Origin of the sequence: Nocardioides cremeus (genome assembly GCF_030518195.1) — a bacterium.
GTDB classification, from domain to species: Bacteria; Actinomycetota; Actinomycetes; order Propionibacteriales; family Nocardioidaceae; genus Nocardioides; species Nocardioides cremeus.
In genome coordinates this window covers 55,917-110,083 of record NZ_JAULSC010000013.1, presented here as the reverse complement: position 1 = coordinate 110,083, position 54,167 = coordinate 55,917, and the positions used below count along the sequence as shown (strand labels likewise).

46 protein-coding genes and 1 riboswitch (1 of these 47 only partly in view) are annotated in these 54,167 nt (G+C 73.4%); of the genes, 26 read left to right on the top strand and 20 right to left on the bottom strand.

The features are described 5' to 3' along the window. Positions 1–447 precede the first annotated feature (447 nt). Complete coding sequence (locus QWJ41_RS13600) at positions 448–1,350, top strand: NAD-dependent epimerase/dehydratase family protein (RefSeq protein ID WP_302708952.1); 903 nt, start codon at positions 448–450, stop codon at positions 1,348–1,350. Further along, positions 1,311–1,496 (top strand): TraR/DksA family transcriptional regulator, encoded by a 186-nt coding sequence (locus tag QWJ41_RS22050; RefSeq protein ID WP_369292732.1) that lies wholly within the window; start codon positions 1,311–1,313, stop codon positions 1,494–1,496. Before QWJ41_RS13600 ends, QWJ41_RS22050 begins: the two co-directional genes overlap by 40 nt. A gap of 91 nt (positions 1,497–1,587) precedes the next feature. Here QWJ41_RS22050 and QWJ41_RS13595 read toward each other — a convergent pair whose 3' ends face one another. After that, on the bottom strand, positions 1,588–3,072 hold the full coding sequence (locus tag QWJ41_RS13595) for a hypothetical protein (protein ID WP_302708951.1): 1,485 nt from the start codon (positions 3,070–3,072) through the stop codon (positions 1,588–1,590). A gap of 118 nt (positions 3,073–3,190) precedes the next feature. Between QWJ41_RS13595 and QWJ41_RS13590 the strand changes: the two genes are divergently transcribed. Further along, positions 3,191–4,396: an MFS transporter gene (locus QWJ41_RS13590; RefSeq protein WP_302708950.1), complete on the top strand. Its 1,206-nt coding sequence runs from the start codon at positions 3,191–3,193 to the stop codon at positions 4,394–4,396. Between the two features lie 6 nt (positions 4,397–4,402). On the opposite strand, the gene QWJ41_RS13585 is transcribed toward QWJ41_RS13590, so the two are convergent. From QWJ41_RS13585 to QWJ41_RS13575, 3 genes are read right to left on the bottom strand one after another with little or no spacing between them, the layout of a single operon-like run. Next, positions 4,403–5,218: an MBL fold metallo-hydrolase gene (locus tag QWJ41_RS13585; protein ID WP_302708949.1), complete on the bottom strand. Its 816-nt coding sequence runs from the start codon at positions 5,216–5,218 to the stop codon at positions 4,403–4,405. Positions 5,219–5,248: 30 nt separating this feature from the next. Then, the gene (locus tag QWJ41_RS13580) at positions 5,249–6,022 is read right to left on the bottom strand and encodes a maleylpyruvate isomerase family mycothiol-dependent enzyme (RefSeq protein ID WP_302708948.1); all 774 of its coding nucleotides are present in this window, start codon (positions 6,020–6,022) and stop codon (positions 5,249–5,251) included. Between the two features lie 13 nt (positions 6,023–6,035). Further along, positions 6,036–6,629 carry a TetR/AcrR family transcriptional regulator gene (locus tag QWJ41_RS13575; RefSeq protein WP_302708947.1) on the bottom strand — a complete coding sequence of 198 codons (594 nt, stop codon included), beginning with the start codon at positions 6,627–6,629 and terminating at the stop codon, positions 6,036–6,038. A 142-nt stretch (positions 6,630–6,771) separates the two neighbouring features. Between QWJ41_RS13575 and QWJ41_RS13570 the strand changes: the two genes are divergently transcribed. Beyond that, entirely contained in the window at positions 6,772–7,242 is a 471-nt protein-coding gene (locus tag QWJ41_RS13570; protein ID WP_302708946.1) for an NfeD family protein, read from the top strand. Between the two features lie 5 nt (positions 7,243–7,247). Further along, positions 7,248–8,294 (top strand): SPFH domain-containing protein, encoded by a 1,047-nt coding sequence (locus QWJ41_RS13565; RefSeq protein ID WP_302708945.1) that lies wholly within the window; start codon positions 7,248–7,250, stop codon positions 8,292–8,294. A 15-nt stretch (positions 8,295–8,309) separates the two neighbouring features. Here the strand turns inward: QWJ41_RS13565 and QWJ41_RS13560 are convergent, their stop codons facing one another. Continuing rightward, positions 8,310–8,810: a hypothetical protein gene (locus QWJ41_RS13560; protein ID WP_302708944.1), complete on the bottom strand. Its 501-nt coding sequence runs from the start codon at positions 8,808–8,810 to the stop codon at positions 8,310–8,312. Between the two features lie 109 nt (positions 8,811–8,919). Here QWJ41_RS13560 and QWJ41_RS13555 point away from each other — a divergent pair, with 109 nt between their 5' ends. Further along, positions 8,920–9,621: a hypothetical protein gene (locus tag QWJ41_RS13555; RefSeq protein ID WP_302708943.1), complete on the top strand. Its 702-nt coding sequence runs from the start codon at positions 8,920–8,922 to the stop codon at positions 9,619–9,621. Here QWJ41_RS13555 and QWJ41_RS13550 read toward each other — a convergent pair. Together QWJ41_RS13550 and QWJ41_RS13545 are read right to left on the bottom strand one after the other, a co-directional pair. After that, positions 9,602–10,630: an LLM class F420-dependent oxidoreductase gene (locus tag QWJ41_RS13550; protein ID WP_302708942.1), complete on the bottom strand. Its 1,029-nt coding sequence runs from the start codon at positions 10,628–10,630 to the stop codon at positions 9,602–9,604. The two genes, QWJ41_RS13555 and QWJ41_RS13550, sit on opposite strands and share 20 nt — an antisense overlap. A 99-nt stretch (positions 10,631–10,729) precedes the next feature. Then, positions 10,730–12,832, bottom strand: a complete 2,103-nt coding sequence (locus QWJ41_RS13545) for an acyltransferase family protein (protein WP_302708941.1) — start codon at positions 12,830–12,832, stop codon at positions 10,730–10,732. Positions 12,833–12,978: 146 nt separating this feature from the next. On the opposite strand from QWJ41_RS13545, the gene npdG reads away from it, so the two are divergent. Beyond that, positions 12,979–13,647, top strand: coding sequence for an NADPH-dependent F420 reductase (gene npdG / locus QWJ41_RS13540; protein ID WP_302708940.1), 669 nt, complete (start codon positions 12,979–12,981; stop codon positions 13,645–13,647). A gap of 300 nt (positions 13,648–13,947) precedes the next feature. Here npdG and QWJ41_RS13535 read toward each other — a convergent pair whose 3' ends face one another. From QWJ41_RS13535 to QWJ41_RS13520, 4 genes are all read right to left on the bottom strand, one after another. Beyond that, on the bottom strand, positions 13,948–15,696 hold the full coding sequence (locus QWJ41_RS13535) for an ABC transporter ATP-binding protein (RefSeq protein ID WP_302708939.1): 1,749 nt from the start codon (positions 15,694–15,696) through the stop codon (positions 13,948–13,950). Then, positions 15,693–17,414, bottom strand: a complete 1,722-nt coding sequence (locus QWJ41_RS13530) for an ABC transporter ATP-binding protein (protein ID WP_302708938.1) — start codon at positions 17,412–17,414, stop codon at positions 15,693–15,695. The genes QWJ41_RS13535 and QWJ41_RS13530 overlap by 4 nt, the downstream gene beginning before the upstream one ends. 66 nt (positions 17,415–17,480) lie before the next feature. Beyond that, complete coding sequence (locus tag QWJ41_RS13525) at positions 17,481–17,963, bottom strand: DUF6328 family protein (RefSeq protein WP_302708937.1); 483 nt, start codon at positions 17,961–17,963, stop codon at positions 17,481–17,483. 499 nt (positions 17,964–18,462) lie between these two features. After that, on the bottom strand, positions 18,463–19,011 hold the full coding sequence (locus QWJ41_RS13520) for a YbaK/EbsC family protein (RefSeq protein ID WP_302708936.1): 549 nt from the start codon (positions 19,009–19,011) through the stop codon (positions 18,463–18,465). Between the two features lie 83 nt (positions 19,012–19,094). Here QWJ41_RS13520 and QWJ41_RS13515 point away from each other — a divergent pair, with 83 nt between their 5' ends. Beyond that, a complete protein-coding gene (locus tag QWJ41_RS13515; RefSeq protein ID WP_302708935.1) occupies positions 19,095–20,159 on the top strand; it encodes a glycerophosphodiester phosphodiesterase family protein in 1,065 nt (354 codons plus the stop codon). 16 nt (positions 20,160–20,175) lie between these two features. On the opposite strand, the gene QWJ41_RS13510 is transcribed toward QWJ41_RS13515, so the two are convergent. Further along, the gene (locus tag QWJ41_RS13510; RefSeq protein WP_302708934.1) at positions 20,176–20,436 is read right to left on the bottom strand and encodes a hypothetical protein; all 261 of its coding nucleotides are present in this window, start codon (positions 20,434–20,436) and stop codon (positions 20,176–20,178) included. Beyond that, positions 20,433–21,554, bottom strand: coding sequence for a PspC domain-containing protein (locus QWJ41_RS13505; RefSeq protein ID WP_302708933.1), 1,122 nt, complete (start codon positions 21,552–21,554; stop codon positions 20,433–20,435). The genes QWJ41_RS13510 and QWJ41_RS13505 overlap by 4 nt, the downstream gene beginning before the upstream one ends. Before the next feature lie 133 nt (positions 21,555–21,687). Between QWJ41_RS13505 and QWJ41_RS13500 the strand changes: the two genes are divergently transcribed. The 7 genes from QWJ41_RS13500 to betT all read left to right on the top strand — a co-directional run bounded on the left by QWJ41_RS13500 (position 21,688) and on the right by betT (position 30,551). Next, positions 21,688–22,962 (top strand): ATP-binding protein, encoded by a 1,275-nt coding sequence (locus QWJ41_RS13500; RefSeq protein ID WP_302708932.1) that lies wholly within the window; start codon positions 21,688–21,690, stop codon positions 22,960–22,962. Next, positions 22,959–23,627, top strand: coding sequence for a LuxR C-terminal-related transcriptional regulator (locus QWJ41_RS13495; protein ID WP_302708931.1), 669 nt, complete (start codon positions 22,959–22,961; stop codon positions 23,625–23,627). The genes QWJ41_RS13500 and QWJ41_RS13495 overlap by 4 nt, the downstream gene beginning before the upstream one ends. A gap of 22 nt (positions 23,628–23,649) precedes the next feature. Beyond that, entirely contained in the window at positions 23,650–24,678 is a 1,029-nt protein-coding gene (locus QWJ41_RS13490) for an aldo/keto reductase (RefSeq protein WP_302708930.1), read from the top strand. A 10-nt stretch (positions 24,679–24,688) separates the two neighbouring features. Next, on the top strand, positions 24,689–25,045 hold the full coding sequence (locus QWJ41_RS13485) for a hypothetical protein (RefSeq protein ID WP_302708929.1): 357 nt from the start codon (positions 24,689–24,691) through the stop codon (positions 25,043–25,045). A 186-nt stretch (positions 25,046–25,231) separates the two neighbouring features. Continuing rightward, positions 25,232–26,740 carry an aldehyde dehydrogenase family protein gene (locus QWJ41_RS13480; RefSeq protein WP_302708928.1) on the top strand — a complete coding sequence of 503 codons (1,509 nt, stop codon included), beginning with the start codon at positions 25,232–25,234 and terminating at the stop codon, positions 26,738–26,740. Then, positions 26,737–28,485, top strand: a complete 1,749-nt coding sequence (gene betA / locus QWJ41_RS13475; RefSeq protein ID WP_302708927.1) for a choline dehydrogenase — start codon at positions 26,737–26,739, stop codon at positions 28,483–28,485. The genes QWJ41_RS13480 and betA overlap by 4 nt, the downstream gene beginning before the upstream one ends. After that, the gene (gene betT / locus QWJ41_RS13470; RefSeq protein WP_302708926.1) at positions 28,482–30,551 is read left to right on the top strand and encodes a choline BCCT transporter BetT; all 2,070 of its coding nucleotides are present in this window, start codon (positions 28,482–28,484) and stop codon (positions 30,549–30,551) included. The genes betA and betT overlap by 4 nt, the downstream gene beginning before the upstream one ends. Positions 30,552–30,618: 67 nt before the next feature. On the opposite strand, the gene QWJ41_RS13465 is transcribed toward betT, so the two are convergent. Then, complete coding sequence (locus tag QWJ41_RS13465) at positions 30,619–32,463, bottom strand: flavin-containing monooxygenase (RefSeq protein ID WP_302708925.1); 1,845 nt, start codon at positions 32,461–32,463, stop codon at positions 30,619–30,621. Between the two features lie 151 nt (positions 32,464–32,614). On the opposite strand from QWJ41_RS13465, the gene QWJ41_RS13460 reads away from it, so the two are divergent. Beyond that, positions 32,615–33,832 (top strand): sigma-54-dependent transcriptional regulator family protein, encoded by a 1,218-nt coding sequence (locus QWJ41_RS13460; protein WP_302708924.1) that lies wholly within the window; start codon positions 32,615–32,617, stop codon positions 33,830–33,832. Between the two features lie 13 nt (positions 33,833–33,845). Then, the gene (pcrA, locus tag QWJ41_RS13455; protein ID WP_302708923.1) at positions 33,846–36,299 is read left to right on the top strand and encodes a DNA helicase PcrA; all 2,454 of its coding nucleotides are present in this window, start codon (positions 33,846–33,848) and stop codon (positions 36,297–36,299) included. Positions 36,300–36,536: 237 nt separating this feature from the next. Here pcrA and QWJ41_RS13450 read toward each other — a convergent pair whose 3' ends face one another. Next, positions 36,537–37,622, bottom strand: coding sequence for a M23 family metallopeptidase (locus QWJ41_RS13450; RefSeq protein WP_302708922.1), 1,086 nt, complete (start codon positions 37,620–37,622; stop codon positions 36,537–36,539). 352 nt (positions 37,623–37,974) lie between these two features. Between QWJ41_RS13450 and sucC the strand changes: the two genes are divergently transcribed. Next, positions 37,975–39,135 (top strand): ADP-forming succinate--CoA ligase subunit beta, encoded by a 1,161-nt coding sequence (gene sucC, locus QWJ41_RS13445; protein WP_302708921.1) that lies wholly within the window; start codon positions 37,975–37,977, stop codon positions 39,133–39,135. 22 nt (positions 39,136–39,157) lie between these two features. Continuing rightward, entirely contained in the window at positions 39,158–40,054 is an 897-nt protein-coding gene (gene sucD / locus QWJ41_RS13440; RefSeq protein ID WP_193667030.1) for a succinate--CoA ligase subunit alpha, read from the top strand. 99 nt (positions 40,055–40,153) lie between these two features. Here the strand turns inward: sucD and QWJ41_RS13435 are convergent, their stop codons facing one another. The 3 genes from QWJ41_RS13435 to QWJ41_RS13425 all read right to left on the bottom strand — a co-directional run bounded on the left by QWJ41_RS13435 (position 40,154) and on the right by QWJ41_RS13425 (position 44,039). Continuing rightward, positions 40,154–41,545 (bottom strand): hypothetical protein, encoded by a 1,392-nt coding sequence (locus tag QWJ41_RS13435; protein ID WP_302708920.1) that lies wholly within the window; start codon positions 41,543–41,545, stop codon positions 40,154–40,156. Then, positions 41,538–42,044, bottom strand: coding sequence for an RNA polymerase sigma factor (locus tag QWJ41_RS13430; protein ID WP_302708919.1), 507 nt, complete (start codon positions 42,042–42,044; stop codon positions 41,538–41,540). The genes QWJ41_RS13435 and QWJ41_RS13430 overlap by 8 nt, the downstream gene beginning before the upstream one ends. A 108-nt stretch (positions 42,045–42,152) precedes the next feature. Continuing rightward, complete coding sequence (locus tag QWJ41_RS13425; protein ID WP_302708918.1) at positions 42,153–44,039, bottom strand: SigE family RNA polymerase sigma factor; 1,887 nt, start codon at positions 44,037–44,039, stop codon at positions 42,153–42,155. Between the two features lie 91 nt (positions 44,040–44,130). Here QWJ41_RS13425 and QWJ41_RS13420 point away from each other — a divergent pair, with 91 nt between their 5' ends. The 5 genes from QWJ41_RS13420 to QWJ41_RS13400 all read left to right on the top strand — a co-directional run bounded on the left by QWJ41_RS13420 (position 44,131) and on the right by QWJ41_RS13400 (position 49,168). Beyond that, positions 44,131–45,396, top strand: coding sequence for a cell division protein PerM (locus QWJ41_RS13420; RefSeq protein ID WP_302708917.1), 1,266 nt, complete (start codon positions 44,131–44,133; stop codon positions 45,394–45,396). Positions 45,397–45,434: 38 nt separating this feature from the next. After that, entirely contained in the window at positions 45,435–46,055 is a 621-nt protein-coding gene (gene purN, locus QWJ41_RS13415) for a phosphoribosylglycinamide formyltransferase (RefSeq protein WP_302708916.1), read from the top strand. Positions 46,056–46,080: 25 nt separating this feature from the next. After that, positions 46,081–46,158, top strand: a riboswitch (ZMP/ZTP riboswitch). A gap of 33 nt (positions 46,159–46,191) precedes the next feature. After that, positions 46,192–47,766 (top strand): bifunctional phosphoribosylaminoimidazolecarboxamide formyltransferase/IMP cyclohydrolase, encoded by a 1,575-nt coding sequence (gene purH, locus QWJ41_RS13410; protein WP_302708915.1) that lies wholly within the window; start codon positions 46,192–46,194, stop codon positions 47,764–47,766. 155 nt (positions 47,767–47,921) lie between these two features. After that, positions 47,922–48,767, top strand: coding sequence for a bifunctional methylenetetrahydrofolate dehydrogenase/methenyltetrahydrofolate cyclohydrolase (locus tag QWJ41_RS13405; RefSeq protein ID WP_302708914.1), 846 nt, complete (start codon positions 47,922–47,924; stop codon positions 48,765–48,767). Positions 48,768–48,778: 11 nt separating this feature from the next. Beyond that, complete coding sequence (locus tag QWJ41_RS13400; RefSeq protein ID WP_302708913.1) at positions 48,779–49,168, top strand: DUF3017 domain-containing protein; 390 nt, start codon at positions 48,779–48,781, stop codon at positions 49,166–49,168. 187 nt (positions 49,169–49,355) lie between these two features. Here QWJ41_RS13400 and QWJ41_RS13395 read toward each other — a convergent pair whose 3' ends face one another. Then, entirely contained in the window at positions 49,356–50,342 is a 987-nt protein-coding gene (locus QWJ41_RS13395) for a malate dehydrogenase (RefSeq protein ID WP_302708912.1), read from the bottom strand. A 108-nt stretch (positions 50,343–50,450) separates the two neighbouring features. Here QWJ41_RS13395 and QWJ41_RS13390 point away from each other — a divergent pair, with 108 nt between their 5' ends. Further along, positions 50,451–51,365 (top strand): NAD-dependent epimerase/dehydratase family protein, encoded by a 915-nt coding sequence (locus QWJ41_RS13390; protein WP_302708911.1) that lies wholly within the window; start codon positions 50,451–50,453, stop codon positions 51,363–51,365. A gap of 12 nt (positions 51,366–51,377) precedes the next feature. Here the strand turns inward: QWJ41_RS13390 and QWJ41_RS13385 are convergent, their stop codons facing one another. After that, positions 51,378–52,301 (bottom strand): MIP/aquaporin family protein, encoded by a 924-nt coding sequence (locus QWJ41_RS13385; protein ID WP_302708910.1) that lies wholly within the window; start codon positions 52,299–52,301, stop codon positions 51,378–51,380. A 152-nt stretch (positions 52,302–52,453) separates the two neighbouring features. Here QWJ41_RS13385 and QWJ41_RS13380 point away from each other — a divergent pair, with 152 nt between their 5' ends. Beyond that, on the top strand, positions 52,454–54,167 hold the 5' portion of the coding sequence (locus QWJ41_RS13380; RefSeq protein WP_302708953.1) for an NADP-dependent isocitrate dehydrogenase. 497 nt of this gene lie beyond the right edge of the window; 1,714 of the gene's 2,211 nt are visible here — the first part of the coding sequence; its start codon is at positions 52,454–52,456; its stop codon lies beyond the right edge, outside the window.

The following is a 54,167-nucleotide window of genomic DNA, read 5'->3' as shown; positions in this document are numbered from 1 at the left end:
GCGTCGCCGAGACCGGGTGACGTGCCCACGTGCCGTACGCCGGGTGGGTGCGGGGTCTCGGCGTCGCTCGAGCCTTCGGCCCTCGCTGCTCGACCCACGGGGCTCGTTGGTCGAGCAGTGACGAGCGCCAGCGAGGAGCGTCGCCGAGACCGGGTGACGTGCCCACGTGCCGTACGCCGGGTGGGTGCGGGGTCTCGGCGTCGCTCGAGCCTTCGGCCCTCGCTGCTCGACCCACGGGGCTCGTTGGTCGAGCAGTGACGAGCGCCAGCGAGGAGCGTCGCCGAGACCGGGTGACGTGCCCACGTGCCGTACGCCGGGTGGTTGCGGGGTCTCGGCGTCGCTCGAGCCTTCGGCCCTCGCTGCTCGACCAACGGTGCTCGTCGGTCGAGCAGTGACGAGACCCTGCGGGGGAGGGACGGCGACCGTGTGCCTGGTTGGCTGGCGGGCATGCGCATCCTCTTCACGGGCGGCAGCGGCAAGGCCGGCCGGCACGTCGCCCCGTTCCTCGCCGACCAGGGCCACCAGGTCACCAACGCCGACCTGGTGCCGCTGGGCCACCCCGGGGTGGCCGACCTGCGGGTCGACCTGACCGACGCGGGCTCGACCTACTCGGCGCTCGCGGGGCTCGCGACGTTCGACGAGCTCGACCTGCCCGAGAAGCCGGCGTACGACGCGGTGGTGCACTTCGCCGCGGTGCCGCGCATCCTGCTCACCGACGACGCGTCGACGTACGCGACCAACGTGCTGAGCACCTACAACGTGCTGGAGGCCGCGACCCGGCTGGGCGTGCGCAAGGTGGTCTTCGCCTCGTCCGAGACGACGTACGGCATCTGCTTCGCGCAGGGCGAGCGGCGCCCCCGCTACGTGCCGGTCGACGAGGAGCACCCCACGGTGCCGGAGGACTCCTACGCGATGTCGAAGGTGGCCAACGAGGTGACCGCGCGCTCGTTCCAGGCCCGCACCGGCGCCGACGTCTACGGGCTGCGGATCAACAACGTCATCGAGCCCCACGAGTACGCCGAGATGTTCCCGGCGTTCCTCGAGGACCCCTCGCTGCGCCGGCGCAACGTCTTCGCCTACATCGACGCCCGCGACCTGGGCCAGATGGTCGAGCGCTGCCTGGAGACCGACGGGCTGGGCTACGAGGTCTTCAACGTCGCCAACGCCGACATGTCGGTCGCCGCCACCACCGACGAGGTGCGCGAGCGCTTCTACTCCGGCGTCGAGCAGCGCAGGGAGATGGGGCGCGACGAGACCTTCTACTCCATCGACAAGGCGCGCCGGCTGCTCGGCTACGAGCCGCAGCACTCGTGGCGCGACGTGCTCGCCGACCCGGGGGCGTCCTCGTGACGCGGCTCGGGGAGCGAGTGGTCTCGTGCGAGCGGTGCGGGCAGCCCGTCGGCGCCGAGCGGCTGGCGGCGCTGCCGCGGGCGACCACGTGCATCGCGTGCGCCAGCCTGCGCAAGCGGCCCTCGCGGGGCCAGACCTGCTCCTGAAGAGCCTGCGCGCTCCTCCAACCGGGCGCCGGTCTTCTCGGCGTCGGGATCCCATGCGTCAGGCATGGGCACAGCCTGGCGACCGGACCGCTCAGGCCGCGTAGTCGATGTCGAGGGTCCAGGCAGGCTTGTAGATCTCGAAGCTCGACCGGGGTCTGGTCGGTGGTGGGGCTGGGGGCGTGGGTGGTCGGCCGGGTGGGGCGAGGGTGCGGGTGCCGGTGTGGTCGACCAGGTAGGTGCCGCCGTAGGCGTCGCGCCACAGGTAGATCCCGGGGAAGGGTTGTCGCGCCTGCCAGTCGCCGTGGGTCTTGACTCGATGGTGCGCCAGCGTCAGCGGGCCGTAGTTCCCGACCTGGCTGGCCCCGCCCCGCCCGTGCGGGTCGGTGTGGTCGATCTGCATGGTGCGGCTGGTGCACGCACCCCAGGGGAAGCAGTCGGCCGGGGTCATCAGCTGCACCGCACGCCGGTGCCGCGCCGGCACCTCGTAGGCATCGACCGGGCTCTGGTCGGCCAGGTCGATCACCGGGCGCACCACGAACCGCGCGAAACGACCCAGCACCCCCCGCAACCACGACTCGGTGACCGGGCCGTGGCCCTCGATCCGCGCCACCCGGTCCAACGGCTCACCCTCGGCGTCCACATCACGCGCCTGGTCGCCCTCGCTGCGCGTGCTCGTGCGGGTGGCGGTGTCGTGGCCGGACAGGTGCACGAACAACGTCACGTCAGGCATCAGGTCGCGCAGGTCCACACCCGCGTCGTCGGCTCGTCCAGCGGCGGCCGGGTCGGCCAGCAACGCCACCGCGTGCACCCGCAGGTCATCCGTGCTCTCGGGGCTGTCGAACGCGAGGCCGGTCTCATCGGGCGGGCCCGGCTCGGTCTCGCTGGCCGGGTCGGGCTGGGTGGCGCGCAGACGACGAGCGAGCTCGGTGACCGCGCCGTCGAGGGCCTCGATCACCGGGATCGGGGCCCGGACGAGGAAGCTGGCCATCCCGTTCTCGCTGGTCCCGATCCGCTTCGCGAACCGCGCCCTGGCCCGCCGCTCCTCGGCCTCACGCGCCAGCGCCGGCGCCGCCGCGGCGACCTTGCCCTCCACCAAGGAGGTGAACCGCGACCAGGCGATCCGCCCGTCGGCGGACTCGGCGACCTCACCATCGACCCAGGCCGCCTCCGCCTTCGAGAGGTGACGGGTCCGGTCTGCCACGTGGATGGCGTAGGAGTCACGCACCTCCAGGGCCTGCACCCGCGACCACAACAACGGCAACCGCAGCCGCAGGTCCAGCGCCGCGGCCATCAACCGCCGCCCCGCATGGCTCGTGCGCCCGATCGCGGCACCGAACGTCGACGCCGCGAACTCGGTGACCTCGGGAGTCCCCTCGCCGCCGAAGGGCCGCGCCTGCTCCCGGCCCGGCTTGCCCGAGGCGCGCGCATCCAGCCGTTGCGCGGGGTGCGCGACCGCCCACTCGTAGGCCAGCACCAACAGCTCCACCCCAGCGCGCCGCTGGGTGTCGGCGCACGTCGCCGCCCTGGCGAGGATCTGCTCCTCCACCAGGTCGCTCACCGCCGCAGTGCTGGACATGGACCCCACTGTTGCACCACCCACCGACAGTCCCGCTGCACGCCGCTGACCTGCACCAACACGCCGACCGGCGAGCCCAGGTGTGCTGAGATGTGGCCGTCCACGACGGGAGATGCCAGTGGCAGGCGAGCGCTTCGGCCGTTTCTGGGCGGCGGCGACCATCAGCTCGTTCGGCACGGCGGTCACGGCCGTGGCCATGCCCGTGCTGGTGGTTCGCGACTTGGAGGCATCCGCGTTCGCCGTGGGCGTCGTCAACGCTGCTCAGTTCCTTCCCTACGCGGTGCTGGGACTGGTGGCAGGGGCCTACGCCGACAGGTGGCGCCGCCAACGAGTCCTGGTGTGGAGCAGCCTGGGTCGGGCCTTCGCCCTGGGTGCGATCCCGGTGCTGTGGGCATGCGGGACGCTCGGCGTGTGGACGCTGGTCGCGTTGCTGCTGGCCTTCGGTGCCTTCTCGGTGTTCGGGTTCGCTGCCACCCAGTCGCTGTTGCCGCGTCTGGTTCCCCGCAGCCGGCTGGTCGCGGCCAACGCCAGGCTCGACCAGGGCGACGCCGCGGCCCAGACGTTCGGGCCGGCTCTGGGTGGCGGACTGGTGGGCCTGTTGGGCGCGCCCGTGGCCATCGCGATCGACGCGGTCAGCTACGTGGTGGATGCTCTTCTCAACGCCCGGCTCGGGATCGACGACAGCCCGCCGGAACGGACTGCTGAGCGGCACCTGCGGCGCGAGGTCGTAGAAGGTCTGCGGTGGACCTATCGACATCCCACGCTCGGACCGCTCGCGGTGTCCACGCACGTCTGGTTCCTCGCCAACGGGGCAGCCTTCACCGCACTGGCGATCGTGGCCCTTCGGGAGATGGGTCTCTCAGCAGTCGTCTTCGGCCTGCTCGTCGCCACGGGTGGCGTCTCCCGCCTCCTCGGAGCGACGCTCGCGCCCGCGATGGGAGGCAGGCTCGGCACTGGTCCGACGATCCTCGCGACCCGGGCCGTGCACCCCGCGGCCTGGGTGCTGGTGGCGCTCGCCCCCCAGGTGCCCGCCGGGGTCGCCCTCCTCGGTGCAGCGCTCGCCCTGCAGGGCCTGGCCATGGGGGTCGAGAACGCCAACGACACCGGTTACTGGCAGCTCGTCACCCCTGACAGGCTGCTCGGTCGCGCGAACGCGACGCGTCGTTCGGTCAACCGGACCGCCGCTGCGCTCGGAGCCATCCTGGGTGGCGCAGCCCTGACGTTGTTCGACCAGGGACCGACCCTGCTGGGCATCGCAGTCGTGTTCGCGATGTCGGCGGCGATCGTGGGGCTGTCCCCGGTCCGACGCGTGCGAAGCGCCTGACCTCGATCAGACCCCGACCGGCTGCTCCGGCTCGAACTGCGCCAGCATCGCCTCGAGCGCGGCCTGGTCGGGACCCACGAACGGTGGCGAGTCGGGCGCCTCGTGCAGCATCTCGAGCAGCGTCGCGTTGACTCCGCGGGCGGGCGGCAGGTGCGTGCTGTAGATCGTCGAGGGGTCCAGCCGGCGGATCGGGTCGACCGTCGCCCGGTACCTCGTCGGGTCCACCTGGTGCACCCACGGGCTGTCGACGCCGGCCCAGAGCAGCTGCCCGGCGCGCAGGTCGTCGGCCGCCACGGCGTGCACGTCGCCGCCGAGGGCGTGCTCGGCGGTGGGCAGGGGTGCGCCGAAGCAGTCGGAGGAGAAGAGCGCACCGGTGTGGTGGTCGACGACGCCGACGGTGGCGGGGTTGTCGAAGAGCGGCGGCCGCAGGCCCGACAGCACCCGGTCGCCGACGTCGAGCTGCTGCCCGGGGTTGAGCAGGTAGACCCGGTCCATCGGCAGGGGACGCTCGGTGCTGAGGATGCCGACACCGATGAACGTCGTCACCACCCGTGCCTGAGGTGCCGCCTCCAGCAGGTCGTAGAGGCCGCCGGTGTGGTCGCGGTCGGGGTGGGTCAGCCAGATCCACCGCACGTCGGCCGGGTCGATCACCTGGCCCAGCCACGACACGAAGTCCTTGTCGTCGGTGCTCAGGCCGGTGTCGACGACCACCGGCTGCTCGGCGTGGATGACGAAGGCGTTGACCGGGAGGAACCCCAGTCCGGGGATCTCGGCCACGTCGTTGAGGACGGTGACGTCCTGCTCGGTCCGTTGGGTCTGCATCGCTGTCTCCTTGGTGCGGTCCTGGTGTCCTCAGAAGGGCACGGCCACGCCGAGCAGGGCGTGGTCGGTCGTGGTGGGAGCCGGTCGCCCCGAGAGCAGCCGGCAGAAGTCGACGGCGTCGAGGCTCAGCTCGGGGCCGCCGTCGCCGCGCGTGTAGTCGCCCCCGGCGGGCCCGGTCAGGTGGAGCCGGTAGGGCTCCCCGTGGCGCTCGGCCCACTCGGCGACGACGTCGGCGACCAGCACGCCGTCGTGGTCGGCGGTGAGCTCGGGGGTCCGTCCGGTCGCCCGTGAGATGTCCATCCGGTGCATCCACGGGTCGCGGGTCAGGATCGTGTCGAGCAGGAAGCCGTTGGTCCACCGCTCCGTGCGGCCGCCGACGTGCTGGGGGTCGGGCAGCTTCATGCGACGTACGACGCCCGGCACGCGCCGCCGGCCCCGCGCGGCCCGGGGGCCCACCACGGCGAAGCGCTCGACCAGCTCGCCGGTCGACAGGTCGGCGTGCTCCTCGACCTGCAGGGCCGTCAGCGCGTCGAGGGGGTCGCCACCGCGGCGCTTGGCCGCCGAGGTCTGGCGCAGCGTCTGCCGCATGCCGGTGGCCATCAGGGCCATCCCGGTGGTGTGCCCGGCCATCGCGCGCACGTCCCAGGCGGAGCAGTCCGTCGGGCGGGCCCAGTCGTCGGGCGCCAGCGAGCGCAGCAGGTCGAGGAAGCGGGCGTACTCGGTCTCGGCGAGCCGCATCGCGGTGTCGCGGTCGAGGCGTGGGCGGCGCGGTCCCGCCGTGGTGCCGGGTCGTTCGAGGGTCATGTTGGGTCCTTCCTCATCGGTGTGGTGCGACCTCGCCGAGGAACATGTCGACGGCGCGGGGGGCCAGGCGCCGCCAGCGCCGACCGCCCGGGTCGTTGGCCTCCTGCTGGCCCGCGAGACCACCGAGCAGGGCGGTCCACAGGTCGGCGGCGTCGGGGTCGGTGATGCCGCAGCGCGCCAGGGTGCGGTGCAGGCTCTCGAGCACGCGGACGGCGTGCGCGTAGCTCTCGGCGCTCGGCGTGAAGCCGGGCACCGGGCGCTGGTTCATCAGGGCGTGCCGCTCGGGCTGGGCGGCCATCGCGTCCAACCAGGTGGTCGCGACGAGCAGGAGGGCCTCGCGGGGGTCTCGGGGCAGGTCGTCCTCGAGGGAGGCGCTGGTCTCGTCGAAGTCGGCCCAGGCCTGGCCGAACATCGCGTCGACGATCGCGAGCTTGGAGTCGAAGTGGCCGTAGAGGGAGGGGGCGCGCATGCCGACGCGGTCGGCGACCGCGCGCAGGGTCAAGCCCGTCCAACCGGACTCGCCGACGACCGCCCAGGCGGCCGCGAGGATCTCGTCGCGGGTGTCCTGCCGGCGTCGCGTCCTAACGGCGTTCGCTTCTCCTAACATTGTTAGATGGTGCTCCCGGGGTCGTGCCCGCGTCAAGGGTGGGTCTCGTCCGGCGTGCACGACGGGTGTGGACCTTCGACCCGTGCCGGCTGATGCCCCCGGGGGTAGTCTTGAGGGTCATCGCGGACGGATGGACGGTTCCATGTGGTGGTTGCTCTGGCTGGTAGCGGCGGTGGTGCTCGGCGCGGCGGAGTTCGTCACGCTGACGCTGTTCCTCGGCCTGCTGGCGGGCGCGTCGCTGGTCGCCGCGGTGGCCGCCGGTCTCGGTGCCTCGGTGCCCGTGCAGCTGCTGGTCTTCGCCCTCACCGGCGGGGTGGGCCTGGCTGCGGTCCGGCCGATCGCCAAGCGCAACCTGGAGCTGCCGCCGCCCTCGCGCGAGGGCAGCGACGCCCTCGTCGGACGCTCCGCGCTGGTCACCCGCGAGGTCACCGCCGACGGAGGCCTGGTGCACCTGTCGGGCGAGGACTGGTCGGCGCGGGCCTTCGACGAGGACCTGGTGATCCCGCCCGGCGTCCGGGTCGACGTCTTCGGGATCGAGGGCGCGACCGCCGTGGTCCATCCGCGTGACCCGCTGCCGGACCCGCTGCGGGAGCCCGACCCCCTGGAGGAGTGAGTGCCGTGGAACTGCTCGTGCCGATCGCCGTCCTGGCCGCCCTGGTCGTCTTCGTGGTCGCCTCGGCGATCCGGATCGTGCCGCAGGCGCGCCGCTACAACATCGAGAGGTTCGGTCGCTACCAGCGCACCCTGCAACCGGGCCTCAACCTGATCATCCCGCTCGTCGACCGGGTCAACACCAAGCTCGACGTCCGCGAGCACGTCTACTCCTCCGACCCCAAGCCGGTCATCACCGAGGACAACCTCGTGGTCGCCATCGACACGGTGCTCTACTACCAGATCACCGACCCGCGGGCGGCGGCGTACGAGGTGGCCGACTACCTGCAGGCCATCGACCACCTGACCGTCACGACGCTGCGCAACCTGATCGGCTCGATGGACCTCGAGAGCACCCTGACCTCGCGCGAGACCATCAACACCCGGCTGCGCGAGGTGCTCGACGAGGCCACCGGCCGGTGGGGCATCCGGGTGAACCGCGTCGAGATCAAGGCCATCGACCCGCCGGCCAACATCAAGGAGGCGATGGAGAAGCAGATGCGCGCCGAGCGCGACAAGCGCGCCGCGATCCTGCACGCCGAGGGCGAGCGGCAGGCGCTGATCCTGACCGCGGAGGGCACCCGCAACAAGCTGATCCTCGAGGCCGAGGGACGCCAGCAGGCCACCATCCTCGAGGCGGACGGCGAGGCCAAGGCGCTCGAGCGGGTCTTCCAGTCGGTGCACGCCAACGACGCCGACCCCAAGGTGCTGGCCTACAAGTACCTGGAGATGCTGCCGCGCCTCGCCGAGGGCGGCAACAGCTTCTTCGTGATCCCGGGCGAGCTGACCGAGGCGGTCAGGACGGTGACGGCGGCGTTCGCCCCCGAGGGCGGTGCCGACCACGCGCCCGGCCAGGACCGGCGCGCGCCCGCGCGACCGGTCAGCGGGTCGCCGCAGCGGATCGGCCCGGTGGCGCGGCCGCAGGCGATCGAGGCCGAGGCGGCCAGGGCGGCAGAACTGGCCCGCGCCGCGGTCGACGAGGCGAAGAACGAGGTCGAGCGCGCCAGCCTGTGAGGGCCGGCCGCAGGGTCAGCCGGTCCAGCTGCCGTGCAGGGCCCGCGGGAGCGCCCACACGCCGCGCTCGGTCAGCCGCCCCTCGTCGTCGAGCACGCCGAGGGCGCGCCAGCGCGGTGCCAGGTGGTCCAGCGCCTCCGCCACGACCGCGAGGTAGCCGTCGGGGTCCTCGATCTCACCGTCGACCTCGTCGAGTGCCACCACGTCGGCCTGCACCTGGGCCGCGTCGAGGTCGCTGCCGGGGCCGCGACGTACGACGCCGAGGGCCAGGCCGAGCCAGTCGACGTGCTGCAGCGCCATCACCGCAGCCACCGACTCGACCTCGTCGTCGCCCGGCAGCTCCGCCGGCGAGATGGTGTCGACGACCTCGTCCAGCCACGCGGCCCTGTCGTCGGGGACGTCCTCGACGCCGGGGACGCGCTCGGCCAGGTAGCGCGCGGCCTCACGGTCCACCGCCGCCCACTCCTCGAGCCAGGCGTCGGACTCCTCGTCGCTGGGCAACCAGTCGTCGGTCATGGGGTGACGCTAGCGCGACTCGCGGTCGGGACGCAGCGTCCGGCGCAGGCTCTTCCGCGCGCCGGTGGCAAGCGCGCAGACTGGGCCGACGAGACGGGGAGGTCCGGGAGTGCGAGCAGGTGGGGAACGTGCGGCGCGTGCCGGCGGGGTCGGCGCGGGAGTGCTCCTCGTCGTCTCCGGGGCGCTGCTGGTAGCGGCGTCGTGGGTGCGGTGGGCCGATGTCTGCGGCTGGGGCGAGGGTGGGAGCGCGGCTTGCCTGAAGAGGCAGGACCACCGCTACGACATCGTGGTGCCGGGGGCGCCGTGGGAGCCCGTGGGTGCCGCCGCCGAGCTGGCGGGAGTGTCGCTGCTGGTCCTCGCCGCCGCCCTCGTGCTGCTGCCCTGGGCGCTCACGGGTCGTCGACCGGGCCTGGCTACCGCCGTCGCGCTGGCCGGCGGGGTGCTGGGTGCGGCGGCCGTCGGCCTCGCCGCCCTCCGCTCCGGGCTGACCGGCGAGGTGGTCGACCCGGTCGGCGGGGGCATCGCAGGCGCGGCGTGGCTGCTGCTGCCGCCTGCCGTGACGGTGCGGCTGGCGATCGGGGCGCGCGGACGCCGGGTGGCGGCGGCAGTCCTGCTGGTGCTCGCCGCCCCGCTGGTGGCGGCGTTCTCCTACGCGGTCGGGCCCTACGACGCCCGGCCGTGGTGGGAGGCGGTCTCCGGCCTGCTCCTGGTCGGCGCCGGCCTGTGCCTGGTCACGGTCCCGCGGCCGGGAGCCGTCGCGGTGACGCCCCAGGCACAGGCGGAGCCGGAGATCAGGCCAGCCACTCCTTGACCTGCGCGATGGTCGCGGCGGGGTCCTCGGTGGCCGGGTTGACCTGCAGGTTGGTGACGCCGGCCTCGCGGAAGGCGGCGATGCGCTCCTTGACGTACGACGCCGGGCCCACCAGGTTGCCGGCCTCGAGCCACTCCGTCGGGACCAGCGCCTCGGCCTCCTTCTTCTTGCCGTCGAGGTAGAGGTCCTGGATCTGCTTGGCCTCGGCCTCGTAGCCGTACTGGCAGGCGAGCTCGTTGTAGAAGTTCTTGCCGCGCGCACCCATGCCGCCGACGTACAGGGCGTACATCGGGCGCATGAAGTCGAGCATGCCCTTGACGTCCTCGCCGATCGCGACCATGCCGCCGGCGCTGACCTCGAGCGGGGCCAGGTCGTCGGAGCGCTTGGCGCGGCCCTTGGCGAGGGCCTCGCCCCAGACCGTCTCGGCCTTCTCGGGGTAGAAGAGGAACGGCAGCCAGCCGTCGGCGACCTCGGCGGTCATCGCCACGTTGGCGTTGCCGAGCGCGGCCACCCACAGCGGGATCGAGGAGCGCTCGGGCTTGTTGAGCAGCTTGAGCGGCTTGCCCAGGCCCAGGCCCTGGTCGGCGGGCAGCGGCAGCGTGAAGATGCCGTCGGCCTCGAGGCGCTCGTGGCGCAGCCCCGAGCGCAGCAGCCGGATCACCTCGCGGGTGCGGCCCAGCGGCTTCTCGTAGGGCATGCCGTGGAAGCCCTCGATGACCTGCGGGCCCGAGGCGCCCAGGCCGATGACGGCGCGGCCACCCGACACGTTGTCGAGACCCGCGGCGGTCTGCAGCAGCGCGCCCGGGGTGCGGGAGTAGACGTTGAGGATGCCGGCGGCGATCTCGACCGTCTCGGTCTTCGCGGCCAGGTAGCCCATCAGCGTGGGCGCGTCGAAGCCGTAGGGCTCGGCCACCCAGACCATGTCCAGCCCGGCCTTCTCCAGGCCGACGACCTGGTCGGCGGTCTCTCGCGGGTTGCCGGCGTAGACCAGCGGCATCGACAGCTTCATGGGTCCCCTTGCGGTGCTGAGATCGGCGTGCAACGTCGATCGTGACCGTAGCAGCGCCGCTGTCAGGGTCCGAGGGTCCGGCTCGTCAGCCGGTCATCCTCAGCCGGTCATCTTCAGGGCCCGGCCCAGCGAGCCGGCCAGCCCTGCGGCGTACTCGGTGGTGAGGTGGTCGGTGTCGCGGTAGGTGAGCGTGCCGCCGACCACGACCGGGCAGTCGCCCTCGAAGCACAGCCACGGCGTCGGGTCGACGACCTCGGCGCCGGCCAGCAGCGCCGACTTCACCACGATGTCGCCGAGGATCGTCGCGCGCTCGACCGGCTCGAACATGCAGCTGCCGAGGCTGGGGGTCGCCGAGGTCAGGCACTCGCCCGGGTCGGTCGCCGACTTCGGCACGTCCTTGACGACCACCACGCGACCGGCGTGGGCGCCCAGCTCGTCGAAGAGCTCGTCGTAGCCGCGCTCGAGCTCGGGGGCGATCTTCTCGATCGTGAGGACCCGCCGGCCCTCCACCCACACGCCGTTGACCGGCGGGGCCGAGGAGACCACGACCAGGTCGGGGGAGAGGGCCGCCACCTGGTCGGCGGCCCAGTCCTGGAACTCGTCGCAGCCGGTGAAGACCACGGCCTCCTTCAGCGGCGCCACGCTCACGTGGCCGGCCGGGCACTGCGGCTTGACCAGGTAGAACGCCCGCCAGCCGGAGTCGAGGGTGATCCGCTCCAGCGCCGGGATCCAGGCCCGGGCGTGCGAGTCGCCGATCACCACGACGGTGCGCTCGCCGGCGGGGTCGCCGCGCACGCACAGGCGGCGTACGTCGGCCTCGTAGTCGCAGGCGCCGACGTCGGCCACGCTCTGGCGCAGGTCGAGCAGGTCGGGGGTCAGGTCGCTGGGGATCGCGACCTCCTCGCGGGCGGCCCGCACCGAGGCCTTGACCAGCGCGACCGTCTCGTCGTGGTGGTCGCGGTCGCGCACCGCGATCGCGGGGTTGTCGCCGCTCTCGCCGCCGCGCCACTCGGTGACCTGCCACGAGCCGGCCGCGGCGCCGAGGACCAGCACCAGGCTGGCCGGGTAGAGCACCAGCGGGCGCGGCGAGGGCAGGTGCACCGCGACCCGGCCGCTGCGGAACGGCGTCTCGACGAACCGGTAGGTCAGCGCCGCCAGGTTGAGGACCACCAGCACCGCCACGAGCCGCTCGGTGACGCTCAGCGCGCGACCCAGGTGCTGCTCGGTGATCACCAGCGCCGGCCAGTGCCACAGGTAGAGCGAGAACGACCAGTCGCCCAGCACCCGCGCGGGGCGACAGGTCAGCAGCCAGCGCACCGGGCCGGGCTGGCCCGCGGTGGTGCTGCCCGCGGTCACGAGGGCGGCCGCGCCGAGGACGGGCAGCAGGGCGGCGTACCCGGGGAAGGCGGTCGCGGGCGAGAGCACGACGCCGGCGGCGACGACCGCGCCCAGGCCGCCCAGCGCCAGCAACCACGAGGCCGCCGCCGGCAGCCGGGGCGCGAGCCGCGGCAGCACCAGCGCCAGGACCGCGCCGACCCCGAGCTCCCAGACGCGGGCGGGGGTGGAGAAGTACGTCGCCGCGGGGTCGGCCGTCGTGGCGACCAGCGACCACGCGAGCGAGGCGCCGCTCACGAGGAGCAGCACCACCAGCAAGGCCCGGCGGGTCAGGTGCCCGCGTCCGGCGCGGCGCGCGAGCGCGGCGAGGCCGAGCACGAGCAGCGGCCAGACGACGTAGAACTGCTCCTCGACGGCCAGCGACCAGTAGTGCTGCAGGGGAGAGGGGCCGGTGCCCTCGGCGAAGTACGAGACGCCTTCGTCGGCGAAGTGGATGTTGGCGGCGAACAGGCCCGACCACACGGCGTCGTCGACGAGGTCGCGGGCGTTGACCAGCGGCAACCAGACCAGCGAGGCCAGCAGCGTCACGACCAGCACCAGCGTGGCGGCGGGCAGGATGCGGCGCGCCCGGCGCGACCAGAAGCCGGTCAGCGACAGGCGGCCCTCGGCCTCGACCTCGCGCACCAGCAGGCCGGTGATCAGGAAGCCGGAGATGACGAAGAAGACGTCGACACCGACGAAGCCGCCGGCCAGGAACGGCACCCCGGCGTGCGCGGCGATGACCAGCACGACGGCCAGGGCACGCATGCCCTGCACGTCGTCGCGGTGCCGCGTGCCACCGGTTGCCGCCACCTCGTGCCTCCCCATGTCCGAGCCCGTGCCCGACCTGCCTCCCTGGTCTTAACAAGTGACCGGGCCGATCGTTACGCGCCACGAGGGTGCCATGATCGCGGGGCGCCCGGCGGGACCCGCCCGAGGCGGCCAGATCTTCGCCGAGCTTGAGGAGCACCAGCGTGACGACGTACCGCATCGCAGTGATCGGTGGCACCGGCCCGCAGGGCAAGGGCCTGGGCTACCGCTTCGCGAGGGCCGGTCACAGCGTGGTGCTCGGCTCGCGCTCCGCCGAGAAGGCCGGCCCGGTCGCCGACGAGGTCACCGAGCGGCTCGCGGGCGTCGAGGGCGCCGGCTCCGTGACGGGCGCGGCCAACGCCGACGCGATCGGTGAGGCCGACGTGGTGCTGCTCGCCGTGCCGTACGACGGCCACGCCGAGCTGGTCGAGTCGCTCCCGCTCGCGGGCAAGACGGTCATCTCCTGCGTCAACCCCCTCGCCTTCGACAAGCGCGGCGCGCACGGGCGGATCATCGACGGCGGCGAGGGCTCGGCGGCCGAGGAGGCCCAGCGCCTGCAGCCCGAGGCCACCGTGGTCGGCGCCTTCCACAACGTCTCCGCGGTCCTGCTGTGGGGCGAGGACGACTACCTCGACGAGGACGTCCTCGTCGTCGGCGACGTCGTCGAGGCCAAGGAGGTCGCCATGGACCTCGCCGAGGCCGTCACCTCCCGCCGCGGCATCGACGCCGGCAAGCTGCGCCTGGCCCGCCAGCTCGAGCCCTTCACCGCCGTGCTCATCTCCATCAACCGCAAGTACAAGACCCACGCCGGGGTGCGCATCTCCGGGGTCTGACCCCTCCCGCTGGTCGAGCAGCGACGAGCGCCAGCGAGGAGCGGCCCTCCCGTTGGTCGAGCAGTGACGAGCGCCAGCGAGGAACGTCGCCGAGACCCGGTGAGGTGCCCACGTGCCGTACGCCGGGTGGTTGCGGGGTCTCGGCGTCGCTCGAGCCTTCGGCCCTCGCTGCTCGACCAACGGTGGTGAGTGGCGTGCTCGCCGTACGCCATGGGGTCGCGGGGTCTCGGCGTCGCTCGAGCCTTCGGCCCTCGCTGCTCGACCAACGGCAGGCGCCTCGCTGCTCGACCTACGGCGCGCTCAGCCGCGACCGTGCCAGGACTCCCACAGGTCGGCGTAGGAGCCGCCGGAGGCGATCAGCTCGTCGTGGGTGCCGAGCTCGGTGATCCGGCCGCCGTCGACGACCGCGACCCGGTCGGCGTCGTGGGCCGAGAAGAGGCGGTGCGCGATGGCGACGACGGTGCGTCCCTCGAGCACCGAGGCCATCGAGCGCTCGAGGTGCCGGGCGGCGCGCGGGTCGATCAGCGACGTCGCCTCGTCGAGCACGAGCGTGTGCGGGTCGGCCAGCACCAGCCGGGCCAGGGCGACCTGCTGGGCCTGGGCGTCGGTGAGGGCTCGTCCGCCCGAGCCGACCAGGGTGTCGAGCCCGGCGGGCAGCGCCTCGACCCAGGTCCGGGCGTCGACCGACTCCAGCGCGGCCAGCACCGCCTCGTCGTCGGCGGAGGGCCGGGCCAGCACCAGGTTCTCGCGGACCGTGCCGACGAAGACGTGGTGCTCCTGGGTCACCAGCGCCACGTGCCCGCGCAGCTCGCCCAGCGGCAGGTCGACCAGCGGCACTCCACCGACGGTGACCGCGCCCTCGCGCGGCGGGTGGATGCCGGCCATCAGCCGGCCCAGCGTCGACTTGCCCGCACCCGACGGGCCGACCATGGCGATCCGCTCGCCCACCCCCACCGACATCGACACGTCGTGCAGCACGTCGCGCTCCCCGTCGTACGAGAACCGCACCCGGTCGACGTCGAGCTGCTCGTCGACCGGCCGGGCCTCGCCCTCGGTGCGGTCGTCGGGCACGTGCGCGACCCCGAGCAGCCGGGCCAGCGACGCGGCGCCGGCCTGCAGCTCGTCGAGGATCGAGACGATCCGGTCGACGGGGTCGATGAGCATCTGCACGTAGAGCGTCGCGGCGGTGACGTCGCCGAGCGAGACCTCGCCGCGGGTGTAGAGCCAGCCGCCGAGCAGCAGCGTCGCCACCGTCGGCACCAGGTAGGACAGCTCCATGCTGGGGAAGAACACGGTGCGCAGGTGCAGCGTGTACTTCTCGGCGTCGTAGGAGTCGCGGATGTCGTCGTCGACGCGGGCGACCTGCTCGCGCTCGAGGCCGAGCGCCTCGACGGTGCGTGCGCCCTCGACGGTCTCGGTCAGGCTCGCGCTGATCGCCGAGTACGTCGCCGACTCGCGCAGGTAGCCGTCCCTGGCGCGCGCCAGGTACCAGCGCAGCCCGACCACCAGCGGCGGCACGCCCAGCAGGCACGGCAGCGCCACCCACCAGCCGATGCTCAGCGCCGCGACCAGGGTGAGCGCGGCGGTGACCACGGCGATCGTCCACTCGGGCAGCGCCATCCGCACCGACCAGCCGAGCTGGTCGACGTCGCGGCTGGTGCGGGTCAGCAGGTCGCCGGACCCGGCCGACTCCACGACCCCGACCGGCAGCGACAGCGCGTTGTCGACGAAGTCCTCGCGCAGGTCGGCCAGCACCTGCTCGCCCAGCACCTGGCTGACGTAGCGGGCGTAGCGGGTCAGCACCGTCTGGGCGACCAGGAAGCCGGCCAGCACCATCAGCACGCGGTCGACGTACCCGGTGGTGGTGCCCTGCTCGACCGCCTCGACGAGGTCGCCGAGGAGCCGGGGCGCGGCCAGGGCGGCGACCGCCGCCAGCACGTGCAGCCCGAGCGCACCGAAGAGCATCCGGGGGTGGCGGCGCGCCAGCTGCTTGACGTAGCGCCGCAGCGCGGGGGAGTCGGCGACCGGCAGCCGGGTGGCGGCGCTCATCGCACGACCTCCGCGGGCGCGACCTCGCGCGTCACCACGCGTCGGTAGTCGGGCAGCCGCTCGAGCAGCTCGGCGTGCGTGCCGGTGGCCACCACCCGGCCCGCGACCAGGAAGGCGACCTGGTCGACCGCGGCCAGCACCAGGGGGCTGGAGCTGGTCACGACCGTGGTGCGACCCGCCCGGTGCGGGCGCAGCCGCTGGGCGATGCGGGCCTCGGTGTGGGCGTCGACGGCGCTGGTGGGCTCGACCAGCACCAGCACCTCGGGGTCGAGCGCCAACGCACGGGCCAGCACGAGGCGCTGGCGCTGGCCGCCGGAGAAGCTGCGCCCGCGCTCCGCCACGAGCGTGTCGAGGCGCTCGGGCAGCGCGTCGAGCACGTCCTGCGCCGACGCGGTGAGCAGGGCACGCTCGACCTCGCCGCGGCCGGTCACGTCGAGACGCTCACCCAGCCGCCCGGAGAACAGCACCGAGCCGGTGTGCGAGACGACGACGCGGCGGCGTACCTCGTCACGCGCCAGCGCCACCAGCGGCACCCCGCCCAGGCGTACGCCGGGGTCGTGCCCGGCGTCGCAGAGCCCGATCCGGTCGGCGAGCGCGGCCGACTCGTCGGGCTGCTCGCTGACCACCGCGACCAGCTGCCCTGCCGGCACGCGCAGCCCCGAGCGCTCGTCGACCAGGTCGGAGCCCGGCGGGGGAGAGGGCGCGGCCTGCGCCGGCGGGCCCGACTCGGGCTCGAGCGCGAGCACCCGGCAGACCCGGCGGGCCGAGACCAGCCCGCGGATCAGCTTGTTGGCGTACTCGGTCGCGGTGCGCAACGGGATCATCAGGAAAGCGGCGTAGCCGTAGAAGGCGACCAGCTCGCCGGGCGAGATGCGCCCGGCGACGGCGTACCGAGCACCCAGCCAGACCACGACCACGACGAAGACACCCGGGAGCAGCACCTGCAGCGCATCGAGCAGCGACTGCAGCCGCGCGACCTGGACGCCGGCGCGGCGGGTCGCCTGCGACTCGCGGGCGTAGCGGGCGTGGAAGACCTGCTCGCCGCCGATGCCGCGCAGCACCCGCAGGCCGCTGACGATGTCGGTGGCGGTGTTGGACAGCTCGCCCATCAGGTGGCGCTGGTGGGTGCTGCGGCGCTGCAGCGGCGAGAGCAGCGGGCCGATCAGCAGCACCAGCGTCGGCACGCCGAGGAGCACCACCAGCCCCAGCGTGGTGGAGGTCTGCAGCAGGATCACCGCGACCAGCACGAACGAGACCACCGCGCCCGCGAAGCGCGCCGACACGTCCATCACCTGGCCCAGGTGCGACAGGTCGCTGGTGCCGATCGCGACGACCTCGCCGGTGGAGACCTGGCGCGGCAGGCTGCCGCCGAGCCGGACGCTCTGGCGGGTCACCAGCTGGACGGTCCGGTAGGCGGTCGTCAGCCAGTTGGTGACCGCGAAGCGGTGCCGCACGATGCCGCTGACCGCCTGCACCAGCCCGACCACGAAGAGCAGCCCGGTCCACATCAGCAGCGCCGAGGAGTCGCGGTCGGCCACGCCGCGGTCGATGGCCCGACCGATCAGCGCCGGCAGCACCGCCTGGCTGCTCATCCAGATGACGCCGAAAAGCATCCCGAGCGCCAGGGTGTGCCACTGGCCCCGGGCCAGCCACCACAGGAAGCGCCCCGGAGAACGGTGGTCGGCGGTCCCGGGATCGTCGAAGGGCAGCGCGCGCACAGCAGAAGGTAGAGCGTCGGCGGCCGCTCCCGCGAATCCTTTTCGACCCCAGGCTGAGGAGCCGTCTCAGGAGGAGTGGCGCAGCATCCGCTCGGGCACCCCGACCAGCAGCAGCAGCACCACGACCAGCAGCGGCACGCCGACCACGATGCCGGCCGTGCGGCCCAGCACGACGTCGAAGACGAACATGCTGATGCCGACCAGCAGCAGCCCGATCCCGCTCAGCACGCCGGCCACGAAGAGCTCGGCCACCCGCACCAGCCGCTGCTTGACGTGGCGACCCGAGACCCGCCGGTGCACCGCGATCGGGGTCACCACCAGCGCCGTGGTCAGCAGGGCGATCAGCACGATCACCAGGTAGAGGGTGCGCTGGTAGGTGTCGAGCTCGTCGAACTTGCTCTGGAACGGCAGCGTCAGCAGGAACCCCGCGATCAGCTGGGTGCCGGTCTGCATGACCCGGAGCTCCTGCAGCAGGTCGTTCCACTTGCGGTCGGCCTGTTCGTCGATCGTCTCCTCGCGCCCCGACCCCTGCGCGTCCTTGCTCGCCATGACGGCAATTTACCGAAGTGTGGCCGCCCCGTCGTTGGTCGAGCAGTGACGAGCGCCAGCGAGGAGCGGCTGTCGAGACCGGGTGAGCGGCCCACTCGCTGTACGCCATGGGGTCGCGGGGTCTCGGCGTCGCTCGAGCCTTCGGCCCTCGCTACTCGACCAACGGCGCGGCCCCGTCGTTGGTCGAGCAGTGACGAGCGCCAGCGAGGAGCGTCGTCGAGACCGGGTGAGGTGCCCGCGTGCCGTACGCCATGGGCTCACGGGGTCTCGGCGTCGCTCGAGCCTTCGGCCCTCGCTGCTCGACCAACGGCGCGGCCCTTCGTCGGTCGAGCAGTGACGAGCGCCAGCGAGGAGCGTTGTCGAGACCGGGTGAGCGGCCCACTCGCCGTACGCCGGGTGGTTGCGGGGTCTCGGCGTCGCTCGAGCCTTCGGCCCTCGCTGCTCGACCAACGGAGGCGCCCTCGCTGCTCGACCAATGGTGGGGCGGTCGTGGCTCGACCTACGGGGCGAGGGCGAGGTCGTCGACCTGCTCGGCGCCGGGGAGGGCGGCGACGAGGTGGCCGGGCACGAGCAGCTTGGAGCGGCGCAGGCCGGAGCCGAGGACGGCGACCTCGATGCCGGCGACGCGGGCGTCGACGAGTACCCGCCAGCCTGCGGGAAGGCCGGCGGGGGTGATACCGCCGTGCTCCATGCCGCTCTCCTCGGTCGCGCGCTCCATGGGCAGGAAGGAGCACTTGCGCACGTCGAGGGTGCGCTTGACGAAGCCGTTGACGTCGGCGCGGGTGTCGGCGCGCACCACGCAGGCGGCGACCCGTTCCTCCCCGGCACGCTTCCCGGAGACGACCACGCAGTTGGCCCCGGTGGTCATCGGCAGGTCGTAGGCCGCCGAGAGGGCTGCGGTGTCGGCCAACGCCGGGTCGATCGCGGTGACCGCGACCTCGTCGACGTGCGCCCAGTCCGCCAGCGCCGCCGCCACCGGGGCGGCCAGCAGGTCGAGGTGCTCGCGGACGGGCAGCGGCTGCAGGGCGCCGAGGGTCGGGAGGCTCATGTGTCCATCCTGCCGTCCAGGCCTCACCGGCCGTTCACCTCCTCGTCGCCGCGCGGTCCCCACCCCCACGCACCCTGGAGGTCGTGACCACGCAAGCGCACCGTCAGCTCCGTCGTACGTCGTCCCTGGCCGTCACCCCGGCCGTCGTCGCCCACCGCGGCGCCAGCGGCTACCTGCCCGAGCACACGCTCGCGGCCTACCGCGCCGCCATCGCCCTGGGCGCCGACGACATCGAGCTCGACCTGGTCAGCACCCGCGACGGGGTGCTGCTGGCCCGCCACGAGCCGGAGCTCTCGCACACCACCGACGTCGCCGAGCACCCCGGGCTCGCGCACCTGCGCACCACCAAGGTCGTCAACGGCGTCGAGGTCACCGGCTGGTTCGCCGGCGACCTGACGCTCGAGCAGGTACGCCGCCTCCGCGCACGCGAGCGCCTCGCCGACCTGCGGCCGCGCTCGGCCGCCCACGACGGGCTGCACCCGGTGCCGACCTTCGACGAGGTGCTCGCCATGGTGGCCGAGGAGTCGGCCGCCCGCGGCCGCAGCATCGGCCTGATGGTCGAGCTCAAGGACCCGGCCTGGTCGGCCGCCGAGGGGTTGTCGCTGGTCGAGCCGCTGGTCGCCGACCTGCGCCGGCACGGCCTCGACCACGCCCGCTCCCGCGTCACGGTGATGTCGTTCGAGCCGACCGTGCTGCAGGCGCTGGCCCCGCTGCTGCGGGTGCCGCTGGTCCAGCTGCTCGGCGGGCTCGACCGGCGCCCCGCCGACCTGGTCGCCCTCGGCGACCCCCGCACCTTCGCCGACCTGGCCTCCCCGGCCGGCCTCGCGGCCATCGAGCGGTACGCCGACGGGGTCGGCGCCCGGCACAGCCTGGTCACCCGCGACGTGGCCGGCCGGATGGTCGCCTCCGACCTGGTGCGCGACGCCCACCGCGAGTGGCTGACGGTGCACGTGTGGACCCTGCGCGCGGAGGCGTCGTACCTGCCGGCGCCCTTCCGCGGCCAGGAGGCGCACGGCGACCTCGCCGGCTACGCCTCGCTGCTGCTCGACCTCGGTGTCGACGGCCTGATCACCGACCACCCCGACCTCGTCGTCGCCGCCCGCGACACCCACGTGGGCGGCGCCGCGCCCGTCCGCGTCGCGGCCTAGCGCGCACGGCCGCCGGTCAGCGGCTTCCGCCACGGCGCCGGGCCGCGCCCATGGTGGTGGCCAGCAGCCCGGCCGCGCCGGCGACCAGCCACGGCATCGGCAGCAGCCAGCGCAGCGCGTCGCCGTCGAGGACATCGGCGGCCAGCACCGCCCAGATCGCGGCCAGGCCCAGGAACGCCAGGCCCATCACCAGCTGCCCCACGTTGACGGCGTGCCGGCCGTCGGCCCAGAAGCCCGTCCCGGTCGCGCTCTCGTGCTCGGTCTCGTGCTCGCTCACGGGGTCCTCATCTCGATCTCGCCGAGGCCGACCTCGGCGTCGATGGTCAGGCGGGGCGCGTCGCCGTCCCGGCCGGGGCTGGTGCGGCGCAGGGCCGTGTCGATGCCGCCGGTCTCGTCGCCGAAGAGGTCGATGTGGCCGGCCGAGACCACGCCGCTGGCGACCACCTCGAGGCCCGCGGGCACCAGGACCTCGATCCGGCCGAGGTCGGCCTCCAGGGTCAGGGTGCGGCCGTCGAGCCGGTCGAGGTCGGCCACCGAGGTCAGGTCGATGACCATCTCCCCGGCGTCGATCCGGTATCCCTCGGCCAGGGCGTCGGCCGACGTCGGCACCCGCAGGAGTTCCTCGCCCTCGTGGTGGTCGGCGGCCGAGGCGATCCCCAGCACGGGCAGCAGGAGCAGCCCGACCAGGATGAGCCCGCCGGCGCGGCCGAAGAACGCACCGACGACCAGCACCGCACCCACCAGTGCCAGCGCGAGCGCCGGGTAGGCCGCGGCGGCCACCTGCGCGCCGGCCAGGTCGACCGTGGCGAGGATGCCGATCGCCAGGGCGACCAGCGCCAGGGTGAAGAGGAAGAGCCGCGGTCCGCGGCGGCGCGGGGAGCGCGTCGGGGGCGGCAGCACGGGTGTGCCCTCGGCCGCTGCCGCGGGCGGCTCGCCGCGGCGCGCGTCGCGACGCGAGAGCAGCCAGGCGACGAACAGGCCCACCAGCACCAGCGGCCACGGGAACCACCAGTCACCGCCCGCCACGTCACCGAGCAGCGCCAGGGCGGCGACCACGCCGACCAGCACCAGCACCACGTTGCGGTTCCTGGCGTCGAGGTCGATCGTCGCCTCGCCGGTGTCGTCGCGGGGCACGAAGAGCCATCCGGCGGCGTACAGCAGCAGGCCGGCGCCGCCGAAGAAGGCGAGGACCACGAAGGCGACCCGCAGGACCACCGGGTCGACGTCGAGGTGGCGGCCCAGGCCGCCGGCGACGCCGGCGACGTGGCGGTCGGTCGAGGAGCGGCGCAGCCGGGAGAGGTCGCGGGCCTCGGCGGCGCTCACGCGCGGGCCCTGCGCGTCGGGGGCCTCACGGGGGTCGGGGCCCTGGGGCGCCTCGGGCGGTGTGGTGGTCATGGCTCCAGCCTGGCCCCGGGCAGGCGCCGCCACCATCGGGGAACACCCTGGTCCTCCCCGGTCCGGGCGGCCGCGATCCCAGGGTTCCTCCTCATGGTCCGTGCCCGCGGGGCGGTGCGACGATGGAGCCCTGATGACCACCACCGAGCTCCCGCCGCGCAGGGCCTACCGCGACGCGCACGCCCCCGTGCTCGGCGGTGTCGCCGGCGGTCTCGCACGCCACCTCGGCGTGCCGGTGCTCTGGGTGCGGGTGGCGTTCCTGGTCGGCGCCGCGGCCGGCGGGCTCGGCATCGTGCTGTACGCCGGTCTGTGGCTGGTGCTGCCGACCGACGCCGGGTTCGAGCGCAGCGCGCCCGGGCTCGAGGGCGCCACCCGCGACGGGCGCCGGCCCGGCCGGGCCCGCCGGCTCGGTGACGTGGGCCAGGTGGTCGCGCTGGGTGCGCTGGCCCTCGGGCTGCTGCTCGCGGTCGAGGCGGTGCTGGGCCAGGGCGTCGTGTTCTGGCCGGTGGCGATCGGCCTGGTCGGCGTCGCGCTGCTGTGGCGACAGGCCGACGAGGCGCAGCGCGAGCGCTGGCTCGACACCACCGGGCGCATCGACCCGGTGCGGGCCGTCTTCGGTGCGGGCGGCTGGGCGTCGTACGCACGGGTGGTGGCCGGGGCGCTGCTCGTGGTCACCGCCCTCGGGCTGGTCTTCCTGCGCGACGGCGGCGCCGCGGCCGCCGGCGACCTGGTGCTGGCCACCCTGGTCGGCGTCGCCGGCATCGGGGTCGTGGTCGGGCCGTGGTTCTACCGGCTGGCCTCCGACCTGACCGCGGAGCGCGAGGAGCGGGTGCGCAGCCAGGAGCGCGCCGACGTCGCCGCCCACCTGCACGACTCGGTGCTGCAGACCCTCGCGCTGATCCAGCGCTCCGCCGACGACGGCCCCACCGTTGCCCGGCTGGCCCGCAGCCAGGAGCGCGACCTGCGCGCCTGGCTCTACAGCGAGGAGGCGGTCGACGAGAGCAGCGTGGCCAGCGCGCTGCGCGCCGCCGCCGCGAGCGTCGAGGACACCCACGGCGTGGCCGTCGACGTGGTCGCGGTCGGTGACGCCCCGCTCGACGAGGCGCTGCGCCCGGTCGTCGCCGCCACCGGCGAGGCCCTGGCCAACGCCGCCCGGCACGCCGGGGTGCCGCGCATCGACGTCTACGCCGAGATCGACGACGAGGCCGTCGAGGTCTTCGTGCGCGACCGCGGTCGCGGCTTCGACCTCGAGGCCGTGCCCGCCGACCGCTACGGCGTGCGCCGCAGCATCCTCGACCGGATGAGCCGCCACGGCGGCACCGCCGAGGTGCGCACGGCCCCCGGCGCCGGCACCGAGGTGCGCCTGCGCCTGCCCCGTCCCGACCGCCCGTCCCAGGAGGAACAGTGAGCACAGCCCGCCCGAGCGACGCCCCGACCAGCGTCGTCGTGGTCGACGACCACGCGATGTTCCGCTCCGGGGTGCGCGCCGAGCTCGCCGCGGTCGGGGCCGGTGTCGTCGAGGTGGTCGCCGAGGCCGCCGACGTCGACGAGGCGGTGCGCGCGGTCGCCGAGCACGCCCCCGACGTGGTGCTCCTCGACGTGCACCTGCCCGGCGGCGGCGGGGTCGAGGTGATGCGCCGCGACCGCACCGGCACGACCCGCTACCTCGCGCTGTCGGTCAGCGACGCCGCCGAGGACGTCATCGGCACCATCCGCGGCGGCGCCCGCGGCTACGTCACCAAGACGATCACCGGCCCCGAGCTCGTCGACGCCGTACGCCGCGTGGCCGACGGCGACGCGGTCTTCTCGCCGCGGCTGGCGGGCTTCGTCCTCGACGCCTTCGCCGGCACGTTCGCGGTCGCGGAGGTCGACGAGGACCTCGACCGGCTCACCGAGCGCGAGCGCGAGGTGATGCGCCTGATCGCGCGCGGCTACTCCTACCGCGAGGTCGCCGGCGAGCTCTTCATCTCGGTCAAGACGGTCGAGACCCACATGTCGAGCGTGCTGCGCAAGCTGCAGCTCTCCTCGCGCCACGAGCTGACCCGGTGGGCCACCGACCGTCGCCTGCTTTGAGGGATGGGGGAGGATCGGACCCATGCGATACACCACTCTCGGACACAGCGGCTGCGCCGTCTCCCGCCTCTGCCTCGGCACGATGACCTTCGGCGCCGAGACCGACGAGGCCGGCTCCCACGAGCAGCTCGACGTCTTCGTCGAGGCCGGCGGCACCCTCGTCGACACCGCCGACGTCTACACCGCGGGCATCTCCGAGGAGATCATCGGCCGCTGGCTGGCCGACCGCCCGGCCGACGTCACCGACCGGGTGGTGCTGGCCACCAAGGCCCGCTTCCCGATGGGCGCCGACCCGCAGGGCGGCGGCGCCTCGACGCGCCACCTGACCCGGGCCCTCGACGCCTCGCTGCGCCGGCTCGGGGTGGAGGCGGTCGACCTCTACCAGGTGCACGCCTGGGACCCGGTCACGCCGCTGGAGGAGACCCTGCGCACGCTCGACGGCTTCGTGCGCTCGGGGCGCATCGGCTACTACGGCCTCTCCAACTTCACCGGGTGGCAGCTGACCAAGGCCGTGCACACCGCCCGCCGCCTGGGCCTCGCCGAGCCGGTCACCCTGCAGCCGCAGTACAACCTGGTCGCGCGCGAGGTGGAGTGGGAGATCGTGCCCGCCGTGCTCGACGCCGGCATGGGGATGCTGCCGTGGGGCCCGCTCGCCGGCGGCTGGCTCACCGGCAAGTACACCCGCGACGAGCGGCCCACGGGCGCGACCCGGCTGGGCGAGGACCCCGGTCGCGGCATGGAGGCGTGGGAGCGTCGCGGCACCGAGCGCACCTGGACCATCGTCGACGCCGTACGCCGCGTGGCCGACGAGACGGGCGCCTCGCCGTCGCAGGTGGCCCTGGCCTGGCTGCGCGAGCGCCCCGGCGTCAGCTCGACGATCCTGGGGGCGCGCACCACCGAGCAGCTGCGCGCCAACCTCGCCTCGATCGACGTCGTGCTCGACGACGACGCCACCGCGCTGCTCGACAGCGCCAGCGACCTGCACGCGGCCGACTACCCCTACGGCGAGCTGGGCCGGGACCAGCGTTCGCGCACGCTGGGCGACGCCTAGGATCACCGGCGTGGACACCCTTCGACTGATCCTGCTGTTCGTGCACGTCCTCGGCTTCGCCGCGCTCATCGGCGGCGCCCTGGCCCAGGCCGGACCCGGCCCCAAGCGCGTCAACGCCGCGATGCGCGACGGCGCCGGCACCGCCTTCGTCGCGGGGCTCGCCCTGGTCGGGGTGCTCGAGGCCGGCGACGCCGACGTCGACCACGCCAAGATCGCGGTCAAGCTCCTCGTCGGGCTGGCGGTGCTCGGGCTGGTCATGGCCAACGTGAAGAAGGAGCAGGTCTCGCAGGCGCTGTGGGCCGGGGTGCTGGGGCTCAGCGTGCTCAACGTGGCCGTGGCGATCTTCTGGTCCACCGCGCACGTCTGAGCCGAACCACCTCCCTTGGGGTGAGGTCGGGAGCCGTAGGGTCCGGCAGGTTCGAAGACCTCGGGACCCTCCTGTGGGGCGCCCCTGCTCCCCGGCGTCGGCGGTGCGACGCGCCACGGGTGGGAACTGGTTCGACTCGAGGTCACTGCTGGGATCCCCTGAGGCGCCGAACCCCCGAGGAGTGCCGTGCCCGACCTGTTCATCGACGGAACCTGGTGCGACGCCGCTGACGGCGCCACCCGTGACATCCACTGCCCCGCCGACGGCCGCCACGTGGTGACCGTCTCCGAAGGCGGGGAGAAGGACGCGGTCGCGGCGGTCGTCGCCGCCCGCAGCGCCTTCGACAACGGCCCCTGGCCCGGCACGCCCGCCCCCGAGCGGGCCGCGCTGCTGCACCGCCTGGCCGACCGGCTGGAGGCCGACAAGGACGAGGTCGCGCGGCTGGAGTCCCTCGACACCGGCAAGCGCTTCGTCGAGTCGCAGATCGACGTCGACGACATCGTCTCCGTCTTCCGCCACTTCGCCGCGCTGGCCCAGGCCGAGGCCGGCCGGGTCGTCGACACCGGCATGCCCGACGTGGTCAGCCGGGTCGTGCACGAGCCGATCGGCGTCTGCTCGCTCATCACGCCGTGGAACTACCCGCTGCTGCAGACCTCGTGGAAGGTCGCGCCATGCCTGGCGGCCGGCAACACCTTCGTCCTCAAGCCCAGCGAGCTGACCCCCTCGACCGCCATCTGGCTGGTCCGGGCGCTGAGCGACGTGGGCCTCCCCGACGGCGTGGCCAACCTGGTGCTCGGCGCCGGCGACCGGGTCGGGCCCACCCTGACCGAGGCCCCCGAGGTCGACCTGGTCTCCTTCACCGGCGGCGTCGTCACCGGGCGCCGGATCATGGCCTCGGCCGCGCCGACGGTCAAGAAGGTCGCGCTCGAGCTCGGCGGCAAGAACCCCAACATCGTCTTCGCCGACGCCGACCTCGACGCGGCGATCGACAACGCCCTCACCGCGGTCTTCCTCGACTCCGGCCAGGTCTGCTCGGCCGGTGCCCGGCTGGTGGTGGAGGACACCGTCCACGACCGGGTCGTCGACGAGCTGGTGCGCCGCGCGGGGCGGATCCGCCTCGGTGGGCCCTTCGACGACGAGGCCGAGACCGGCCCGCTGATCAGCGCCGCCCACCGCGAGAAGGTCGAGGCCTACGTGGCGGCCGGCCTCGCCGAGGGCGCCACGCTGCGCGTCGGCGGCGCCCGGCCCGAGGGGGCGGCGTACGACGACGGGTTCTACTACCTGCCCACCATCCTCGACGACTGCTCCGCCGACATGTCGTGCGTGCAGGAGGAGAGCTTCGGGCCGGTGCTGACCGTGGAGCGCTTCACCGGCGGCGACGCCGACGCGCTCGAGGAGGCCGCGGTCTCGATCGCCAACGACACCGTCTACGGCCTGGCCGGCGCGGTGTGGACCAGCGACGCCGGCCGCGCCCAGCGGGTCGCGGCGCGGCTGCGGCACGGCACGATCTGGATCAACGACTACCACCCCTACGTGGCGCAGGCCGAGTGGGGCGGCTACAAGCAGAGCGGCACCGGGCGCGAGCTCGGCATCGCCGGCCTCGAGGAGTACCGCGAGACCAAGCACATCTGGCACAACACCCGGCCGGCTCGTGCCGACTGGTTCTCCGACGACCGAGAGGACATCCAGGCGTGAGCAACAAGAGGTACGACTACGTCATCGTCGGCGGCGGCTCGGCGGGATCGGCGCTGGCCAACCGGCTCTCGGCCGACCCCTCCACCAGCGTGCTGGTGCTCGAGGCCGGGCGCAACGACACCAAGCTCGACCCGTTCATCCACATGCCGGCCGCGCTGCCCTACCCGATCGGCAACCGGTTCTACGACTGGAAGTACGAGTCGGAGCCCGAGCCGCACATGGGCGGGCGCCGGGTCTACCACGCCCGCGGCAAGGTGCTCGGTGGTTCGTCCTCGATCAACGGGATGATCTTCCAGCGCGGCAACCCCTCCGACTACGAGCGCTGGGCGGCCGAGGCCGGGATGGAGCAGTGGGACTACGCCCACTGCCTGCCCTACTTCAAGCGGATGGAGACCTGCACCGCCGGCGCCGACGCCTGGCGCGGCGGCTCCGGCCCGCTGGTGCTCGAGCGCGGCCCGGCCAGCTCGCCCCTCTTCGGTGCGTTCTTCGAGGCCGTGCAGCAGGCCGGGCACCCGTTGACCGACGACGTCAACGGCTACCGGCAGGAGGGCTTCGCCAAGTTCGACCGCAACGTGCACCGAGGGCGCCGCCTGAGCGCCAGCCAGGCCTACCTGCACCCGGTGATGAACCGCAAGAACCTCGACGTGCAGACCCTGGCCATGGTCACCGGGCTGCGCACCCAGGGCACGCGCGTCACCGGCGTCGACTACGTGCGCGGCGGCCGGCTCCAGCGCAGCGTCGAGGCCGGCGAGGTGATCCTCTGTGGCGGCGCGATCAACTCCCCGCAGCTGCTGCAGCTGAGCGGCATCGGTCCGGCCGAGCACCTGCGCTCGCTCGGCATCGACGTGCTCGCCGACCTGCCCGGGGTGGGCGAGAACATGCAGGACCACCTCGAGGTCTACATCCAGCACGCCGCCAAGCAGCCCGTCTCGATCGCGCCGTGGCTCAAGCACCGCCACAAGCCGCGCATCGGCGCCGAGTGGCTCTTCGGCCGCAAGGGCGTCGGGGCCTCCAACCACTTCGAGGCCGGCGGCTTCATCCGCAGCAACGACGAGGTCGCCTACCCCAACCTGATGTTCCACTTCCTGCCGATCGCGATCCGGTACGACGGCTCGCAGCCGGCCGCCGAGCACGGCTACCAGGTGCACATCGGCCCGATGTACTCCGACGTGCGCGGCACCCTGCGGATCAAGAGCCGCGACCCGATGGAGCACCCGGCGCTGCAGTTCAACTACCTCTCCACCGAGCGCGACCGCCAGGAGTGGATCGAGATGGTGCGCGCGGCGCGGCACATCCTCGAGCAGCCGGCCTTCGCGCCGTTCTCGGCCGGTGAGATCTCACCCGGGCCCTCGGTGAGCACCGACCAGGAGATCCTCGACTGGGTCGCCGAGGACGCCGAGACCGCGCTGCACCCCTCGTGCACCGCCAAGATGGGCACCGACGACATGTCGGTCGTCGACCCGGCCACGATGCGGGTGCACGGCGTCGAGGGGCTGCGCGTCGTCGACGCCTCGGTGATGCCCTTCGTGACCAACGGCAACATCTACGCGCCGGTGATGATGCTGGCCGAGAAGGCCGCCGACCTGATCGCCGGCAACGAGCCGCTCGCCCCGCTCGACGTGCCCTACTACAAGCACGGGGCGGGCATGCCGCTCTACCCCGAGGGCGACCCGCGCAACGACGCGGCGCCCGGCACCGTCAAGGGCAGCAGCCAGCCCGCCGGGACCATGGGAGGCCAGCGATGAGCACCGACACCACCGGCCCCGCCGGGCCCGCCGGGCACGTCGACCCCGACCCGTCGGGGGAGCCGCCGGCCCGCATCAACCTGCCGGTCTTCGTGCCCTCGGCCGTCATAGCGCTCGCGGTGACCGTGTGGTGCGTCGCCGCGCCCGAGCACGCGCTGAGCACCCTCGAGAGCGTCGTGGCCTGGGTCTCCACCTGGTTCGGCTGGTTCTACATCGCCCTGACGACCGCGGTGCTGGTCTTCGTCATCTACCTGGGGTTCTCGCGCTACGGCTCGGTGCGGCTGGGCCCGGAGCACTCCAAGCCGGAGTTCTCCACCGGCGCCTGGGCGGCGATGCTGTTCGCCGCCGGCATCGGCACCGACCTGATGTTCTTCGCGGTCTACGAGCCGGTCACCCAGTACCTGACCCCGCCCTCCATCGAGGGCGGGACCGTGACCGCCGCGCGCGAGGCGACCGTGTGGACCCTGTTCCACTACGGGATCTCCGGGTGGGGCATGTACGCGCTGATGGGCATGGCGCTGGCCTACTTCGCCTACCGGATGCACCTGCCGCTGGCGGTGCGCTCGGCGCTGTTCCCGCTGGTCGGCAAGCGGGTCGACGGGCCGATCGGGCACACCGTCGACACCGCCGCGGTGATCGGCACCATCTTCGGTGTCGCCACCTCGCTGGGCATCGGCGTGGTCAGCCTCAACGTCGGCCTCAACGTGGTCTTCGGCATCCCGCAGGGCCTGGCCACCCAGACCGCCCTGATCGTGCTGGCGGTCGCGATCGCCACGGTCTCGGCCGTCAGCGGCATCGAGAAGGGCATCAAGCGGATCTCCCAGCTCAACGTGCTCCTCGCGATCCTGCTGGCCGTCTTCGTGCTGGTCACCGGCCGCACGGCGTACCTGCTCAACGCGCTGGTGCTCAACGTCGGCGACTACGCCCGGCTCTTCCCCGACATGACGATGCAGACCTTCGCCTACGAGGACACCGGCGACTGGATGAGCTTCTGGACGCTGTTCTTCTGGGCCTGGTGGATCGCCTGGGCCGCCTTCGTCGGGCTGTTCCTGGCCCGGATCTCGCGCGGTCGCACGATCAAGCAGTTCGTGGCCGGCACCATGATCATCCCGTTCAGCTACATCCTGATGTGGGTGACGATCTTCGGCAACGCCGCGATCGGCGAGATCCGCAGCGGCAACACCGACTTCGCCGAGGCGGCGGCCGAGGCCGTCGACCCCTCGGAGGGGCTGTGGTCGCTGCTGCAGGAGTACCCCGCCTTCCCGGTGGTCGCCTCGCTGGCGATCCTGGTCGGCCTGCTCTTCTACGTGACCTCGGCCGACTCCGGGGCGCTGGTGATGGGCAACCTGACCTCGCGGCTGCGCACCGTCAACGACGACGCCACCTCGGGCCTGCGGGTGTTCTGGGCCGTCGTCACCGGCGCGCTGACGCTGGCCATCCTGGCCGCGGGCAACATCTACGCCCTGCAGTACGCCACCGTCATCGTCGGCCTGCCCTTCGCGTTCGTGATGATCGTGGTGATGTGGGGCCTCTACCGGGCGCTGGCCGTCGAGGGCCACATGGTCGACAGCCGCCGCTCGGCGCTGCCGGGCGCGCTCTCGAGCCGCACCACCGCTCCCGACCCCCGGCGCCACGTGCCGTGGCAGGCCCGGATGCGCAGGGTGATGACCTTCCCGAGCGGGGAGCGCGTCGAGGAGTTCGTCTCCTCGGTGGTCGTGCCGGCGCTCGAGGAGGTCGCCGAGGAGCTGCGCGAGCAGGGCGTGGGCGCCGAGGTGGTCTCGGTCGTCGACGAGCACGGCGAGGGCGCGATCGAGCTGACCGCCGACGTGGGCGCCGAGCTGGCGTTCCACTACAAGGTGCAGCGGCGCACGGTGCCGATCCCGGCGTACGGCGGGTGGGCGCCGCGCGGCAACGACGTCTACTGCCGCCTCGAGGTGCACCTGCGCGACGGCGGCCAGGACTACGACGTGATGGGCTACACCCAGACCCAGCTCATCGACGACGTGCTCGACCAGTACGAGCGGCACCTGGAGTTCCTGCGCCGCGCCGACGGGGCCGGGCTGTAGCCGCCGCGACGGCCTCGCGCACCGACGCCCCCGGACCTCGGGTCCGGGGGCGTCGGCGCCGGGCCGATCAGCAGAGGTGGTGCACCTCCTGCAGGTGGTAGGTCGGGGTGTCGAGCCCGGCATGCCGGGCCTTGAGCTGCAGGGCCAGGTAGAGCGAGTAGTGCCGTGACTGGTGCAGGTTGCCGCCGTGGAACCACAGGTGCGGCTGCTGCGTGGGCTTCCACATGTTGCGCTGCTCGCCCTCCCACGGGCCGGGGTCCTTCGTGGTGTCGGAGCCCAGCCCCCACACCTTGCCGACCCGGTCGGCGACCTCCTGGCTGATCAGGTCGGCGGCCCAGCCGTTCATCGAGCCGTAGCCGGTGGCGTAGACGACGAGGTCGGCCGGCAGCTCGGTGCCGTCCTCGAGCACCACGGTGTCCTCGGTGAGGTGGTCGACCTGGCCGTGCGCCAGCTTCACCTCGCCGTCGGCGACCAGCTCGGCCGAGCCCACGTCGATGTAGTAGCCCGAGCCGCGGCGCAGGTACTTCATGAACAGGCCCGAGCCGTCGTCGCCCCAGTCGTGCCGGAAGCCGGCCTTCTCGAGCCGCTCGTAGAAGTCGGCGTCGACCTCGGCCATCTTCTCGTAGGCCGGGATCTGGAACTCGTGCATGATCCGGTAGGGCAGCGAGGCGAAGACCAGGTCGGCCTTCTCCGTGGTCATCCCGGCCTCCAGGGCCCTCTCGGAGTAGAGGTCGCCCAGCCCGTGCTCCATCAGGCTGGCGCTCTTGACGATGTGGGTCGAGGAGCGCTGCACCATGGTGACGTCGGCACCGTGCTCCCACAGCGCGCCGCAGATGTCGAAGGCCGAGTTGTTGGAGCCGATCACCACGCACCGCTTGCCGGCGTACGCGTCGGGGCCGGGGTGCGCCGAGGAGTGGTGCTGCTCGCCGCGGAAGACGTCCTGGCCCGGGACCACGGGGACGTTGGGCTTGCCGGACATGCCGGTGGCCATCACCAGGTGCGTGGGCCGCAGCGTGACCGGGCTGCCGTCGCGCTCGATCTCGACGCTCCACCCGCCGGCCTGCTCGTCGTACGACGCGGAGGTGGCCGTGGTGGAGGACCAGTACGGCACCTCCATCACCCGGGTGTACATCTCCAGCCAGTCGCCGATCTTGTCCTTGGGGGCGAAGACCGGCCAGTTGTCGGGGAACTTCAGGTAGGGCAGGTGGTCGTACCAGACCGGGTCGTGCAGGCACAGCGACTTGTAGCGGTGGCGCCACTGGTCGCCGGGGCGCTCGTGCTTGTCGATCACCAGGGCCGGCACACCCAGCTGGCGCAGCCGCGCGCCCAGCGCGATGCCGCCTTGGCCGCCGCCGACGACGAGCACGTAGGGCTGCAGCGTCGTGCCCATCGCCTCGTCCTCGGCTCGGCGAGCCTCGAGCCAGGTGGTGCGGTCGGGGTCCGCTCCGTGCTCGGCTCCCATGGCGCGACGGGTGCCCCGCGGCTCCTCGTGGCCCTTGAGCTCGTGCAGGGCGGTCAGGAACGTCCAGGCACGGTCCTGGCCGTCCTCCTCACGCAGCCGGGCGAGACCGCGGCCCCGGCCCACGGCGGTCTCGAAGGTGAACCAGGCGGTCACCACGCCGTCTGCCTCCTCGGCGGGCTCGGCCAGCTCGAAGCGGCTCGGTTCGACGCCGGCCACCGTCGACTCCAGCAGGTCCTCGACGCCGGCGGGGTCCTCGACGGTGGTGATGTTCCAGGTGAACGCGACCAGGTCGCGCCAGAAGCTGGTGGCCGCGAACATGCCCGCGGCGCGGTGGGTGTCGCGCTGGGCCAGCGCGTCCTCGAACGCGGCGAACCAAGCTCGCGCGCGCCGGTCGGCCGGGGCGGGGTCCGGGCCGGGTGTGCCGGTGGGGTGCTCCAGGGTCTGCGTCATCGTCGTCCTTCCGTGCCGCCGCCGCTGTGGCGGACTGTGACCTCCACCACACGCCCATCGGGCTCGGTGACGCCACCGTTGCAGCGTGTTGCACGGCCGCGACCGACGTCGCGCTGTGGTGCGCGTCACGTCCGCGACCTAGGCTGGCGCCATGTCGGGCTTCGAGGCGATCGCCCCGGGGACGGACCTCGGGGTGCGGGCCCGTGAGCTGCTGCGCATCCACGACGCCGTGATCGGCGGGGGTCGCCCTCCGCAGCGGCCACGGCCACTGGTGGCCCGGTCCTGGCGGCGGGTCCTCGATGCCGGCCTCGACCCGGCCGGCCGGAACGCTCGCAGCCCGCTGCCGTTCGCCGAGGTCGAGCGGCGGCGCCGCAGCAGCAGGTTGGCCCTGGTCGTCGACGAGCTGCATGCCGTGCTCGGGAGCATCGCCGACGCCTCGCACTTCCTGATCGTCGTCACCGACGCCGACGGCGTGATCCTGTGGCGCGAGGGTGCGGCCGGAGTGCGGCGGCGCGCCGACTCGCTGGGCTTCAGCGAAGGGGCGCTGTGGACCGAGGCCGCCGTCGGCACCAACGCGATCGGCACGGCGCTGGCCGAGGACGCGCCGGTGCAGCTCTTCTCCGCAGAGCACTTCGAGCCCCAGCAGCACCCCTGGTACTGCACGGCCGCGCCCGTCCACGACCCGCGCACCGGCGTGCTGCTCGGCGTCGTCGACGTCAGCGGCCCGGCTCTGACCCTGCACCCCGCCATCGGCGCGCTCGTGGAGACCGCGGTGAAGCTGGGGGAGAGCCGCCTGTGGCGGCGTCACCACGACGACCTCGAGCGCCTGCGTCGCAGCAGCGCTCCGCTCCTGCAGGGCGAGCCCGGGCCGTTCCTGGTGGTCGACGAAGACGGCTGGGTGGCCCACCACGCCGGCATGGGCGGGCGCGACCGCATCGAGGCACCCCGCGCCGACCGCCCGGTGGCGGTGCCCGGGCTGGGCATCTGCCTGCCCGAGCGGCTCGGTGACGGCTGGCTGGTGCGCCCCGGCGGCGACGTACGCCGTCTGGAGGCGCGCCTGGTCCGTGGACGGCGTCCGCTGCTCGAGGTCGGTGGCGCGGGAGCCGGGTGGCGCACCGTCCTCACGCCGCGCCACGCCGACCTGCTGGTCGCGCTGGCGCGCGCCGGCGCCCAGGGGACCACTGCACCGGCGCTGAGCGGGGTCCTCTACGGCGACGCCGAGCACCAGGTCACCGTGCGCGCCGAGGTCTCGCGGCTACGACGCGTGGTGGGTGCCCTGGTGCTCACCGGCCCCTACCGGCTGGCCCCCGGGGTGCGGCTGCTCGTCGAGCCGGGTGAGGACTGCGAGGCCGGGGGTGCTCGCTCGTAGGGTGGGACCCAGCATGAGTACGTCGTCTGGTTCCGACCCCGCCCTCGACCTCTTCGGGTTCGCCGCGCCCGCACCCGAGGTCCGCACCCCCCGCCGCGGCCCGTCGCGCGAGCAGCTGCTGGAGGGGCTCAACGAGCCCCAGCGCGCCGCCGTCGTGCACGAAGGCGCCCCGCTGCTGGTCGTCGCCGGCGCCGGCTCGGGCAAGACCCGGGTGCTGACCCGGCGCATCGCCTGGCTGATCTCCGAGCGCGGCGCCCACCCCGGCTCGGTGCTGGCCATCACCTTCACCAACAAGGCCGCGGCCGAGATGAAGGAGCGGGTCGAGGACCTCGTGGGCCGCCGCGCCCGCATCATGTGGGTCTCGACCTTCCACTCCGCCTGCGTGCGCATCCTGCGCAAGGAGGCCGACAAGCTGGGCTGGAAGTCGAACTTCTCGATCTACGACGCCGCCGACCAGAAGCGGCTGATGTCGCTGGTCTGCAACGACCTCGACCTCGACCCCAAGCGCTACCAGCCGGGCGCGCTGCTGCACTGGGTCTCGGACCAGAAGAACGAGCTGCGCGACCCCGAGCAGGTCGCCGCCGAGACCCGCAACAAGCTCGAGGAGACCTACGCGTCGGTCTACGCGCTCTACCAGCGCCGCCTGCGCGAGGCCAACGCGCTCGACTTCGACGACCTGATCATGTCGACGGTGCGGCTCTTCCAGACCTTCCCCGACGTGCGCGAGACCTACCGGCGCCGCTTCCGCCACGTGCTGGTCGACGAGTACCAGGACACCAACCACGCGCAGTACGCGCTCATCCACCAGCTGTGCGCCGAGCAGCTCGAGGAGCCGCTGGCGGGCGGCGGCGCCCCCGAGCGGGTCGCGCCTGCCGAGCTGATGGTCGTCGGCGACGCCGACCAGTCGATCTACGCCTTCCGCGGCGCCAACATCCGCAACATCCTCGACTTCGAGCAGGACTTCCCCGATGCCAGCTCGGTGCTGCTCGAGCAGAACTACCGCTCCACCCAGACCATCCTGACCGCCGCCAACGCCGTGATCGGCAACAACCGCGGGCGCAAGCCCAAGCGGCTGTGGTCCGATGCCGGCGAGGGCGAGCGGATCGTGGGCTACGTCGCCGACGACGAGCACGACGAGGCCCGCTTCATCTCCGAGCGCATCGACAAGCTCACCGACGCCGGTGTGCGATCCGGCGACGTGGCGGTCTTCTACCGCACCAACGCCCAGTCGCGGGTGCTGGAGGAGGTGTTCATGCGCACCGGCCAGCCCTACAAGGTCGTGGGTGGGGTGCGCTTCTACGAGCGCCGCGAGGTCCGCGACGCGCTGGCCTACCTGCGGATGCTGGCCAACCCCGCCGACCAGGTCTCGCTGCGGCGCATCCTCAACACCCCCAAGCGCGGCATCGGCGACCGGGCGGTGGCCTGCGTCAACGCCCTGGCCGAGGGGGAGGGCCTGACGTTCTGGGAGGCGCTGCGCCGCGCCGAGCAGGCGCCCGGCCTGGCGACCCGCTCGCTGACCCAGATCCGCGGCTTCGTCGACATGGTCGAGGAGCTGCAGTCGATGGTCGACGCGGGGGAGCGCCCCGACGTGGTGCTCGAGTCGGTGCTGGCCCGCTCGGGCTACCTGACCGCGCTGGAGGACTCCGACGACCCGCAGGACGCCACCCGGCTCGAGAACCTCGCCGAGCTCGTCGCCGTGGCCCGCGAGTTCGCCGAGGACCCCCAGCCCGGGCCGTCGGTCGACCCGGCCGACATCGAGGAGGGGGTCGTGGCCGTCGGCCTCGGCGACTTCCTCGAGCGGGTCGCGCTGGTCGCCGACGCCGACCAGATCCCCGACGACGACCCCGACAGCACCGGCGTGGTCACCCTGATGACCCTGCACACCGCCAAGGGCCTGGAGTTCCCCGTCGTCTTCCTGACCGGCCTCGAGGACGGCGTCTTCCCGCACTCGCGCGCCCTGGGCGACCAGAGCGAGCTCGAGGAGGAGCGCCGGCTGGCCTACGTCGGCATCACCCGCGCCCGCGAGCGGCTGCACCTGTCGCGGGCGCTGGTGCGCTCAGCCTGGGGCGCGCCCTCGCACAACCCGCCCTCACGCTTCATCGACGAGCTGCCGGTCGACCTGATCGACTGGGAGCGCACCGAGGCCGCGCAGACCCGCTGGTCGCGCCCCGACGTCAGCGGCTCGTGGGGCGGGGGACAGCGCGGCAGCACCGGCGCCCCCACCGCCGCCGGCCGCCGCAACTTCTCCTCCGCCGCCGCCCGCGCCGACGCCGCCGCCAAGGCCAAGAAGCCCGCCAAGGAGATCCCCAGCCTCGAGCCCGGCGACCGGGTGCTGCACGACTCCTTCGGCATGGGCAGCGTCGTCTCGGTCGAGGGTGCCGGCGACAAGTCGGTCGCCTCCATCGACTTCGGCTCCGAGGGCGTCAAGCGCCTCCTGCTGCGCTACGCCCCCGTCGAGAAGCTCTGACCCACCCCGCCGTTGGTCGAGCGTCGCCGAGACCCGGTGACTGGCGTGCTCGCCGAGCCGGCTGGTTCGAACCGGCCGGCTCGCGGTGGTACGCCGCTGGCGCGGAGTGGTCATTCCCGACAGGTGAGGGGGCCCGGGGGATGTCGTCCGTGACCACTCGCCGTGCGCCGGGTGGTTGCGGGGTCTCGGCGTCGCTCGAGCCTTCGGCCCTCGCTGCTGGACCTACGGGGGCGTGGGTCAGGGGGTGATGCCGCGGGCGACGAGCGCCGCGTAGGGGTCCACCGGGTCGCCACCACCGGGGCGCACCTCGAGGTGCAGGTGGGGCCCGGTGACGTTGCCGGTGGAGCCCACGGTGCCGATCGTCTCGCCGGCAGTCACGCTCTCGCCGACCGAGACGTTGATGGAGGTCTGGTGGGCGTACCAGATCTCGGTGCCGTCCTCGAGGGTCAGCACCGTCTTGTTGCCGTAAGCGCCGTCGTAGCCGGCGGAGGTGATGGTGCCGTTGGCGACCGCCACCAGCGGAGTGCCCGCAGGGCCGGCGAAGTCGAGGCCCGTGTGGTAGTTCGCCCACAGGCCGTAGTCGCCGTACTCGGCGGTCAGGCGGTAACCGGTCATCGGGAGCTGCCACAGGTTCTTCTCCAGGACCTTGGCGTGCTTCTCGGCGGCGGCCGCGAGGTTGGAGAGCTCGGCGTTGCGCTGCTCGGCCTGCTGCTCGACCTTGGCGGCCAGCTTGCCGCCGGCGGCGTCCTCGAGGGCGTCGCGGGAGGAGTCACGGGTCACGATCGAGTCGCGGCCCGCGATCACGCTGTCCTGGCCCAGCGAGCCGCTCAGCGCGCCGGCAGCGGCCACCTTGGCGGGAGCGGCGGCTGCCAGCTCGGTGTCGCCGCCACCGGTGGTGCTCAGCACCCCGCCGACGGAGACGGCCAGCGCGGCCACGCCGAGCAGCACGGGGGCCGAGGGCAGTCGGCGCAGCACGGAGGGACGGGCGGTGCGCACGGCGCGGCGCTTGCCGGCCGGCGCGGGGGAGGGGATGTCGGAGGCACGCAGCGCCGCGAGCGGCAGCGACATCGTCTGCTCGGTCTCGAACGACGTCGTGTGGTCGACCGGCTCGAGGTCGGCGAGGACCCGCTCGATCGTGCCCGTGTCGACGACCGGCGAGGCGGCGCGCCGACGGCCGACGTACGGCATCTCGGGGGCCGTCTCGACCGGCGCGGCAGGCTCGGTGAGGACCGCGCGGCGGCGGCCGACGTAGGGCTCGGCGCTCAGCAGGGTCCCGGCCTGGCCGCGACCGGAGTCGTGGCTCTCTGCTCGGTGATGACCCATGCGTCAAGGCTCCGCATCTGTCGGAATCGGGGGGATCTGCGACCCGAAAGGGTGATCGGGCGCAACGGTCGTGAACTGTAACGGATCGGTGACAGCGGACGAAACCGGATCCGTCGTCCTGGGGACAACCTGGGGGGCCGCAGGAGGTCACGCCCGCGGTAGAGCGCGGCACAGTGCGGTGCAGCGGTCTGGACCGGTGTCTCGCATGACGTCGGTCACGTCGACGGGGCCGGACCTCGTGCCGGGCGGGTCAAGAGGTCTAGTGTGCCGCGGAGACAACCAGGGTGCAGGTGTCCGACTGCACCGTTGAGTGCAATCGATGACTAGCGATGACTAGAGAACTGGTGGATCAGTGGACCTGATGGAGTTCCAGGCGAAGAAGCTCTTCGCCAAGCACGACGTCCCGGTGACCGAGGGCATCGTTGCCCAGACCCCCGAGGAGGCGAGGGCGGCAGCCGAGAAGCTCGGTGTCGTCGTCGTCAAGGCGCAGGTCAAGGCCGGCGGTCGCGGCAAGGCGGGCGGCGTCAAGCTCGCCAAGACCCCCGACGAGGCCTTCGAGCACGCGTCGAACATCCTGGGGATGACGATCAAGGACCTGACGGTCCACCGGGTGCTGATCGCGCCGGCCGCGAGCATCGAGGAGGAGTACTACTTCTCCTTCCTGCTCGACCGCGCGAACCGCAGCTACCTGTGCATCGCCTCGGTCGAGGGTGGTGTGGAGATCGAGGAGGTCGCCAAGACCAACCCCGACGCCGTCAAGCAGATCGCCATCGACCCGGGCACCGGCGTCGACGAGGCCAAGGCGCGCGAGATCGTCGCCGAGGCCGGCTTCCCCGAGGTGCTCACCGACCAGGCCGTGCAGACCGTGCTCGGGCTGTGGAAGACCTTCGTCGAGGAGGACGCCACCCTCGTCGAGGTCAACCCGCTGGCCCGCCTGGCCGGTGACAAGCTCGAGGCCCTCGACGGCAAGGTCTCCCTCGACGAGAACGCCGAGTTCCGTCACGAGGACCACGCCGAGTTCGAGGACAAGGAGGCCGCCGACCCGCTCGAGGCCAAGGCCAAGGCCATGGGCCTCAACTACGTCAAGCTCGACGGCGAGGTCGGCATCATCGGCAACGGCGCGGGCCTGGTCATGTCGACCCTCGACGTGGTCGCCTACGCCGGCGAGAAGCACGGCGGCGTCAAGCCCGCCAACTTCCTCGACATCGGTGGCGGCGCGTCCGCGACCGTGATGGCCAACGGCCTCGACGTGATCCTCAACGACCCCCAGGTCAAGAGCGTCTTCGTCAACGTCTTCGGTGGCATCACCTCCTGCGACGCCGTCGCCGACGGCATCGTGGGTGCGCTCGACATCCTGGGCGACGAGGCCACCAAGCCCCTCGTCGTGCGCCTCGACGGCAACAACGTCGAGGAGGGCCGCCGCATCCTCGGGGAGAAGAACCACCCCCTGGTGACGCTGGTCGAGACGATGGACGGTGCGGCCGACAAGGCTGCCGAGCTGGCGAACGCCTGAGAAGGACGAGGAACCTAGAACTATGTCGATCTACCTCAACAAGGACTCGAAGGTCATCGTCCAGGGCATCACCGGCGGTGAGGGCACCAAGCACACCCGCCTGATGATGAAGTCCGGCACGCAGGTCGTGGGCGGCGTCAACGCCCGCAAGGCCGGCACGACGGTGACCCACCAGGACGCCGACGGCAACGACGTCGAGCTGCCCGTCTTCGCCAGCGTCGCCGAGGCGATGGCCGAGACCGGCGCCGACGTCTCCGTGGCGTTCGTGCCCCCCGCCTTCACCAAGGACGCCTGCATCGAGGCCATCGACGCGGGCATCGGCCTGCTCGTGGTCATCACCGAGGGCGTCCCGGTGCAGGACTCCGCCGAGGTCTTCGCCTACCTCGACGGCAAGAAGACCCGGATGATCGGGCCCAACTGCCCCGGCATCATCACCCCGGGCGAGGCCCTGGCCGGCATCACCCCGGCCACCATCGCCGGCAAGGGCCCCGTGGGCCTGGTCTCCAAGTCGGGCACGCTGACCTACCAGATGATGTTCGAGCTGCGTGACTTCGGCTTCTCGACCGCCATCGGCATCGGCGGCGACCCGGTCATCGGCACCACCCACATCGACGCCCTCGAGGCGTTCGAGGCGGACCCCGAGACCAAGGCGATCGTGATGATCGGCGAGATCGGTGGCGACGCCGAGGAGCGGGCCGCGGCCTACATCAAGGAGCACGTCACCAAGCCGGTCGTCGGCTACGTGGCCGGCTTCACCGCCCCCGAGGGCAAGACCATGGGCCACGCCGGCGCCATCGTCTCCTCCGGTGCGGGCACCGCGCAGGGCAAGAAGGACGCCCTCGAGGCGGCCGGCGTGAAGGTCGGCAAGACGCCGTCCGAGACCGCCGACCTGATGCGCGAGATCCTCAAGGGCCTCTGAGCCCCCAGCACGACCCAGCACGACCGACAGGGGAGGTTCCCCGGCACCAGCTGCCGGGGAACCTCCCCTGTCGCCGTCCGCGGGCGTGTGTGGCCTCGCTCAGCCGCCGAAGACCGTCCGCACCTGCTCCAGGACCGGCGCCGTCTCGGCGGCCAGGTCGTCGGCACCGGCCTCCACGGTCGCGCTCGACCACTCCGCGCCCCAGCTGGTGGCCAGCACCGCGTTGCCGACCCGCGTCACCTGGTAGACGGCGCCGCCGATGCCGCCGTCGCTCATCGTCATCGCGAAGGTGATCGAGTCGGGCGGCTCGAAGGCCGGCACGACCTGCGACCAGGTCACCGGGTCGCCGCGGCTGCCGCCGACCGAGGAGCAGGCGGCGACCGCGTCGCGCACCCCGGCGAGCACCTGCTCGGCGCGGGCCACCGAGTCGTACGTCGCCAGCTCGCGCACCCGCAGCGTCTCCGGGCCCGCCAGCGCGTAGGCCAGGCGGTCCACCGGCTCGGCCGGCCACGTGCCGCGCAGCGTCGAGCACATCGCCGACAGGTCCACCCCGTCGCCGTCGGGTGCGGGGCCGATGGCCTCGCTGTCGCCGTCGACGACGAGGCCGGCGTCGAGGGTGAAGCCCGCCGGGATCTCCGCGTCGACCGAGGCGGGCTCGACGGGCTGCGGCTTCGCCGGCGGCTCGTCGCAGGGGTCGGCGGCGAAGACGCACATCGACGACACGACGTACGCCGAGTCCTCGCGCACCTGCTCGACGGTCAGGTCGACGACCTCGGGGTCGCCGGATCCGCCGAAGTTGGCGTTGTCGTAGAGCACCGCGTTGCCGACGCGGACCAGCTGGTGCACGTGCGCCTCGCCGGTCTGCTCGCCGTCGGTGTACCAGTTGTTGACGAAGACGTAGGACTGCTCGCCCAGGTCGGAGGCCTGCTCGACGGCCCAGATCGAGACGCCGCGCGGGGTCGGCTGCTCGCAGGCGGCCAGCTGGTCGCGCACGTCGTCGATAGCGGCGCTCGCGGCGGCGTCGTCGGCGTACACCGCGACCGTGCGCTGCTCGGAGGCCTCGACGCCGTCGGTCCAGATGACGTCCTCGGTGTCGAGCGCGCCGGCGGCGGTGAATCCCGGCCCGCCACAGGGCCCCACGAGCTGCTGGCCGTAGTTGGGGTAGCGCTCGGCGCCCTCGGGCATCTCGTCGAGCAGCGGGAGGTCCGGCGGCACCGCGGTGCGCCACTCGACGCCCTCGGTGGAGGCCGAGCGCGTGGCGGGGCCGGGCCCCGCCGGGTCGAGTGGCCGGGTGGAGTCGGCGCCGCCGGCCATCAGCGCCAGCGGGGTGGCCACCAGCACGCCGACGGCGGCGACGCTGCCGACCGCCACCAGCGCGGTGCGCCGGCGGCGCAGCCGGTCGCCGCGGCGGCGTACCTCGGCGGCGGGCAACGGGTCCACGGGCAGCCCCTGGTGGGTGAAGGTGGCGAAGAGGTCGTCGTGCTCAGGCATGGCTGGCTCCCTCCTGGAGTCCGTCGTCGTCGGTGAGGAGGGCCGCCAGCGCGGCGCGCCCGCGGGAGAGCCGAGCCTTGACGGTGCCCTCGGGCACCCCCAGCTCGCGGGCCACCTCGTGGACGGGGAGGTCGGCGATGTGGTGCAGCACGAGCGTGTGCCGCTGGGCCTCGGGCAGCTGCTCGAGGGCCCGCACCAGGGCCACGTGCGACTCGCTGGGCGGGGCGGTCGTGGTGCGGGGGTCGACCGCGCGGTCGGTGGGCCGCTTCGCGAGCCGCGTACGCCGCCAGCGGCTGACCGCCAACCGGTGCGCGGTGGTGCGCACCCACGCCTCGGGGTGCTCGGCGCGCTCCAGCTTGCGCCGGTGCGACCAGGCGCGCACGAACGCCTCCTGGACGCACTCCTCGGCCTCGTCCCGGTTGCCGATCATGGCGTAGAGCTGGGCCACGACGCGTGGGTACGAGGCGGCGTAGAAGTCGTCGAACTCGCGTTCGTCCATCGACTCGACCTCATTCTCCTCATGGTGCTGACACCCAGGAGTACGCCTTGGGGTCCCTCACGGTTGCACCCGGAGCCGAGAAAGTCGCGCGGATTCTGCGCCGGAGCCTCAGGGCGCGGCGCGCAGCCGCTCGAGGGCCCGCTCGGCCAGGGCGGCGAAGGCGCCGTCGGCCATCTGCACCTGCGGCGTCGGCACGAACGCCACCTGCATCACTCGCCCGCCGACCCGGCCCACGGCCATGTCGTAGCGCACCACGGTGTCGTCGGAGACCTCGATGCTGACCCGCCAGGCGTGCAGCTCGGTGTCGCCGTTGCTGCGCGAGAGGGTCGAGACCACCTCGGAGCCCAGCTCGCGGTCCTCGCAGCTGGCCATCTTGCGGCGCACGGTGTCGACGAAGCCGCCGGCCTGGCGCGCGGGGAGGGTGCCGACGGTCTCGCTGAGCCCGAACTCGACGGGCAGCTTGGCGCCGGGCACCAGGTAGGTGCGGGTGGAGGCGTCGCGGACGGGTTGGCCGCCGACCTTGCCGGTGAAGACGGTCTGGTCGCAGCGCGTCGCGGCGGGGTTGCCGCCGCGGGGCCGGGTGGCGCGGGTGGCCACCCAGGGCCGCTCGACGGTGCTCACGGGCGGCAGGTCGGTCTCGACCAGCAGCCGCGGGGCGTCGCCCACCGGCTCGGCGTCGCGCGGCGCGAGGCGCACCCGCCCGGTGGCGCAGGCCCCGCCCGGCTCCAGCTCGCACAGCGCGTCGACGGCCTCGGCGAGCAGCTCGGCGTTGCCCGGCGGGTTCTCGACGCTGTTGCCGAGCACCGAGGTCAGCGTGGTCGTCACGTAGCGCCCCGACCGGGCGACGCCGAGCACGTAGGTGCGCACGGGGTCGGCCCAGTTGCGCAGCACCATCTGCACGGCCTCGTCGCCCACGCCCTGCACGGTGCTGGTGCGCAGCAGCTGGGTGCGCCCCTGGGTGCAGCCGGAGTACCAGCCCTCGACGGTGCGGAAGCCGTCCTTGGCGGCCTTCCGGCTGCGGGAGACCTCGGTGGCCTGCCAGGCCAGGCGCTTGGGCTCGGCCTTGGGGCCGCTGCCGCCGGGGGTGGCCACGCTGAACTCGCGCACCAGCGCGTCGACGACCTGCGGGTCGGCGTACCGGCTGGCGCGGCACGGCATCAGCAGCCCGTCGCCGGCGGTGTTGTCGGTGGTCTCGAGGGCGCTCCAGCCCTGCCCGGGCACCCGTTCGGCGACCGCGCTGGCCGGCACCATCGCGGCCTCGGGCAGCGGCTCGGCCTCGGGAGCGGGGGCCAGGGCGCCCTCGCTGGGCGCGGGCGTGGTGGGCGCCGCGCTCGGCACCGAGAGCGCGGCCCGGTCGAGGGTGGGGCGCAGCCCGGCGGGCTCGGTCAGCAGCGCGCCGGCGACCCCGACGGCGGCGACCGTCGCGACCGCGCCCACGAGCGTGTGCGTACGACGCCGGGTCGTGCCCGCGCGCCGCACGATGCTCGCCCGGGGCCACCGGACCTCGCCGGTGACGCTCTCGAGCCGACGCAGCAGCAGCGAGGTCTGGGTGCTGGGCGCGCCACGGTGCAGGGAGAACTGGGCGGTGGCGTGCTGCAGCTCGCGCGCGGCGGCCTCGTCGGTCATCCCCACCTCGCGCGCCAGCTCGGGCATGCTGGTGCTGGCCAGGTGCGCCAGCAGCAGCACCCGGCGCTGGGTGGTGCTCAGCTGGCCGAGGGCCTCGAGGGTCGCCTGCAGCTCGGGGTCCAGGCCCTTCTCGCGGTGCCAGACCCGGGCGGTGTGGCGGCGGTGGGCGTGCTGCCACACGTGCGGGCGCACCCACGCCTCGGCCGAGCCGGTGCGGGCCACCTTGCGCCAGTGGTGCCAGGCCAGCACGAACCCGTCGCGCACCGAGGAGCGCGCGGCCGGCAGGTCGCCGGTCAGCGCGTAGGCCTGCAGCAGCAGGCGGGCGCGGGCGTCCTTGTAGAACGCGTCGAACTCCTCGGGATCCTTCATGGCGAGTCGACGATACGGGGTCGCCACAGGGCGCAGCGAGTCGGCGTGGCGGCGCCGAGGCGGGCGCGGGCCGCGCGAGGATGGGTCGGTCATGACTTCGCTGCTGCCCGGTTCGTCCGCCTCCCGCACCGCCCCCGGCGGGGCCGTCCGCACGGCTGCGCCGCACCGCTGGCCGCTCGCACTGCTGTCGGTCCTGGGCGGCCTCGCGGCGGCCCTGGGGCCGCTGCTGGCGTGCCTGGCGCTCGGCGTCAGCGGCTGGTTCCTCAGCGACGCCGGCGCCCACGGCACCCCCAGCGACGGCATGCGCGTCGGCGCGACGGCCTGGCTGATGGCGCACGGCTCGGGCGTGCAGGTCGACGGGGTCGCCGTCACCGCCGTGCCCCTCGGCCTGACCCTGGTCGCCGGCTGGGCGCTGTGGCGCGCCGGGCGACGCGTGGGCGAGGCCGTCTCGCAGCACGGGCCCGACGCCGACGCGATCAGCGACGGCGAGCGCGACTGGACCGTGCCGGTGGCCGCGGCCTTCCTGGCCCTGGGCTACGCCGTGGTGGGCATCCTCACGGTCGCCCTGGCCGGCACCGCGCAGAGCGCCCCCTCGACGACGGGGGTGGTCGCCTGGTCGGTCGGGCTGTGCCTGCTCGTGGGCCTGCCCGCGCTGGCCGTGGGCTCCGGGCGGGCCGCGATCTGGTCGTCGTACCTGCCGCCGGCGCTGGTCGCCGCTGCCGGCATCGCCCGCCGGCTGCTGGTGACGTGGCTGGCGATCTCGGCGCTGGCGCTGCTGGGCGCGCTGCTGGTCGACGTCGGCACCGCCGCCAACGTGATGTCGCAGCTGCACACCGGGGCCGGCGACGTGGTCGTCGTGACCGCCGTCAGCCTGGTGCTGGCCCCCAACGCGGTGGCCTTCGCCGGCGCCTACCTGCTCGGGCCCGGCTTCACCGTCGGGGCCGGCACCCTGGTGGCGCCCTCGGCGGTGGTGCTCGGCCCGCTGCCGATGTTCCCCCTGCTCGCGGCGCTGCCCGACAACGGCACCCCGCCGGCGTGGACCACCGCCCTGGTGGCGCTGCCGCCCGTGGTGGCCGCCGTGGTGGTGGCCCGGGCGATGCGGCGCACCCCCACGCTGCGCCTCGACGAGGGCGCCCTGCGCGGCTGCGTCGGCGGCGCCCTGGCCGGGGTCGGGTTCACCGTGCTCGCGGCGCTCGCCGGGGGAGCGGTGGGCCCTGGGCGGATGCGCGACGTCTCGCCGCTGGCCGGCGAGGTGATGGTGCACTCGATCGCCTCCTTCGGGCTCGGCGGGCTCGTCGGCGGCGTGGCGGTCACGCTGTGGCAGCGCCGCGCGCTGCGCGACGCCGACGCCGGGTAGTCGCGGGCACCGTCCTGGCCGGCACTAGAGTCGATGCCGTGCCAGCGCGTCTCGTCGTCCTCGTCTCCGGCTCCGGCACCAACCTGCAGGCCCTGCTCGACGCCTGCACCGACCCGGCGTACGGCGCCGAGGTGGTCGCGGTCGGCGCGGACCGCGATGGCATCGAGGGCCTGGCCCGGGCCGAGCGCGCGGGCGTGCCGACCTTCGTCGAGCGCGTCGGCGACCACGACGACCGGGCCGCCTGGGACGCCGCGCTGAGCGAGGCGGTGGCCGCCCACGAGCCCGACCTGGTGGTGCTGGCGGGGTTCATGAAGCTGGTCGGCCCGGCCTTCCTGGGCCGCTTCGGCGGGCGCACCGTCAACACCCACCCCGCCCTCTCACCGTCGTTCCCCGGCATGAGCGGGCCCGCCGACGCGCTGGCCTACGGCGTCAAGGTCACCGGCTGCACCCTCTTCGTGGTCGACGAGGGCGTCGACACCGGCCAGATCGTGGCCCAGGTGGCGGTGCCCGTCGAGGACGACGACGACGTCGCGTCGCTGCACGAGCGCATCAAGACCGCCGAGCGGGCGATGCTGGTCGACGCGGTCGGGGTGATGGCGCGCGACGGCTTCTCCGTCGAGGGCCGCCGGGTGCGGCTGGGGTCTCGTCCGGGCAGTTGAGCCGGGGGCGTCGGCGGCCGCTAGGCTGCGGGGACACGACTGGCGCAGGTGGGTGACCACCGGGGAGTGACATGTCGGGGCATCGTCCGCCTGGGTGCCCTCCTTCCGCCGTTTTCCACAGCCCGCAGGAGTGCTCGTGAGCGAGAACCGTGTCCCGATCAGGCGTGCCCTGGTCTCCGTGTACGACAAGTCCGGCCTCGAGGAGCTCGTCCGCGGGCTGCACGACGCCGGCGTCACCCTGGTCTCCACGGGCGGCTCCGCCGCGCTGATCGAGGGCCTGGGCCTGCCGGTCACCAAGGTCGAGGACCTCACCGGCTTCCCCGAGTGCCTCGACGGGCGCGTCAAGACCCTGCACCCGCGGGTGCACGCCGGCATCCTCGCCGACCGCCGCCTCGAGAGCCACGTGCAGCAGCTGGCCGACCTCGAGGTCGAGCCGTTCGACCTGGTCGTCTCCAACCTCTACCCGTTCACCCAGACCGTCGAGTCAGGTGCGACGCCCGACGAGTGCGTCGAGCAGATCGACATCGGCGGCCCCTCGATGGTGCGCGCGGCCGCCAAGAACCACCCCTCGGTCGCCATCGTCACCAGCCCCCAGCGCTACGCCGACGTGCTGGGCGCCGTCGCCGCCGGCGGCTTCACGCTCGAGGAGCGCAAGCGCCTGGCCGCCGAGGCGTTCGTGCACACCGCGTCGTACGACGTGGCGGTCGCGTCGTGGATGGGCAACGTGCTGACCGACACCAGCGACGGCGCCGGCTTCCCCGCCTGGATGGGCGGCACCTGGGAGCGCCAGGACGTGCTGCGCTACGGCGAGAACCCGCACCAGTCGGCGGCGATCTATCGCACCGGCCACGGCCCCGCGGGGCTGGCGGGCGCCGAGCAGCTGCACGGCAAGGAGATGTCCTACAACAACTACGTCGACACCGACGCGGCCCGCCGTGCGGCGTACGACTTCGACGAGCCCGCCGTGGCCGTCATCAAGCACGCCAACCCCTGCGGCATCGCGGTCGGCGCCGACATCGCCGAGGCGCACCGCCGCGCCCACGCCTGCGACCCCGTCTCGGCCTTCGGCGGCGTGATCGCCGCCAACCGCCCGGTCTCGGTCGCGATGGCCGAGCAGGTGGCCGAGGTCTTCACCGAGGTGATCGTCGCCCCGGCCTACGAGGACGGCGCCGTCGAGGTGCTGGCCCGCAAGAAGAACATCCGCATCCTGGTCTGCGAGCCGCTCGAGCGTGGCGGCGTCGAGACCCGCCCGGTCTCCGGCGGCCTGCTCGTGCAGCAGCGCGACGCCGTCGACGCCGCGACCGAGACCGGCGGCGACGACCCGTCGTCGTGGACCCTGGTCACCGGCGAGGCCGCCTCCGACGACGTGCTCGCCGACCTCGCCTTCGCGTGGAAGGCCTGCCGGGCCGCGAAGTCCAACGCGATCCTGCTCGCCAAGGACGGCGCCGCCGTCGGCATCGGGATGGGCCAGGTCAACCGGGTCGACTCCTGTCGGCTCGCGGTCACCCGAGCCGACGACCGTGCCGCCGGCTCGGTGGCGGCCTCCGACGCCTTCTTCCCCTTCGAGGACGGCCCGCAGATCCTCATCGACGCCGGCGTCACCGCGATCGTCCAGCCGGGCGGCTCGGTGCGCGACGAGCTGACCGTCGAGGCCTGCAAGGCCGCCGGCGTGACCATGTACTTCACCGGCACCCGGCACTTTTTCCACTAGGCACGGAGCTTGCTCCGGGCCGTAGGTGGGAAGGTCGAGCGAGCGCCGCGGCCGAGGTACGAGGCCGCGACGCGCGTGCCGAGACACCAGCCGAAGAGCGGCACGACCAGCCCACGGGCGGCGCCAGGGCAGCACCAGATGACAGGATGAGCACGATGACCGCACAGAAGCTGGACGGAAGCGCGACGCTGCGCACGATCAAGGCCGAGCTCGCCGAGCGCGTGGCGGCGCTCAAGGAGCGCGGCGTGGTGCCCGGGCTGGGCACGGTGCTGGTCGGCGACGACCCCGGCTCGCGCTGGTACGTCGGCGCCAAGCACAAGGACTGCGCCGAGATCGGCATCGAGTCCATCCGCGTCGACCTGCCGGCCAGCGCCACGCAGGCCGAGGTGGAGGCCGAGATCGACCGGCTCAACGACGACCCCGGGTGCACCGGGTTCCTGGTGCAGCAGCCGACCGGTCTCGACGAGTACGCGCTGCTCTCGCGCGTCGACCCCGACAAGGACGTCGACGGCCTGCACCCGGTCAGCCTGGGTCGCCTCGCGCTCAACGTGGAGGGCTCGCTGCCCTGCACGCCGGTCGGCTGCATCGAGCTTGTACGCCGCCACGGCATCGAGATCGCCGGCGCCGAGGTGGTCGTGGTCGGTCGTGGCCTGACCGTGGGCCGCCCGCTGGGGCTGCTGCTGACCCGTCGCTCCGAGAACGCCACGGTCACGCTGTGCCACACCGGCACCCGCGACCTGGCCAAGCACGTGCGCGAGGCCGACATCGTGGTTGCCGCCGCCGGCGTGCCGGGCATCATCACCGCCGACATGGTCAAGCCGGGCGCGGCCGTGCTCGACGTGGGCGTCTCGCGCGTCGACGGCAAGATCGCCGGCGACGTGGCCGCCGACGTGTGGGACGTGGCCGGCTGGGTCTCGCCCAACCCCGGCGGCGTCGGCCCGATGACCCGAGCGATGCTGCTGTCCAACATCGTGAGCATGGCCGAGAAGGCCACGGCCTGAGTGTGGCCCTGGTGAGTGATCCGGCGACCGGCGCCGTACCCCCGGAGCCGCCGGTCGACCCGGACGAGGAGCAGACGCCCTCGGTCGAGGAGATCGCCGAGGAGCTCGCCGAGGAGGAGGGGCGCCGCTACCCCTCGACCCTCGGCGGGCTGCTCTACCTCGGCGTGCTCGCCGCCGGCGCGGTCGGCGTCGCCCTGGCCGCCCTCGACGACTGGCGGGTCGGGGTCAGCGTGCTGGCCGGCGCCATGCTCGCGGCCGCGGCCATGCGGCTGGTCCTGCCCGCCCGCGACGCCGGCATGCTCGCCGTACGCCACCGCCTGGTCGACGTCGTCCTCCTCGGCGGGGTCGGCGGCCTCCTGCTCTTCCTCGCCCGCACCATCCCCAACCAGCCCGGCCTCTGACGCCCGAGCCGCGGGGGAGTTTCATCGGCCGGCCGACGAATCTCCTGCCGGGACGACAAAGCTTCATCGTCCCGGCACCAGTTCCGTCGGCCGGCCGGTAAAGCTCCCGCGGCCGGCCCAGCAAGCACACCAGCCCGCCCGGCAGGACCGGGCGGGCTGGTGTGTGGAGCGGGTGGAGCTGCGTGCGTCAGATGAGGCCGAGCTCGGTGACCGCGTCGCGCTCCTCGGCGAGCTCGGCGGTCGAGGCGTCGATCTTGGCGCGGGAGAAGTCGTTGACGTCGAGGCCCTCGACGATCTTCCAGTCGCCACCGGAGGTGGTGACGGGGAAGGAGGAGATGAGGCCCTCGGGGACGCCGTACTCGCCGTTGGAGCGCACCGCCATCGAGACCCAGTCGCCCTCGGCGGAGCCGTAGAGCCAGTCGCGGGCCGCGTCGATGGTGGCGGAGGCGGCGGAGGCGGCCGAGGACGAGCCGCGGGCCTCGATGATCGCCGCGCCGCGCTTGGCGACGGTGGGGATGAAGGTGTTCTCGAGCCAGTCCTGGTCGTCCACGGTCTCGGCGGCGTTCTTGCCGGCGACCTGGGCGTTGAACAGGTCGGGGTACTGGGTCGCGGAGTGGTTGCCCCAGATCGTCATCTTGGTGATGTCGGTGACGGGGGCGCCGGTCTTGGCGGCCAGCTGCGAGATCGCGCGGTTGTGGTCGAGGCGGGTCAGCGCCGAGAACCGCTCCTGCGGGATGTCGGGGGCGTTGCTCATCGCGATCAGCGCGTTGGTGTTGGCCGGGTTGCCGGTCACGCCGATGCGCACGTCGGAGGCGGCCACCTTGTTGAGGGCCTTGCCCTGGGCGGTGAAGATCGCGCCGTTGGCGGAGAGCAGGTCGCCGCGCTCCATGCCGGGCCCGCGCGGGCGGGCACCGACGAGCAGGGCGAGGTTGACGCCGTCGAAGATCCGCTCGGCGTCGTCGCCGATCTCGACGCCGGCCAGGCCCGGGAAGGCGCAGTCGTCGAGCTCCATGACGACGCCCTCGAGCGCCTTCAGGGCGGGGGTGATCTCGAGCAGGCGCAGCTCGATGGGCTGACCGCCGGTCAGCGCGCCGCTCGCGAGACGGAACAGCAGGCTGTAGCCGATCTGACCGGCGGCGCCGGTGACGGCCACCTTCAACGGGGTAGTGCTCACGCGGATCTCCTAGCGATGGTCTGGGTGCGTCCGACGCTAGCAGCGCGGCCGGGGTGAGCGCCCCGCGGGACACCTCCGGGTGAGGCCGCGCGTGCTTGTGTGGAGGGCATGAGCGAACCCACCAGCACACCGACCGTCGTCGTCACCGGCGCCAACGGGCTCGTCGGTGCCGCCACCTGCGCGGCCCTGGTCGAGCGCGGCGCCCACGTGCGAGCCGTCGTACGCCGCGCGGGCACGGCCCCGGCCCTGTCCGGGGTGGAGGAGCACGTCGGCGACTTCCACGACCCCGACCTGGCCGCGAGCGTGGTCGCGGGGGCCGACGCGGTCGTGACCACCGTGCACCCGATGGGCAGCGACCGGGAGACCCAGCACCGCATCGGTGTCGAGGGCACCCCGCTGCTGGCGCGGGCGGCCGCCGAGGCCGGGGTCGACCGCTTCGTGCACGTCTCGACCGCCGCGGTCTACGACCGCTCGCCGGGGGTCGGTGACGTCGACGAGTCGGCGGCGCTGGTCGGCGACGACGGCGGCGACTACCCGGTCACCAAGCGCGACACCGACGCCGAGCTGGCCCGGGTCGAGGGCCTGACCCGGGTGCTGGTGCGCCCGCCGGCGATCCTGGGCCCGGGGGAGAGCTCGGTGTGGAACACCCTGCGACCGGCCACGATCCGCGACGAGGAGGACAAGCGGCGGGCCAACCCCGACCAGTCCTTCGCCTGGGTGCACCTCGACGACCTGGCCTCGCTGATCGCCGACGTGGCCACCGGGCGGATCGCCACCTCCGACGACCCGGAGCGTGGTCCCGTGGCGGGTGGCTGCACCCCGGTCAACGCGGCGGGGGAGCCGGCCCGGGTGCGTGACTACCACGAGGCCGTGACCGGGGCGCTGGGCGTGCAGCCGCAGTGGCAGGAGGAGCCGGCCTGGACCGGGCAGGTCCGCGCCGACCGGGCGCGCGGGTGGGGCTGGACCCCTCGCGTCGACGTGGCCGCGGCCCTCGACGAGCTGCGCCGCGGGCTCCAGGAGTAGACGCAGCAGGTTTCAGGGCCGGACCTGGGTGCGCCCGTCGTCGTCGCCGCGATGCGCGGGCGGCGCCTGGTCGAGCGGGCGCCACTGGTGGGCCACCGGGTCCCACTGCCAACCGTCCTGGATGATCGGCGCCTGCTGGAGCGGGTCGGCCCGGGCCGCGTCGTCCGCCGACGAGGTCGACCGCGGCGCGCGCCGCGGCACGCCCGACCCGGCCACCGGCTCCGCGTCGTGCCCGAAGAGCATCGGGTAGGCCAGCCCCGCCACCGCGGCGCCGAGCAGCGGAGCCAGGACGAAGAGCCACAGCTGGAGGACCGCATCGGCGCCCGACAGCAGGCCCGGGCCGATCGAGCGGGCCGGGTTCAGCGAGGCGCCGGTGGCCGGCAGCGCGACGGCGTAGCAGGCCGCCAGCGTCAGGCCGACCACCACCGGTGCGAGCGCGCGGTGCTCCTGGCGCGTGTCGGTCGCGGCCAGCACCACCCCGACCATCACGGCCGTCAGCAGCATCTCGAGCAGGAAGGCCGACCAGGCGGCGTACCCGCTGCCCTGGTCGCCGAACGCGTTCTGGGCCAGCCCGTCGCCGGACTCGAAGCCCACGAAGCCCTGCAGCAGCGCCAGCAGCACCGCGGCCGCCGCCACCGCGCCCGCTAGCTGCGCGCCGACGTACGCCGGCACCTCGCGCCAGGCCAGCCGCCCGCCCAGCACCATCGCCAGCGTGGTGGCCGGGTTGAAGTGGCCGCCGGAGACCCGGCCGAAGGTGTGCACCATCGCCATCATCGCCAGCCCGAAGGCCAGCGCGATGGTCGTGATCGTGCTGATCGCGCCCACCTCGCGCGCGTAGACGATGGAGCCGCACCCGAGGAGCACCAGGACGAACGTCCCGATCGCCTCGGCCGCGGCCTTCTGGGCGGTGGTGGGGGTGGCGCCGAGCTCGCTCATGGCCTGGAGACTAGTGCCGCGCGGTCGCCCCGAGGGGCGTTGCCGGGTGAGCCCCCGGCTGCGAGGGTGGGGACGGATCGCGCGGCGCGCGGTCAGGTATCTTGACGTCAAGAAATCACTTGCACTCGATCGCCGAGGAGTCGCCCCGCACCATGGCCACCATCATCTACACCCACACGGACGAGGCGCCGCTGCTGGCGACCTACTCCTTCCTGCCGATCATCCAGGCGTACGCCGCCAAGGCGGGCGTCGAGGTCGAGACCCGCGACATCTCGCTGGCCGGCCGCATCCTCGCGCAGTTCCCCGAGCGCCTCACCGAGGAGCAGCGCATCGGCGACCACCTCGCCGAGCTCGGCGAGCTGGCCACCAAGCCCGAGGCCAACATCATCAAGCTGCCCAACATCTCCGCCTCCACCCCGCAGCTCAAGGCCGCGATCAAGGAGCTGCAGGAGAAGGGCTACGACCTGCCGGCCTACCCCGAGAACCCGCAGAGCGACGAGGAGAAGGACGCCCGCGCCAAGTACGACAAGGTCAAGGGCTCCGCGGTCAACCCCGTCCTGCGCGAGGGCAACTCCGACCGCCGCGCGCCCGCCGCGGTCAAGGGCTACGCCAAGAAGTACCCGCACCGCATGGGCGAGTGGAAGAGCGACTCCAAGACCGCCGTGGCCACCATGGACGGCGGCGACTTCCGCTCCAACGAGCAGTCCGTGGTCATCGAGTCGCCCGACACCCTCTCGATCGTGCACGTCGGCGCCGACGGCACCGAGACCGTGCTCAAGGACGCCCTGCCCGTCGAGGCCGGCGAGGTCGTCGACTCGACCTTCATGAGCGTCTCGGCGCTGCGCCGATTCCTGACCGAGCAGATCGCCCGCGCCAAGGCCGACGACGTGCTCTTCTCGGTGCACCTGAAGGCCACGATGATGAAGGTCTCCGACCCGATCGTCTTCGGCCACGCGGTGCAGGCGTTCTTCCCCACCCTCTTCGAGCAGTACGGCGAGCAGCTGGCCGCGGCGGGCATCTCGCCCAACGACGGCCTCGGCGGCCTGATGTCCTCGCTCGACCAGCTGCCCGACGGCGAGGCGATCAAGGCCTCGGTCGAGCAGGGCCTGGCCGAGGGCCCGCGGATGGCGATGGTCGACGACCGCAAGGGCATCACCAACCTGCACGTGCCCTCCGACGTCATCATCGACGCCTCGATGCCGGCCATGATCCGCATCGGCGGCCACATGTGGGGCCCCGACGGCCAGGAGGACGACTGCCTCGCGGTCATCCCCGACTCCTCCTACGCCGGCGTCTACGCCGCAGTGATCGAGGACTGCAAGGCCAACGGCGCCTACGACCCCTCGACCATGGGCTCGGTGCCCAACGTGGGCCTGATGGCCCGCAAGGCCGAGGAGTACGGCTCGCACGACAAGACCTTCGAGATCCCGGCCGCCGGCACCGTCGAGGTGCGCAGCGGCGCCGGTGAGGTGCTGACCTCCCACGAGGTCGAGCCGGGCGACATCTGGCGCGCCTGCCAGACCAAGGACGAGCCGATCCGCGACTGGGTCAAGCTCGCCGTGACCCGGGCCCGCGCCAGCGGCTCGCCGGCCGTCTTCTGGCTCGACGAGACCCGCGCCCACGACGCGAACCTGATCAAGAAGGTCAACGACTACCTGCCGGAGCACGACACCGACGGGCTGACCATCGAGGTCATGGCCCCGGCCGAGGCGACGACGTACTCGGTCGAGCGGATCCGCCGCGGCGAGGACACCATCTCGGTGACCGGCAACGTGCTGCGCGACTACAACACCGACCTGTTCCCGATCCTCGAGGTCGGCACGTCGGCGAAGATGCTCTCGATCGTGCCGCTGATGAACGGTGGTG

What these genes read in the sequence shown, in the direction of transcription:
- QWJ41_RS13600 (WP_302708952.1), top strand. Translation starts at nt 448, where the DNA reads ATGCGCATCCTCTTCACGGGCGGCAGCGGCAAGGCCGGCCGGCACGTC.
- QWJ41_RS13595 (WP_302708951.1), bottom strand. Translation starts at nt 3,072, where the DNA reads ATGTCCAGCACTGCGGCGGTGAGCGACCTGGTGGAGGAGCAGATCCTC.
- QWJ41_RS13585 (WP_302708949.1), bottom strand. Translation starts at nt 5,218, where the DNA reads ATGCAGACCCAACGGACCGAGCAGGACGTCACCGTCCTCAACGACGTG.
- QWJ41_RS13580 (WP_302708948.1), bottom strand. Translation starts at nt 6,022, where the DNA reads ATGACCCTCGAACGACCCGGCACCACGGCGGGACCGCGCCGCCCACGC.
- QWJ41_RS13575 (WP_302708947.1), bottom strand. Translation starts at nt 6,629, where the DNA reads ATGTTAGGAGAAGCGAACGCCGTTAGGACGCGACGCCGGCAGGACACC.
- QWJ41_RS13570 (WP_302708946.1), top strand. Translation starts at nt 6,772, where the DNA reads ATGTGGTGGTTGCTCTGGCTGGTAGCGGCGGTGGTGCTCGGCGCGGCG.
- QWJ41_RS13560 (WP_302708944.1), bottom strand. Translation starts at nt 8,810, where the DNA reads ATGACCGACGACTGGTTGCCCAGCGACGAGGAGTCCGACGCCTGGCTC.
- QWJ41_RS13550 (WP_302708942.1), bottom strand. Translation starts at nt 10,630, where the DNA reads ATGAAGCTGTCGATGCCGCTGGTCTACGCCGGCAACCCGCGAGAGACC.
- QWJ41_RS13545 (WP_302708941.1), bottom strand. Translation starts at nt 12,832, where the DNA reads ATGGGGAGGCACGAGGTGGCGGCAACCGGTGGCACGCGGCACCGCGAC.
- QWJ41_RS13535 (WP_302708939.1), bottom strand. Translation starts at nt 15,696, where the DNA reads ATGAGCGCCGCCACCCGGCTGCCGGTCGCCGACTCCCCCGCGCTGCGG.
- QWJ41_RS13525 (WP_302708937.1), bottom strand. Translation starts at nt 17,963, where the DNA reads ATGGCGAGCAAGGACGCGCAGGGGTCGGGGCGCGAGGAGACGATCGAC.
- QWJ41_RS13520 (WP_302708936.1), bottom strand. Translation starts at nt 19,011, where the DNA reads ATGAGCCTCCCGACCCTCGGCGCCCTGCAGCCGCTGCCCGTCCGCGAG.
- QWJ41_RS13505 (WP_302708933.1), bottom strand. Translation starts at nt 21,554, where the DNA reads ATGACCACCACACCGCCCGAGGCGCCCCAGGGCCCCGACCCCCGTGAG.
- QWJ41_RS13500 (WP_302708932.1), top strand. Translation starts at nt 21,688, where the DNA reads ATGACCACCACCGAGCTCCCGCCGCGCAGGGCCTACCGCGACGCGCAC.
- QWJ41_RS13490 (WP_302708930.1), top strand. Translation starts at nt 23,650, where the DNA reads ATGCGATACACCACTCTCGGACACAGCGGCTGCGCCGTCTCCCGCCTC.
- betT (WP_302708926.1), top strand. Translation starts at nt 28,482, where the DNA reads ATGAGCACCGACACCACCGGCCCCGCCGGGCCCGCCGGGCACGTCGAC.
- QWJ41_RS13465 (WP_302708925.1), bottom strand. Translation starts at nt 32,463, where the DNA reads ATGACGCAGACCCTGGAGCACCCCACCGGCACACCCGGCCCGGACCCC.
- QWJ41_RS13460 (WP_302708924.1), top strand. Translation starts at nt 32,615, where the DNA reads ATGTCGGGCTTCGAGGCGATCGCCCCGGGGACGGACCTCGGGGTGCGG.
- pcrA (WP_302708923.1), top strand. Translation starts at nt 33,846, where the DNA reads ATGAGTACGTCGTCTGGTTCCGACCCCGCCCTCGACCTCTTCGGGTTC.
- QWJ41_RS13450 (WP_302708922.1), bottom strand. Translation starts at nt 37,622, where the DNA reads ATGGGTCATCACCGAGCAGAGAGCCACGACTCCGGTCGCGGCCAGGCC.
- sucD (WP_193667030.1), top strand. Translation starts at nt 39,158, where the DNA reads ATGTCGATCTACCTCAACAAGGACTCGAAGGTCATCGTCCAGGGCATC.
- QWJ41_RS13435 (WP_302708920.1), bottom strand. Translation starts at nt 41,545, where the DNA reads ATGCCTGAGCACGACGACCTCTTCGCCACCTTCACCCACCAGGGGCTG.
- QWJ41_RS13430 (WP_302708919.1), bottom strand. Translation starts at nt 42,044, where the DNA reads ATGGACGAACGCGAGTTCGACGACTTCTACGCCGCCTCGTACCCACGC.
- QWJ41_RS13425 (WP_302708918.1), bottom strand. Translation starts at nt 44,039, where the DNA reads ATGAAGGATCCCGAGGAGTTCGACGCGTTCTACAAGGACGCCCGCGCC.
- QWJ41_RS13420 (WP_302708917.1), top strand. Translation starts at nt 44,131, where the DNA reads ATGACTTCGCTGCTGCCCGGTTCGTCCGCCTCCCGCACCGCCCCCGGC.
- QWJ41_RS13405 (WP_302708914.1), top strand. Translation starts at nt 47,922, where the DNA reads ATGACCGCACAGAAGCTGGACGGAAGCGCGACGCTGCGCACGATCAAG.
- QWJ41_RS13390 (WP_302708911.1), top strand. Translation starts at nt 50,451, where the DNA reads ATGAGCGAACCCACCAGCACACCGACCGTCGTCGTCACCGGCGCCAAC.
- QWJ41_RS13385 (WP_302708910.1), bottom strand. Translation starts at nt 52,301, where the DNA reads ATGAGCGAGCTCGGCGCCACCCCCACCACCGCCCAGAAGGCCGCGGCC.